The sequence below is a fragment of the Pseudomonas karstica genome (assembly GCF_009707515.1).
Taxonomy (GTDB): Bacteria; Pseudomonadota; Gammaproteobacteria; order Pseudomonadales; family Pseudomonadaceae; genus Aquipseudomonas; species Aquipseudomonas karstica.
The window spans coordinates 1-56,343 of record NZ_WLYI01000024.1 but is presented as its reverse complement, the minus strand read 5'-3'; the positions used below and the strand labels follow the sequence as shown (position 1 = coordinate 56,343).

Here is a 56,343-nt window from a genome sequence, read left to right as displayed (position 1 = left end):
TGTCTGGCCCATGGATATCTGCTCGTTGGTGAGCTCAAGCATGCCGTTCTCCTAGTTAGTGCGCCGGGCGCACTAGGTATTATTTTGAATAAATCAGCACAAGCGCGTTCTAAAAAATTGACTGGGTGTCATCTGGCAGAAAAAAACCAGTCGCGATAATCGAAAAAATACGCCTGCTGAAACGTTTAATCTAGAGATCATGGCAGAGTACATGTTAATTCATCGGGCTTGAAGAGCCGCTCGACGCTTGAGCAGAGACAATAGTCGTCTACTGGAATCGGGTACGATTGGACAAGATGTCGGGGCAAGCTCTGAAAAACAAGGAAATCCCGGTTTGAAACTCAGTGATATCGCGCGCCTGGCCGGTGTGTCTGTAACCACCGCCAGCTATGTCATCAACGGCAAGGCCATACAACAACGCATCAGCAGCGCAACCGTCGAACGGGTGCGGGCGGTGGTTGAAGAACATGGCTTTACGCCCAATCCTCAGGCCGCCGGGCTGCGCAGCCGGCACACCCGTACCCTGGGCTTTATCCTGCCGGACCTGGAAAACCCCAGTTACGCACGGATCGCCAAGCTATTGGAACAAGGTGCCCGGGCGCGCGGCTATCAATTGCTGATCGCCAGCTCCGACGACGATGCCGACAGCGAACGCCAGTTGCTGCAACTGTTCCGCGCACGGCGCTGCGACGCTTTGTTCGTTGCCAGTTGCCTGCCGGCCGACGACGACAGTTACCGTGAGTTGCAGGCCAAAGGCCTGCCGGTGATCGCCATCGACCGGGTGATGGAGCCTACGCAGTTCTGCTCGGTGGTCAGCGATGACCGCCAGGCATGCCGGCAGTTGACCAGCAGCCTGCTACGCCCCGAGCCCCGGCAAATTGTACTGATCGGTGCCCGGCCAGAGCTGAGCATCAGCCAGGAACGCGCCACCGGTTTCAAGGACGCGCTGAAAGACTTCAACGGTGAAGTGTTGATCGAACAGGGCGAGGCATTCAGCCGTGACTGTGGCCGACACCTGATGGAAGAATTACTGCAACGCCTTGGGCATTTGCCCGAGGCGTTGGTAACCACGTCCTACGTACTGCTGCAAGGCGTCTTCGACGCGCTGCACGACTTCCCGCTGCAGTCCCGGCCACTGCGCCTGGGGACATTCGGTGATACACAACTGCTGGACTTCCTGCCGTTGCCGGTCAACGCCATGTCCCAGCAGCATCAGTTGATGGCCGAAACCGCGTTGCGCCTGGCTTTGGCGGCCATTGAAGAACAGCAGTACCAACCGGGAGTCCATGGGATCAGCCGGACCTTCAAGCAGCGAATTCACGAGGCCTGAGCGTGGAGCTGATCGACAGCCACACGCACTTGGACTTTCCTGCCTTCGATGCTGATCGCAGTGACGTCCTCAGTCGCAGTCGCCAATTGGGTGTGCGGCGCATGGTGCTGCTGGGGGTTTATCAGCAGAACTGGCAACGCGTATGGAACCTGGTGCACGAAGATACGGATTTGTATGCGGCTTTCGGACTGCACCCGGCGTACCTCAATGACCATCGGCCAGCCGACCTGACGGAACTGGGAGATTGGCTGACTCGCTTGAAAGGCCATCGCCAGCTGTGCGCGGTGGGTGAAATCGGCCTGGATTACTTCCTCGAACACCTGGACCGCGAACGCCAGCAGGTGTTGTTCGAGGCCCAATTGCACCTGGCGGTGGACTTCCAGTTGCCGGCGCTACTGCACGTTCGGCGCAGCCATGCGGCGGTAATCGCGACCCTTAAACGTATTCGCCCTTCCCGGGGAGGCATCATCCATGCTTTCGCCGGGAGCCTGGAAGAAGCCCGCGAATACAGCAAGCTTGGTTTCAAACTGGGCCTGGGCGGCGCCGCAACCTGGCCTCAAGCCTTGCGCATGCACAAGGTCATTGCCCTATTGCCGCTGAACTCGGTGGTACTGGAAACCGACTCGCCGGACATGGCGCCCGTCATGTACGCCGGCCAGCGCAATAGCCCCGAACACTTGCCCGACATCTGCACAGCGCTGGCCGAGCGAATGGGTATCAGCCCGTCAGCGCTGGCCGAGGCGAGCACCCGTAACAGCCGTGAGCTGTTCAACTGGTAAATCCCGAGCGGATTGATTGCACGTGGATAAGGTGAAATAAATTTTCACCCATTATGGCGACGAAAAAAGCTCCCTTTTTATTTTTATTGGGAACAAGACATAAGGCAAATAGCCATTATTTGGCACCATACCTATATCGTTCAATCAAAGGAGTTTTGTAACTTAACGATCGTAGCCGCTGCCGAGGTACGAGGCTGCGACTACGCGATGTATATCAAGGAAGAACGGTCCACAGGGCAAAGCCGGCATACCACAACACTGCGCAGCGCAGCAGCAGTTCCCAGATCCGGTCCAGGCTGATGATGCCATCGACACCGACTACCGGTGGCGGGATTTCACCGGCTGCCAGACCTACTTTTTCCACCAGTTGCGCCGCGCTGATATCCCAACTGAGCAGTTCGTGGAGCATCACCCGGCTGACCGCGACAAAATTGCCCACCAAGGCGAAACTCGCCGCCAACAAGCGCACCGGTAACCAGTCGAAGGCATGCCGCAGTTGTGTCGCACGCTCCACCACCAGCGGATTCTTGCCGTGCTCACTGGCCAGCGCCAGCAGACGATAAGCCAGGGCGGCCACGGGCCCCAGCAGGAAATACCAGAAAATCACCGCGAAGAAGCTTTGATAGGCCTGCCATAACAAATGGCCCTGGACCCGCTCCAGCAGTTGTTCGCCGCTGTCGGCACCGACGTTCAGGTCACGTTCGGCCACATGCTCGGCCGCTTGTAGGTCCCCACGACGCCAAGCGTCACGAAACGGTCCAAGCCCGGCTAATAGATCGCCACGCCCCAGCGCATAAATCACCACCAACAAATGCACCGGCAATGCCAGCAAGCCATAGGCCACCGGCTCCAACACCAATAGCAACAGCCCCAACACTGCCACGGGCAACAGCACCAACAGCAGCAGAATCAGCCACGGCTGTTTGCCCAGACGCTCGCTGGATTCGAGCTTGGCCAGTTCGCGCAACCAGCCGCCGTCGCGCTGTACTCTATGGCGCAACGCCGAAAACTTCTCGACCCACACCGCCAACACCAACACCAGAAAACTCATTGTGCTTGTCCTCCATCCTGCAAGGCGCCGCGAAAGCGTGCCCAATCAAAAGCTGATCCAGGATCCGTCTTGCGTCCTGGGGCGATATCACTGTGGCCACAAATGCGCTGGCGGGTGATGCCCTTATAAGCCGCCAACAACTGGCGGGTCAGCTCGATCAAGGACTGGTACTGGGCATCGGTAAAGGGCAAGTCATCCGTGCCTTCCAGTTCGACTCCCAGGGAGAAATCGTTGCAGACCTCACGCCCCTCGAAACTCGATATGCCCGCATGCCAGGCCCGGTCGAGACAGGAAACAAATTGCGTGACAGCGCCATCACGCTCAATCAGAAAATGCGCAGACACCCGTAAGTCAGCAATACCTTCAAAGTAGGGATGTTCCGTGACATCCAGACGATTCTGGAAGAACTCCAGCACCTTGCCCGTGGCGAACTGCGCTGGCGGCAAGCTGATGTTATGCACCACCAGCAGGGATATCTCACCGCCGGGGCGTTCATTGAAGTTAGGCGATGGGCAATGACGGATGCCATGGCACCAACCACTGGCGGGGTCCAACTGCATACAGGGTTCCTTGAGCCAGGTTGAGGTGGCCCAGTATGCCGCGTTCGACCCATTGGATGCGATCACTTGGCGCGATTGCGCCAGCAAACTCTGTAGTGGCCTTGTAAAAAGCACCGATTGCTCGCCGGTAGCGCCTGGCACCTTGGGTTAGAGCACGGCCTGCCTCTATAATCGAGGCACTTAGTTTGTGGAGCCCGTTATGCCGAACCTACGTCTCGCCGACCTGACCGCCGAAATCGAAGCCAACGTGCGACGCGCATTGTTGGAAGACATCGGCAGCGGCGACATCACCGCGCAACTGATCCCGGCCGAGCGGCTGGCCAAAGCCACGATCATCACCCGTGATACTGCCGTCATCAGCGGTACAGCCTGGGTAGAGGCCGTGTTCCGCCAACTGGACCCGCGAGTCGCCGTACACTGGCAGGTTCGCGACGGTGAACGCGTCAGCCCCGACCAGGTGCTGTTTCATCTCGAAGGCCCAGCCCGCTCCCTGCTTAGCGGCGAACGCTGCGCGCTGAACTTTCTGCAACTGTTGTCAGGCGTTGCCACGCGCGCCCAATACCTGGCGGACTTCGTCGCCAGCACGCAGGTCAAGCTGCTGGATACCCGCAAGACGCTTCCAGGCCTGCGCCTGGCGCAAAAATACGCAGTGACTTGCGGGGGTTGCCACAACCATCGTATCGGTTTGTATGACGCGTTCCTGATCAAGGAAAACCATATTGCTGCCTGCGGTGGTATTGCCCAGGCCATTACTGCCGCCCACAAAATCGCGCCGGGCAAGCCGGTGGAAATTGAAGTGGAAAGCCTGGAAGAACTGCGTGAAGCGCTGGCGGCAGGCGCCGATATCATCATGCTCGACGAATTGAGCCTGGAGGACATGCGCGAAGCCGTGCGCCTGAACGGCGGCAAGGCCAAGCTCGAAGCCAGTGGCGGGATTAATGAAAATACGCTGCTGCCCATCGCAGAAACCGGGGTGGACTACATCTCCATCGGCGCGATGACCAAGGATGTGAAGGCGGTGGATCTATCAATGCGGCTGAGTATCTGAGGCGCTTAAAATGTAGGAGCGAGCTTGCTCACGATGGTCGCCACGCTGGCGTGAGAAGCTTGGTACCCCATGGGCATCCAGGCTTCTCGCGAGCAAGCCCGCTCCTACAGTTGCCGCTCAAATCGCCAGATTATTCATCCCGCAGTATTCGTTCCAATCGACACCCAACACCTCGGCCGCTTCTTTGTGCAAAGCCAGGCGTGCCGCCTCGAACGCTTCAGGGGTAGAGGTGTATTTGAGGGTCAACTCCCATGGCTGGAGGCCCTGGGCTTCGGCCTCATCCTCGAACGCCCATTGAATCTGGTCTTTCTGATCATCGGCACTCAGGTCCTTGATCTCATCTAGGAGCTCCGGCGACTCCGAGACATACTTTTTCAGGGCTGCTTCATGCCGCGCTTCCTGGGTCATTTCTTTTATGGTCATGTTGTTCTCGCTGATCAAGGAATGGGGATGCATCTGGGTCATCAAGGTTGCGCAGATACAAAAGAACAGGCATGAATACCGGTTCGTCTGGCCTTCAGAACCATTCTGGGATCATCTGAAAACTGTGTTGCCTTTATGCCCGAGACAGGAGTCGAACCTGCGACCTTCGCGTTACGAATGCGCTGCTCTACCAACTGAGCTACACGGGCAGTGGGCTAAAGCTAGCACTGCCTTGGGCGTCCGGCAACTCACTGCTTTTCGAGTGCAATTACGCCTTGGGCCCAGAAGCGTGGCTGCAGGTGCACTTTGCTGACACCAGCGTAATGCTGGATACGCTCCGTCAGGTGAGGCACGTCACGGATCGCGACGAACACCAGCAAGCCGATGGCCAATAGGCTGGCAACTGCCCAAGCCCGGGATAGAGGCTTGGAGGTGGCCAACGGGGTTCGCCATACATGCAACGCCATCAACCATCCCACCACCAGCGCGAGCCAGAGTTGGGAATTAGGCATCACGAATACACCATCCACCATGGCTTGGGTCATGGCCCCGATCAGGGCGGCGAACAGACAAAGGCGCAGCAGGTCAACGGGTGCCGAGCAAAGCGCACGATCGCGAAGCACTCTAATGGTTGCCCAACCTCCCCGCAAAGCCAGCACCGCCACACAAAGTGTCGATGGCGCACCCCATTCACTGGCCCATTGCAAGATTGCCTGGTGCGGATGGGCAGCGATGGCGTTACCCGTGTCAGCAAAATGCATCGGTCCCAAGCCAAGCACCGGACGCTCGTGAATCATGTTCAGGGCAAGTTCCCAGAGGGGACCACGACTTGAAAGACTCGTCGTGAGCCGCTCGCCTGCGAAGTTGCTGACATCGATTCCCAGATACCTCGTGAGTACCGTGAACAGCAACCAATAGAGCATCAAGCCACAACACACCGCAGCCAATTGCCAGGCCAGCCAGCGACGGCCAAATGATCCGAAAAACACCACTGCTACCCCGGCCGCGCCCATGCCCAGCCATGTCCCGCGCGTACCACCGCTGATTGCGATCAGCCACCAGATACACAACAACGCAAACACGGCTGCACGTACTGGCCGCGTGATATTTGCCACAAGCAATGGAAGTGCCAGCAGCGGCAAAGTAAAGGTCTGGAACTGCCCGTAGAAACGCTTGTTGGAAAACCCGGACAGCAACAGGTCGGTGTTCAATACCGGTTCGCCGCTGGTAAACGCCAACACACCGGCATACAGGTATTGAAAGCTCTTGATCAGGCACAGCAGGCACACGGCCAGGATCAAAACCCGGTCCAGGGATTCATCACCGTTGCGCCTGACCTGGGCGAAAGCCATCGCGATGCTGGCACAAGTAATGACCAGCGCGAGTTCGGTGAAAGCCCAGAGCGGCTGATGGGCGAGCAAGGAAGAAAGCAGGCCCAACCCAATGATCAGCAACAACCCAAGTGCAGTTGGCCTATCGACCAGGCGCGTTGCAGACGTGCAGGATAAGCCATACATCAACGCACATAGCCCCGTGGCGATCTGCCCCACCCGCTGCCAGTCATGACCGCTGAACGGCGTGCCGATATCCAGTGCCAGCAGACAGGCGGCCACCACCAGAAACACGTTTCCTCGCTGCTGCACGGATAACCACATAAGTGCTTTCAACGTCCTTGTGGACCATGGGGATCGGGCTTGACCTGACGCGGGTCAGTCAAGCAAGCCTGGGGCGAGCTCGCCCCAGGCAAATGCTTGATCACACCCCGCCAGCAGTACAGCCTTTCGCTGCGTACTGTTCTTCGGCGTTGGTGATGCAACTCCAGCCGGTCTTGGTATCGCGGGTCAAAGTGATGATCTTGCCCAGCACCGGTGCCGGCGCATCGAGAATTTCACAGGTAATGGTGCCAACACCCGTGGCGACATCACCGGTTGCATCGATCTTGCAATTGGCTGTCGAACGCTGGCCGCCGATCAACTCCACGGTCGGCGCAGTGCCCTGGTTGAGCGTGTCCTCAAACCCGGCCTTCAGCGCGGAAATCTCTGCCAGCCCCGCCGTGAACTTGGCCTTGGCCTGATGCTTGGTATAAATGGGCAGGCCGATAGTGGCCAAAATGCCGATGATCGCCACGACGATCAACAATTCGATCAAGGTAAAACCTTTCTGATGCATCACGCTCACTCTCCAGAATAAAACGGGGCTCAAACCCCACAGCAAGGCACATCCTGCACCCAGTCCTCAGTAACCGCGCCAGTGTACTCACCCCGGCAGGGCCAATCCCGTACAAGTCGCACAATCTGACATTTTTCACCCGTCACTGTTCTTTCCGACACTATCCCCTGACTAAGCTCTAAATATGCCCGTGCACGGTATGGCGAAATAAATGAAGGACTCTTGAATGTTGTACCCCCGTGATGAGGCCATGGAATGACCGATGTGTCAGTGATTTATGCTTGGGAAGGCACCAACCGCAAAGGTCGCAAAGTGTCCGGGGAAACCCGCGGGCGCACACCTGCGCTAATCAAGGTGCAGTTGCGTCAACAGGGGATCAACCCTGGCCGGGTGTGGAAAAGAACCCGCACCTTGTCGAGCTTGCGCCAGCCCGTAAAGCCGCTGGATATCGCTCTGTTCACCCGACAGTTGGCAACCCTCCTCAAAGCCGGAATCCCTTTGCTGCAAGCCTTCGACATTATCATCGACGGCTCTGAGCGCCGGCACCTGCAGGTACTGGTACAAGGCTTGAAACAGGAAATCGCAGCCGGCAGCAGCCTGGCAGCAGCCCTGCAGAAACAGCCGCAGCACTTCGATGAACTGTACTGTCATCTGATCGCAGCAGGCGAGCAGGCCGGCGCACTGGAAACACTGCTCGAACGCGTGGCCATCCACCTGGAAAAGAATGAACAACTCAAGGCCAGGATCAAAAAGGCCATGACCTATCCACTGATGGTACTGATAGTCGCCACCCTCGTCAGCGCGATCCTGCTGATTCACGTTGTGCCGCAGTTCCAGGGTCTGTTTGCCGGAGTGGATGCGCAACTACCGGGTTTTACACTGATGGTCATCGCCCTGTCGGAATTCATGCAGCAAGCGTGGTGGGCGTTGGCCATGGGCCTGGGAGCCGGCGCTCTCGGACTGCGCCAGGCTTATCGTTGCTCACCTGACTTTCGTCAACGACTTGATGCCGGTTTGTTGAAAGTCCCGCTGGCAGGCACACTGCTGAAAAAATCGGCTGTCGCCCGCTATGCCCGCACGCTCTCGACCACTTTCGCAGCCGGGGTCCCGCTGGTGCAGGCGTTGGACTCGGTGGCCGGTGCCGCCGGCAATGGGCTGTTCAAACAGGCAATCAATCGTATGCGTCAGGACGTATCAACAGGCATGCAACTGAATCAAACCATGGCCGTCAGTGGCCTCTTCCCGAGCATGGCCATTCAAATGACCGCCATCGGCGAAGAATCGGGCGCTCTGGACAGCATGCTGGAGAAGGTTGCCAGCCACTATGAAGCAGACGTCGACAATCTGGTGGACAACCTCACCAGCCTGATGGAACCGCTGACCATGGTGGTGCTTGGCGGTATTGTCGGTGCACTGGTGGTGGCCATGTACCTGCCGATCTTCCAGCTCGGTACAGCACTTTGAACATGTCATTGGGTGAAGCGCTGAACCATCAGCCGTGGCTGTTCGTAGGGGGCGCACTGGTGCTCGGCCTGATCGTCGGCAGTTTTATCAACGTTCTGGTGTGGCGCCTGCCGAAGATACTGGCCCGAGAATGGCGCGCCCAGGCTCTCGATATCCTCGAGCTCCCCGCAGAACCGAAAGGCCCGACCTATAATCTGCTGCTGCCTCACTCTTGTTGCCCGCACTGCGCCCAGCCGATTCGCCCTTGGGAAAACATTCCCCTGCTCAGTTATCTGCTACTCAAGGGCCGCTGCTCCCATTGCCGTGCATCGATCAGCCCGCGCTACCCGATTACCGAGCTGGCGTGCGCACTGATCTCAGCTTACGTGGCCTGGCATTTCGGCTTTGGCTGGCAGGCGGGCTGGATCATGTTATTGAGCTGGGGCCTGCTGGCGATGAGCCTGATCGATAGCGATCACCAGCTATTGCCAGATGTATTGGTGCTGCCCTTGCTTTGGCTGGGGCTGATCCTCAATCAGTTTGGTTTGTTCGTCGCACCATCGGATGCACTTTGGGGCGCAGCTGCCGGTTATCTGAGCCTGTGGTCGGTGTTTTGGCTGTTCAAACTGATCACCGGCAAGGATGGCATGGGCTACGGAGACTTCAAATTGCTGGCGATGCTCGGCGCCTGGGGCGGCTGGCAAATCCTGCCGATGACGCTGTTGCTGGCCTCGCTGGTGGGGGCGATATCAGGGCTCGCGCTGCTACGTTTACGTAACGCCCAAACATCGATACCGATACCTTTTGGACCTTATCTGGCAATTGCCGGCTGGATTGCATTGCTCTGGGGTGGTCAAATAACCGACTTCTATTTGCAGTCTGTCGGTTTCAGATGACCCATTGTGTAGCAACACCCTGGATTCTTGGCCTCACCGGTGGCATCGGCAGCGGCAAAAGTGCGGCGGCCGAGCACTTTATCGACCTGGGCGTCGACCTGGTGGACGCCGATCACGCTGCCCGCTGGGTGGTCGAGCCGGGGCGCCCGGCGCTGACGAGCATTGCCGAGCATTTCGGTGCCAGCGTGCTATTGCCCGACGGCCGACTGGACCGTGCTGCGTTGCGCCAACTGATCTTTGAAGTCCCCGAAGAGCGTCTCTGGCTTGAAGCCCTGCTGCACCCGCTGATTGCCGAGGAGATTCGCAGTCACCTGGCCCGCGCCCGGTCGCCCTACGCGATCCTGGTGTCGCCGCTGCTGATCGAATCCGGCCAATACGCCACGACCCAGCGCATCCTGGTGATCGACGTGCCGCAATCGCTGCAGATTGAGCGTACCCTGCAGCGCGATGGCATCAGCGCAGAGCAAGTGCAGGCAATCCTCAAGGCCCAGGCTAGCCGTGAGGACCGCCTGCGCCAGGCCGACGATGTACTGGTCAATGACCAGAACCTGACCCGGCTGCACGCCGAGGTCGAACGACTGCACCATTTTTACCTTACTTTGCGTGGAGGCCGATCATGAGCCAACCCTTGACCGTAGAATGCCCAACCTGCGGCGCCCCCGTGGAATGGAACACCAACAACGCCAACCGACCATTTTGCTCGGACCGCTGCAAACTGATCGACCTGGGAGCCTGGGCAGCGGAAGAACACAAGATCCCTGTCAGCCCGGACGCCGAAGATGATTTGTTCTCGGACGATTTGCCCCCACGCGCTCACTAAGGGCGCATAAAGCCGTAGTCCTGCTGGCCCTCAGGGCACGCACACCCGTGCTCTGTTGCACCACCACACAGAGCAGGGTGCGTAGGCTCAGGCCCGGATCAGGGACGCGAGTCATCATCCTTCCAGGGCGCCGAAAGGTAACGGGTACGGTTGAAAGTCTCCAGCCACTCAGGGCAAAACACCACCAACGCGCTGATCACCATGCCGTTGATAAAGGCCTCGGGAAAGATCATCAACCATAAGTAACCGACAAAGTCCTGCAGCCACTCCGGCATCGCGAAACGGCCGTCGAACCACAACAGGCCCAGGCCCGCCAGTAGGCACAATAACGCCGACAGAGCCGCTGCAAAAAAACCGGAGCAGAAGATATACACAAAAGGATTACGCGGTTGCGCCCGCTCCACCAGTAGTGCGCAACCTTCGGTAACCAGAACCGGCAACAGGACCAACAACATGCCGTTGATGCCCACTGCCGCCAAATCCTGACGACCGAGTAATACCAGGCCGAGTTGAGCGCCCAACCCACCGACAATTGCCAGGGGCCAATCGAGCAATAACGTCACGGCAGTCATACCAATAAAGTGGTAGGACACACCGGTCTCGAAATCCCGACGCACCAACCAGAGCATGAATAGCGCGAACACCGTGCCAAACAGCAAATGCTGGCGCCGCCGGTCGGCAAACAACTCGACCCAGGGCGAACGAAAAATGGCCCACATCACCACCGGCGTATAGCACAACCAGCCGATGCTGAGAGTTGCCGGTGCCAGCACTGCCGCACTGATCACGGCTGCACCCGCCCCAAGGCTTGGGCCCACAAAGGGAACAGCACTGCATAAACCTTCACCACGCGCTCCTTATGCCAGGGGGACTTGTCGAATGGCCAGTCTACACCGACCTCCCGCTGGCTCCAGTGACCGGCAACCGCACCAGGACTTCCTGCAGTCATCATTTGGGCGCTAAGCTGGAACCATGGATGACTCAGATTATTTGCGCCTGCTCACCATAGCGGCCGAACAAGCCAATGCGTTCCTGTCCAATGCCCGCAAATGGGAGCGTGAGCGTTGGGTTTGCCAACGCCTGCTGCAAGGCTTGAACGTGCCCTATCGCGCCGAAGAGTTTCACGCCGCCGGGCAGGAACCGCCGGATGTATTGTTTCGCGACGCCAGCTTCGAAGTTTTCTTCGTCCTGGATGAAGGCCGACGCCTGAATGACGAATGGCGCGACGAACTGCTACGCCGACGCAGCGCCTTTTCCCTGAGCCAATTGGTAAGGCGCGAAGCCAAGCCCAAGCGCATCCCCGCCCATGAGTTTTTGCTGCGCCTGGCACCAACCCTGCGCAAGAAAGCCCACAACTACAAGGAGCGCGGGATGGACTTGGGGGAACTGGACATCATTGCCTTCGCCAGCCTCAAACGCGAAGTGCTGGACCTCAATAGCCACTTCCCGCCGCCTACCGAATACCTGCGCCAGGGCTGGCGCTCGCTGTCACTGGTGGGCCCGACCTTTGCCAGGGTATTGTTCGCCCATCCGGACGCTCCGGATTTCCTGCGCAATAACCTGGGACGCAGCATTGTCTTTGACGTCGGTATCAGCCTGTAAGCCTTCACCAGCATGGCGAAACTCCAGGCTGGATGATACAAAGAACCCCTCTCATTGGCCTATCGATAGCCGGTGAACACAGACCGCGCGGTTCAACACTATGCTTAGGTACTACAGCAGAGCGCGCCACTGTAACGTTCACTCCTTTCGCAACGTCTACCTGACGAGGCCCTTATTATGACCAGCCGCTTGAACCCCGACGACCAACAACATGTCGAACAGTACCTGCAACTGCCTCAGAATCGAGTCGAGCGCCGGCCTTTTCGGCCATGGCTGCTCCTCGGTGTAATCCTGATTGCAGTGATCGGCCTGGGTTTGCTGAGCCGCCTTTTGAGTTACCTGACGCTATGAGCTGCCTGGCGCTCGCGAGGGTAACTGCACCGATTTCCTTTAGCCTTGTGAGATATCCCCATGACCCATCGTATTATTATCGTCGGCGGCGGCGCCGGCGGCCTGGAGTTGGCTACCCGCCTGGGTAAAACTCTGGGCAAGCGCGGTATCGCCAGCGTCACATTGGTAGACGCCAACCTGACCCATATCTGGAAACCGCTGCTCCACGAAGTGGCCGCCGGTTCGCTGAATTCTTCGGAAGACGAACTCAATTATGTCGCACAAGCCAAATGGAACCACTTCGAGTTCCAACTGGGACGCATGAGCGGGCTCGATCGTGCACAGAAAAGAATCCAACTGGCCGCGACCCTCGACGAACAAGGCCTGGAATTGGTGCCTGCCCGTGAGCTGGGCTATGACACTTTGGTCATCGCCGTCGGCAGCACCACTAACGACTTCGGCACCCAAGGCGCGGCAGAACACTGCCTGTTCCTCGATACCCGCAAACAGGCCGAACGCTTCCATCAGCAACTGCTCAACCACTACCTGCGCGCCCACGCGGGGCAGACTGACGCCATAGAACAGATCAGTGTCGCAATCGTCGGCGCTGGAGCAACCGGGGTTGAGCTGGCGGCCGAGCTGCATAACGCCGCCCACGAGCTGGCGGCCTATGGCCTGGACCGGATCAAACCGGAAAACATGCACATCACCCTGGTCGAAGCCGGCCCACGGGTATTGCCTGCTTTGCCAGAGCGTATTGGCGCGCCTGTGCATAAAACCTTGGAGAAGCTTGGGGTGACCGTGATGACCAACTCATCAGTGAGCGAAGTCACCGCCGATAGCCTGATCACCAGCAGTGGCCAGGTGATCCCCGCCAGCCTCAAGGTTTGGGCGGCAGGCATTCGTGCGCCAGGCTTCCTCAAGGATATTGCCGGCCTGGAAACCAACCGCATCAACCAACTGCAGGTACTGCCAACCCTGCAAACCACCCGTGACGAAAATATCTTCGCTTTTGGAGACTGCGCGGCGTGCCCGCAAGCGGGCACCGATCATAACGTACCGCCAAGGGCACAAGCGGCTCACCAGCAAGCGTCTTTGCTGGCCAAATCGCTAAAGCTGCGAATTGAAGGCAAGAGCCTGCCCAACTATAAGTACACCGACTACGGCTCGCTGATCTCGTTGTCGCGTTTTTCGGCCGTGGGGAACTTGATGGGCAATCTGACAGGCAGCGTGATGCTGGAAGGCTGGCTGGCGCGAATGTTCTATGTGTCGCTGTATCGCATGCACCAGGTGGCGCTGTACGGCGCCTTCAGAACGGCGATGCTGATGCTGGGCAGCAAGATTGGACGTGGAACGGAGCCGCGCCTTAAATTGCACTGATCTCTGACCTCTGATCGCTCCCACGCTGCGTGGGAACGATCAGTTTCAAAAGACAAAAAAAATCCCCGTATCTTTCGATACGAGGATTTTTAATATGGTCGGGGTAAGGGGATTCGAACTCCTGACATCCTGCTCCCAAAGCAGGCGCGCTACCGGACTGCGCTATACCCCGGTAAAAAAAAGGCGACCTTTTCAAGTCGCCTTCTTCGATCAGTGCTTTTGGCCTCTGATCTTAAGATTCGATTCCAGCCTTGGCTGGTCTCAAAAATGGTGGGTCGTGTGGGATTCGAACCTACGACCAATTGGTTAAAAGCCAACTGCTCTACCAACTGAGCTAACGACCCAAATATGGTCGGGGTAAGGGGATTCGAACTCCTGACATCCTGCTCCCAAAGCAGGCGCGCTACCGGACTGCGCTATACCCCGGTTTGAAATTGGCTCCGTGACCAGGACTCGAACCTGGGACCCAATGATTAACAGTCATTTGCTCTACCGACTGAGCTATCACGGAACTACATATTTCAAAGTACAACTTTATTGCTTGTTACCTTCTCTTCAACCCTTACGTATCACTACGTTCGCGTGTCTGAGGCGCGCTATTCTACAATTTTAAAAACCCCTGTCAACCCTTTAAATTGCTTTTAAGACAATGATTTGCGCTTCTTTCAGGTTTCTTCTTGGGGAGAAGAAACCGTTGGGCTGACGTTGCTGCGGGGCGCACTTTACAAGCCTTTGCCTTACAGTTCAACGCCCTATCGAAAAAAATACCCCGCAATGCAGGCAATGCTGTTCAGTTAAGGTTTTTTGTAGGAGCGAGCTTGAACCCGAAGAACTCATAGGCGATGCGTTCATCCAGGATGCACACGTTATCGCTGACATTTTTCGCGAGCAAGCTCGCTCCTACAGTAGTGACATTGCCCGCAATGCGGGGCCTCTTCTTGTAGCGGTACAGCCAGGGCTTAATGGAAGACGATTTCGTCGTTCTCCACACTGGCGGCAACACTGGTGCCGGGCATAAAACTGCCGGACAGAATCAGTTGCGCCAACGGGTTCTCTATCCAGCGCTGGATTGCACGCTTCAAAGGCCGTGCACCATATACCGGGTCGTAACCGACAGCAATCAGCTTGTCCAAGGCTTCACCGCTCAGCTCCAGCGACAGCTCGCGCTCTGCCAGACGGCTGCGCAGACGGCCCAACTGGATCTCGGTGATACCCGCAATCTGATCCCGTGCCAGAGGCTCGAAGATCACCACCTCATCTACCCGGTTGATAAACTCCGGCCGGAAGTGGCTGGTCAACGCATCCATCACCGCAGCACGCTGGGCTTCGCGATCCCCCACCAACTCCTGGATTTGCGACGAGCCCAGGTTGGATGTCATCACGATTACCGTATTACGAAAATCCACAGTACGCCCGTGACTGTCCGTCAGCCGACCATCTTCCAACACCTGCAGCAGCACGTTGAACACATCCGGATGGGCCTTCTCGACTTCGTCCAGAAGAATCACCGAGTAAGGTTTGCGCCGCACGGCCTCGGTCAGGTAGCCGCCCTCTTCGTAGCCCACATAGCCTGGTGGAGCCCCAATCAGGCGGGCCACGGAGTGTTTTTCCATGAACTCGGACATATCAATCCGCACCATGGCCTCTTCGGTATCAAAGAGAAACTCAGCCAAGGCCTTGCACAACTCGGTCTTGCCCACACCTGTCGGGCCGAGGAACATGAACGAGCCGCTCGGACGGTCAGGGTCGGACAACCCGGCCCGGGAACGCCGTACCGCGTTGGACACTGCAACCACCGCTTCTTCCTGGCCAATGACACGCCGGTGCAACAGGCTTTCCATCTTCAACAGCTTGTCGCGCTCGCCTTCGAGCATTTTCGACACGGGGATGCCGGTCCACTTCGAGACGACTTCGGCAATTTCTTCCTCGGTCACCTTGCTGCGTAGTAACTGATTTTCGCTCTTGCCGTGCTGATCGACCATCTGCAGGCTGCGCTCCAGGTCCGGGATCACCCCATACTGCAACTCGGCCATGCGGTTCAGGTCGCCCTTGCGGCGAGCGGCTTCCAGTTCCTGGCGGGATTGTTCTATCTTTTGCTGGATCTGCGCCGAACCCTGCACTTCGGCTTTTTCCGAGGTCCAGATTTCTTCCAGGTCCGAATACTCACGTTCCAGACGCACGATTTCTTCCTGGAGTTTTTCCAGGCGTTTCTTCGCCGCATCGTCCTCTTCTTTCTTCAGGGCCTGGGATTCGACTTTCAGCTGAATCAGGCGCCGGTCCAGACGGTCGAGCACTTCCGGCTTGGAATCGATTTCCATGCGAATACGGCTGGCCGCCTCATCAATCAAGTCGATGGCCTTGTCCGGCAACTGACGGTCAGTGATATAGCGATGGCTCAATTTGGCCGCCGCGATGATCGCGCCGTCGGTGATCGCTACCTTGTGATGGACCTCATAGCGTTCTTTCAGGCCACGCAGGATAGCGATGGTGTCTTCTTCGCTAGGCTCCTCCACCAGCACTTTCTGGAAACGGCGTTCAAGGGCGGCGTCCTTTTCAATGTACTGGCGGTATTCGTTGAGCGTGGTGGCACCGACACAATGCAACTCACCCCGGGCCAATGCCGGCTTGAGCATGTTGCCTGCATCCATGGAACCCTCGCCTTTACCTGCGCCGACCATGGTGTGCAGCTCGTCGATAAACAGAATGATCTGCCCTTCTTGCTTCGAGAGCTCATTGAGCAAGGACTTCAGGCGCTCCTCGAACTCTCCACGAAATTTGGCACCCGCAATCAACGACCCCATATCCAGGGACAGCAGACGCTTACCCTTGAGGCCATCGGGCACCTCACCATTAATGATGCGCTGGGCCAGACCTTCGGCAATGGCGGTTTTACCCACACCTGGTTCGCCGATCAGGACCGGGTTGTTCTTGGTGCGACGCTGCAGCACCTGGATGGTACGGCGAATTTCGTCGTCACGACCGATCACCGGGTCCAGCTTGCCTTCTTCAGCACGCTTGGTCAGGTCGACGGTGTACTTATCCAGGGCCTGGCGGGACTCCTCGTGGTTGGGGTCATTGACTGCCTCCCCACCACGCAGGTTGTTGATGGCGTTCTCCAGGGCTTTCTTGCTCACACCCTGGCCCAGCAACAACTTGCCAAGCTTGCTGTTGTCATCCATGGCGGCGAGCAACACCAGCTCACTGGAGATGAACTGGTCGCCCTTTTGCTGAGCCAGGCGGTCCGCCTGATTGAGCAGCCGCGCCAGGTCCTGGGACATGTTCACGTCACCCGTAGGATTTTGGATTTTCGGCAGTTGGTCGAGCTCACGGCTCAACTCCTTGCGCAAGCTGTTGACGTCAAAGCCCACCTGCATCAGCAATGGCTTGATGGATCCGCCTTGCTGTTCCAGGAGCGCCTGCATCAGGTGCGCAGGTTCAATAGCCGGATGGTCGAGACCAACCGCCAGGGATTGGGAGTCCGATAATGCCAACTGCAATTTGCTGGTTAAACGATCAATACGCATTAGTCACCTTCCTTTTGAGCAGGCCGGAGCTATGTGCGAGCGAGCTTGCTCGCGAGTAACGCATCCTGAATGAAGAAACCTGCCAGATACCCCTATAGATGCGGCCGATTCTGGAAGATTCAAGCTACTGACAGTTGACGCAGATCAGGGGAGCCTAGCGTTCCAGCCAGATAAGGGAGGCAAACCGACCGGTGAGAGGACTGCGACGGTAAGAATAGAAGCGGGGATCGGTCACGGTGCAAAAGCCGCCACCATAAACCGCTGTGATACCGCGCTCGGCAAGGCGCAGACGGGCCAACTGGTAAATGTCGGCCATGAACTTGCCCGGGTTCTGGCTGGGGACGAAGGCTTCGGCTGTTACCAACAGTTGTTGCATGAAGACCTCACGCACTTCCGGGCCGACTTCAAAAGCTTGCGGGCCTATGGCAGGACCCAGCCAGACCAGTACCTCGGCAGGCTCAACATCCAGGCTTTCGACGGTGGCCTCCAGCACCCCGGCGGCCAAACCACGCCAACCGGCATGGGCTGCCGCGACGCGAGTGCCCGCCCGGTTGCAAAACAGGACAGGCAAGCAATCGGCCGTCATCGCCGTGCAAGCGATGCCTGGAGTGCTCGTCCAACTGCCATCGGCTTCGGCAATCCGGCCAGGGTCGGCCTCGACCACCGTCACACCATGGATTTGGCGCAGCCAGGCTGGCTGAATATGGAGGGCATCGCTGAGGCGTCGACGATTCTCAAGGACAGCATCAAGGCTGTCCTCGACATGATCGCCCAGATTGAGGCTGTCGAACGACCCCAGACTGACGCCGCCCGCGCGAGTAGTGACACAGGCCTTGACCCCAGCCGGCGCAGGCCAGTCAGGAGTCAGCCAGTCATTCATCCGACAAAAGCCTCGCGATCTTGCTTGAGCAGCGACAACAACCAGACAAAATCGTCTGGAAGAGGTGATTCCCAACTCATCCGCTTACCGCTCGTCGGATGATCCAGCTCCAGGAAGCGCGCATGCAGTGCCTGACGCGGGAAAGTCTTCAGGGACTCAACCATGGTTGCACTGGCCGCTGGCGGAATACGGAAGCGGCCGCCATAGGCCGGATCTCCGACCAACGGGAAGTTGATGTGCGCCATGTGCACCCGAATCTGGTGGGTACGACCGGTTTCCAACTTGACCCGCACGTGAGTGTGGGAACGGAAACGCTCCAGCACACGATAGTGGCTGACGGCCTGCTTGCCGCCTTCCATGACCGCCATGCGCTGCCGCTGCTGGCCGTGGCGACCGATAGGGGCATTGATCTTGCCCCCCGCCACTACCACACCGATCACGATGCATTCGTAGATCCGGCTGACGCTGCGACTCTGCAGTTGTGTGACCAACTGCGTCTGCGCCTGGATGGTCTTGGCCACCACCATCAGACCGGTGGTGTCCTTGTCCAGGCGGTGGACGATGCCGCAGCGCGGGACATTGATGATGTCCGGCACATGGTGTAACAAGGCATTGAGCAAGGTGCCATCAGCGTGCCCGGCCGCCGGGTGAACCACCAGGCCTGCGGGTTTGTTGATCACCAGGATGTCGTCATCCTCATAGACGATGTCCAGCTCGATGTCCTGGGCAATCCATTCTCCCTGGGCTTCCTGCTCGGCAGTCAGCTCAAGAATCGCACCGCCATGGACTATGTCTCGCGGGCGGATAACCGCTCCATCCACAGTCAGGCGGCCGTCTTTGATCCAGGCGGAAAGGCGCGAGCGCGAGTGCTCAGCGAATAATTGTGCGGCGACTTGATCGAGGCGTTGGCCGCCCAATTCGGACGGCACCTCTGCGCGAAGTTCAATTTTATCGGACATGCTCAGACTAGGCGTGGCACAGCCTTTGGTTTCGGCTGCGCGCTTGTGGTTAAATACGGCGTCTTTTGCCCCGAGGCTTTCAACGGGGCGCTCATCATAACAGGACGGCCCCGCCCAAGACAGCGGCCGTCATAGGGACGCAAGCCGCCATGCAAGTGAAACACCTGCTGCTGATCGCCATCCTCGCCATGACTGCTGCTTGCTCGTCAACAAAGGAAGTCGTCGACGAAAACCTGAGCGAGGTCGAGCTGTACCAACAAGCCCAGACCGACCTGGACAACAATAGCTACACCAGTGCCACGACCAAGCTCAAGGCACTGGAGTCGCGGTATCCGTTCGGCCGCTACGCCGACCAGGCCCAACTCGAGCTGATCTACGCCAACTACAAGAACGCCGAGCCGGAAGCTGCCAAGTCCGCCGCCGAGCGTTTTATCCGCCTGCACCCACAGCACCCGAACGTGGACTATGCCTACTACCTCAAGGGCCTGACCTCGTTTGACCAGGACGTTGGCCTGCTGGCGCGCTTCCTGCCGCTGGACATGACCAAGCGTGACCCAGGCGCTGCGCGTGACTCCTACAACGAGTTCGCCCAGTTGACCAGCCGCTACCCCAATAGCCGCTACGCACCAGACGCCAAGCAGCGCATGATCTACCTGCGCAATCTGCTGGCTTCCTACGAAATCCACGTAGCCCACTATTACCTGACCCGTCAGGCCTATGTAGCGGCCGCCAACCGTGGTCGTTATGTGGTGGAGAACTTCCAGGAAACTCCATCGGTGGGCGACGGCCTGGCCGTGATGACCGAGGCCTACCAGCGCCTGCACCTGGATACCCTGGCTGAAACCAGCCTGGAGACCTTGAAACTCAACTACCCGGATCACCCAAGCCTGAAAGACGGCCAGTTTGTACCCACCGTTGCCGAGGCGGACAACCGCTCATGGCTGAGCAAGTACACCCTGGGCCTGATCGAATCCCGCCCCCCCCTGCCGCCGGGCGAAACCCGCGCCAATCAGGACGTGATCAAGCAGTACCAGGATGCCAAGGATGCCATTCCTTCGGACCTCAAGCCTCATGACGAGAACGGAGACGTGATCGAAGAACAGGCTCCTGAAGCGCTAGGCAATAATGAAGACCGCTCGTGGTTCAGCTACATGACCTTCGGTGTTTTTGACTGATTGCTTAATTGCAGTACAAAAAGGGAGCCCCTCACGGAGCTCCCTTTTTAATTCCGCTGTGCGCCTGCCACGTCCTTGGCTAAACTGCCGCATTCCTTGTCGAGAAGCTGCTTACCATGGTTAGTTTACTATTCTGGATTGTCCCGATTACCGTCGTCGTATGGCTCTGGCGCAAATCCAAGCGTTCGGCACAAGCACAACAACGGCCCAGCGAGCCGGGAGCCACCCCGATGGTCCGTTGTGCTCACTGTGGCGTGCATATACCCCAGGATCGCGCCTTGGGCTCGCGCCAGGAATGGTATTGCACACCAGCACATCTTGAGCTGGGGCCAACACCCACCGAGCGCCAGTAGTCGCATGCAGATGCGCGCCCCCGCTAAATCCGTCCCGCCGGCACATAAGGCGTCGGATCAATGATGGGCTCACGCTCCAGCAACAAATCGACAAACAACTGACAGGATGCGGGTGCCAGAACCAGGCCATTGCGGTAATGCCCGCAATTGAGCCACAAGCCATCAAACCCTGGCACTTTACCGATATACGGAATGCCTTCAGGCGATCCAGGCCGCAGCCCGGCCCAATGCCCCACCACCTGCGCATCCGCCAGAGCCGGAATCAGCTCCACAGCCGAGGCTTTCAAGCTTTCCAGGGCTCGTTCGGTAGGCGTCTTGTCAAAGCCTTCATGTTCCAAGGTGCTGCCAATCAGAATATGCCCATCCCGCCGGGGAATCGCGTAGCGGCCTTTGGCCAAGACCATGCTCGACAAAAAGTCCGAAGCACATTTGTACAAAATCATCTGGCCCTTGACCGGCTCCACGGGCAACGCCAACCCCAGGCTACCCAGCAACTCACCACTCCAGGCCCCGGCGGCGAGCACCACGTGATCGCCATGGATCGGACCAAGTGCCGTATTTACACCAACAACCCTTCCACTCTCCTGGATAAAGCCCTTTACAGCGCACTGTTCATGGACGGTCACGCCAGGCAACGCCAACAAGGCGGCCTTGAGGGATTTAACCAGCCGTGGATTGCGTACGTTGGCGACATCAGCCATGTAAATGGCCTGGGAGAACCCTGAACCCAACACGGGAACCGCATCATGGGCAGCAGAAACATCCACCTTGCTCAATGGCCGACCTTCGCGCGCAGCCCAGGCAAGCGCGTCAGCTTCATCATCCAGGTCCAACCAATATAGGCCGGTGGTATGAACTTCTGGATCGATCCCGGTCGCAGCGAACAAGCGCTCGCCCAACTGCGGGTAAAAATCCTGGGACCAATGCGCCAGAGCGGTAACCGCAGGACTGTAGCGCCATGGATAGAGCGGCGAGACAATGCCACCACCAGCCCAGGAAGACTCCTGCCCCACCGCCGAACGCTCCAGCAGTATCACCGCCCGCCCCTGGCTTGCCAGATTGAATGCCGTCAATAGGCCGATCACCCCTGCGCCGACAACCACTACTTGCTGTTGCTGATTAGCCATCTTTCGATCCAGCCGATAAAAAGAAAAGAACACACCCGGCGTCCAGTCGTTCACGATCCTCATCATTGCCCCCAGCACGCCTTTCGCGACATATCGGGTGCAGACCCCGGATTGCTTCGCTCACCGCTGCTGCTCAGGCTGAAGTCGCCACAAGGATCACCCATCATCACTGAGTCGATAATGGGAGTCGCTACCAGATTGAAATGCTGGAGGTTCAGCGTCACCGCGATTCTATAGCGATCATTGCCCGCACTGATGCCGCCCGCATCAATAAAAGTGCCGTTCTTCGTGTAATAACGTTCAAGGTGCTGGGCCTGCTCCGTCAGCATCCCGACTATTTCCGCGCGATATGTCCTTTTCACATGGCCGGTATACCTAGGGTAGGCAATGCCGACCAGAGTGGCGATGATCGCCAGCGCGATCAATAACTCAATCAAGGTAAATCCTTTACCGCCTCTAATCATCTCGTTGCTCACCTACTGAAGTTGTCGCCACAGGATTCGTCGGAATCGCACACCTTGCCCACCGTCCAGCAGCACCCGTGCATACACCGTCTCTAATACCGTGCGCGAGTGCCCACTGATACCAACCGCCGTCACCCGATAAAGCGTTGCTGGTGTTTCAGGTGGCAAATGCGCCAATCCGACGCCGCGCCCCAGGTTTTGAATGCCATAGACACCACTCTGCGTACCTATCCAGGTAATCCCTGACAAAGGATCCAGCCCTGGACTTATCACCCGAATGGACTCATTCGGGGGAGCGCAAGTCGCAATGGTCCCGCACCGCCGCAGACCAAACCCAGGAGACTGCACAGCTGATTCGCCCAACCTCAAGCCACTTTCGGCACTTTGAAATGACTGGTTGCGCAGCCGGACACTGCCTGCGATCTTTTCCTGAACGGTTGCTCCCTGCATCGAAGACAACCCGATAAGCGCCAACAACAGCAAAAACACCAGGCTGACGGGCAGAACCATGCCCGCCTGCCACGATTGAGGCCGAAAATGATGTCGCCGCATGGGGCTACTCCAGGCGATTACGTAGCGCCGCTACGACACTGTATGTCTGGTCCCTCACCCGCCCCCCAGGATCCTGGAGCGTCAGGAGGAGGCGCACGCTACGTATCAAGGCTTCGTCAGAGGGAGCGGAGTCATATCCGGTCACGACACTTGAGTCCACCTTCTGCGCCACCCCGAAACTGACGTCGAATGCTCGCACGTTATCTACCAGCACCGACTTGGCCAGAGCCGATGGTGTGCTGAGCCGCAGTTGCCCGTCTTCAAAGGTGTACGTCAGCTTTCGGACAGGGAAGCGGAGTTGCCCAGGCTCAGGCTCCGGAGCACTTGCGGCATAAGCCTGGGCAGTACTGATGCAATCGGAGAGCACCGTCCAGTCGGCTTTGCTACCACTGCTTCCAGCGTCCGCAGTCACCAGCGTCAGAGACTTTGCGCCACCTGAAATACTCCAGCCAACAGGCCGCGCGAAATCTGCCGGAGCATTACTGATTGATGCAATGGACTGGCAACCAAACATGCCAGCCAAGCGAATTTCCTGAATCAGCTTGCCCAAGACAAACCGCGCATCATCCTGCAACAACACAGATGCATTCTGACTGGCATATGTACTACGTGCGCTGAGGGCTACCTGGACCAGCCCCATAATCAGTACCAGGCCGAGGGCCAATGCCAACAACATCTCGACCATGCCAAAACCATGACCACGAGGATTCATGGCAATGCCCCCGGATCGACTGCAATACGGCTGGTGAGCGTGAAGGTTTCCCGGGCGCCACTGGCATTTACTGCGCGGGAGTCATCCCAGCTGATACTGATAGTGACTTCTCGCTGGTTGGCGGACACCGTGCCCTTGGCACTCTCGCCGGCGAAGCCAAGGATATTGGCCTCGAAATCATGCAGATCCAGGTCGCGAACACTGGCCATCGCGGTATTGGCCGGCGCAATCTCCAGCCGTCCCCATGAGTAGTCAGCCCCCGAATTGGCGCGAATCCGGTCCAGCATGTCATAGGCAATGAAACTGGCCTGACTGGTCATCCTTGAGCTGTCGGTGTACTTCAACGCTTTGAGTTGGATCAGCGCCGCACCCAGCAAGCCAACGGCGAGGATGAGTACCGAAACCAGGACCTCGATCAACGTCATACCGGCTTGCGGCGCAGAGAGCGGTGGGGTGCGAAACATGGTTGGGCAGGCATTCATTACCATCGTCATCCGTGTCGAAGGTTGTCACAAGACGAGGAGCAATCCCCTCTGCCCCCAAGACTAGCGCCAGTCAGAAAGCTGCGCAGCCCCTCGGAACAAAGCGAAATACTTTGGACAGGAAGGCCATCATTCGCCACGCGACAGCCGACGCTATAACTATGTTTGCCAACTGGCCGCCTCATCTCAATGGGCATAAGGCCAGTCACCCCAAGAACGTCCACGGAGGGACGACGACCTATGAAGCAGTATGGTTTTACGTTGATCGAACTACTGTTCGGCCTGATCTTGAGTGGCATCCTGGCCCAACTGGCCATGCCCGGATTCAAGGGCCTGCTTGAGTCGCAACGCCGGCAGAGTGCCGCCGAGTCGTTGGCTGGAGGCTTGCGTTACGCCCGCACCGAAGCCATCGCGCGCAATCGCGCGATCATCATCCATGCCCTGGACGATGACTGGAGCCTGGGCTGGAGGGTCATACTCGACCTGAGCGGCCGCGGTTATCTGGACAACAGCAACCCCGTGTTGCTGGAGCGCCAGTACAGTGGGCTGATACCGATTGTGGGCAATACGCCGGTCAGGACCCAGATACGCTTCAGCGGCCTGGGCGAACCGCTGCTGTCAGCTGGAGGTTTTCGCGCTGGCACCGTGCATGTGTGTGCGACGGACCAGCCACTGAGCCTGCATCAGGTGGTGCTGGCACCCACCGGGCGTATCAGCCTGCGCAGCAACAAGGCCGAACAGGCTCTATGCCGCAGCTACACCGGCATGCTGGGGCTTAGAGCAGCGACCGAACCCGCAGCTCCTTGGGCATGGAGAAAGTGATGTTTTCCTCACGGCCAGCCAACTCATCTGCACCCGTGGCGCCCCAGGCCTGCAGTTGTTGAATCACACCACGCACCAGGACTTCCGGGGCCGAGGCACCAGCCGTGATGCCGATGCGCTCGACACCATCGAACCAACTGCGTTGCAAGTCTTCGGCGCCATCGATCAGGTAGGCCGGAGTAGCCATCCGCTCGGCCAACTCTCGCAAACGGTTGGAGTTGGAGCTGTTGGGACTGCCTACCACCAGCACCACATCGCATTCGTCGGCCAATTGTTTCACGGCGTCCTGGCGGTTTTGCGTGGCGTAGCAGATATCGTCCTTGCGTGGTCCACCAATCGCAGGGAAACGTGTGCGCAGGGCATCAATGACGCGACTGGTGTCGTCCATGGACAAGGTCGTCTGGGTGACAAAGGCCAGCTTCTCCGGGTTTTGTACCTGCAGCTCGGCGACGTCTTTCTCGTCCTCCACCAGATAGATCGCGCCGCCGTTACTGGCGTCGTACTGACCCATGGTGCCTTCGACTTCCGGATGTCCCGCGTGGCCGATCAGGACGCACTCACGACCGTCACGGCTATAACGCGCGACTTCGATGTGAACCTTGGTCACCAGCGGACAAGTAGCGTCGAACACTTTCAGGCCTCGACCGGCCGCTTCGGTACGCACCGCTTGGGAGACCCCGTGGGCGCTGAAGATGACGATGACGTCATCCGGCACCTGCTCCAGTTCTTCGACGAAGATAGCGCCGCGAGCCCGCAAGTCTTCAACCACAAACTTGTTGTGGACCACTTCATGGCGCACGTAAATCGGAGGTCCGAAGACTTCCAGTGCGCGATTGACGATTTCGATCGCCCGGTCCACACCGGCGCAGAAGCCACGGGGGTTGGCGAGTTTGATTTGCATGCTATGCCTCGTGTCTTGCCCTGTATGAGCGAAGGGGACGCCCGGTTATTGCTCGCGAAGGTGATCAACGATAACGCTGGCATTCTGGATGACTGCGGTGTCTTTGAGTTTTTCGCGAGCAAGCTCGCTCCTACAGTAGGCCGATTTCGTTAGTTACAGCGCTTTAACCTCGATGATTTCGACATCAAAGGTCAAGGTTTTACCGGCCAACGGATGGTTGAAGTCGATAGTCACCTGGGCATCGTCAAAGGCTTTGACCACACCTGGCAGCTCGGTATTTGCCGCATCGTTGAAAATCACCAACAAGCCTTCCGATAGCTCCATGTCCTGGAACTGCGAACGGGGAATGATCTGCACGTTTTGCGGGTTGGGCTGGCCAAAGGCGTTTTCCGGCAGGACCTGCAGGCTACGCTTGTCACCCGCCTTGAAACCGAACAGTGCCGCCTCGAAACCTGGCAGCAGGTTGCCATCGCCGACCTTGAAGGTCGCCGGGGCCTTGTCGAAAGTGCTGTCGACCGTGTCGCCATTCTGCAGGCGCAGTGCAAAATGCAAGGTGACTTCCGTGTTCTGGCCGATACGTTGCTCAACCAATACCTGATCAGTCATGAACGGTCTCCGGTTTTGTTACTTTTGAACATGTCCAGCGCCAGCATGATTGCACCGACGGTGATCGCACTGTCGGCAAAGTTGAACGCAGGGAAGTGATAGCGGTTCTGCCAGTGCACCAGAATGAAGTCGATCACATGCCCCAGGGCAATACGATCGTACAAGTTACCCAGCGCGCCACCGAGCACCAGGGCCAGCGCAATTGCCAGCCAGGTGTCATTGCGGCCCAAACGCTTGAGCCACACCACCAACACCGCACTGACGACGATGGCGATCAAGGCGAACAGCCAGCGCTGCCAACCGCCGCCATCAGCGAGGAAACTGAAAGCGGCACCAGTGTTGTAGGCCAGGGTCCAGCTGAAGTAGTCAGGAATAACTACGATCTGCTGGAACATCTCCAGGGAGCCCTCGAAGTGAGCCTTGCTGACTTGGTCGATGACCAGGACCAGCAAGCTCAGTACGAGCCAGCCCAGACGTCCGAAACGACTGGTGTTAGGCATAGTGACGAACCTCGCCAGCGCCGCTGATGTTGTCGACACAACGGCCACAGATCTCTGGATGCTCCGGGTTCACACCAACATCTTCACGGCAGTGCCAGCAACGGGCGCACTTGGCGAAGGCCGACTTGACCACTTTGAGCTTGAGGCCCGGTACTTCGGTCGCCACGGCATCATCCGGCGCCTGGGCAAACGGAGCCAGGCTGGCGGTCGAGGTGATCAACACAAAGCGCAGTTCATTGCTCAGCTTGGCCAGGCCGGCGGTCAGGCCTTCCTCGGCAAACAACGTGACTTCGGCCTGCAGGTTGCCACCAACGGCCTTGGCCGCGCGCTGAACCTCCAGCTCTTTGTTCACGGCGACTTTGACCGCCATCACGCCTTCCCAGTACTCGCGACCCAGCTCGAAGTCGGCCGGCAGTTCGCTCAGGCCTTCATACCAGGTATTGAGCATGACGGACTCGTTACGCTCGCCCGGCAGGTACTCCCACAACTCGTCAGCGGTGAAGGCCAGGATCGGTGCGATCCAGCGCACCAGCGCTTCAGAGATGTGATACAGCGCGGTCTGCGCCGAACGGCGTGCCTTGCTGTTGGCGCCGGTGGTGTATTGGCGGTCCTTGATGATATCGAGGTAGAAGCCACCCAGTTCCTGCACGCAGAAGTTGTGGATCTTCGAGTAGACGTTCCAGAAGCGATATTCGCCGTAGTTTTCCTGCAACTCTCGCTGCAGCAACAAAGTACGGTCCACGGCCCAACGGTCTAGGGCGAGCATTTCCTCGGCCGGGAGGATATCGGTGGCCGGGTTGAAGCCGGTCAGGTTCGACAGCATGAAACGTGCAGTGTTACGGATACGACGGTAAGCGTCGGCGCTACGCTGCAAAATCTGCTCGGACACGGCCATCTCGCCCGAATAATCGGTAGAGGCGACCCACAGGCGCATGATGTCGGCGCCCAGGGTGTCGTTGACCTTTTGCGGTGCGATCACGTTGCCCAGGGACTTGGACATCTTGCGGCCGTTCTCGTCGACGGTGAAGCCGTGGGTCAGCAACTCGCGGTACGGTGCGTGGTCGTCGATGGCGCAGCCGGTCAGCAGGGACGAGTGGAACCAGCCCCGGTGCTGGTCCGAACCTTCCAGGTACAGGTCGGCGCGAGGGCCGGTTTCATGGCCCATCGGGTGCGAACCGCGCAACACGTGCCAATGAGTGGTCCCCGAGTCGAACCAGACATCGAGGGTGTCGCTGATCTTGTCGTACAGCGGTGCTTCGTCACCCAGCAACTCGGCAGCGTCGAGCTTGAACCAGGCTTCGATACCTTCCTGTTCAACCCGCTGGGCCACGACCTCCATCAGCTCGACGGTACGTGGGTGCAGCTCGCCGCTTTCCTTGTTCAGGAAGAACGGGATCGGCACACCCCAGTTACGCTGGCGGGAGATGCACCAGTCCGGGCGGTTGGCGATCATCGAGTGCAGGCGCGCCTGGCCCCAGGCCGGGACGAACTGCGTGCTCTCAATCGCCTTGAGGGCCCGCTTGCGCAAGGTTTCGCCGCCGACAGGCTCTTTGTCCATGCCGATGAACCACTGCGCAGTGGCGCGGTAGATCAGCGGAGTCTTGTGACGCCAGCAGTGCATGTAGCTGTGGCTGATGGTTTCGGTGTGCAGCAGCGCGCCGACTTCAGACAGTTTGTCGATAATCGCCGGGTTGGCCTTGAAGATGAACTGGCCGCCGAAGAACTCCAGCGACGGCGCGTACACGCCATTGCTTTGCACCGGGTTGAGGATGTCGTCGTTGACCATGCCGTAAGCCTTGCAGGTCACGAAGTCGTCCACACCGTAGGCTGGTGAGGAGTGAACCACACCGGTGCCGGCACCCAGTTCGACATAATCAGCCAAGTACACCGGCGACAGACGGTCATAGAACGGGTGGCGGAAGTTGATCAGCTCGAGGGCAGAGCCAGTAGTGGTCGCAATCACCGAACCTTGCAGGTTATAGCGGCTCAGGCACGACTCGACCATCTCTTCGGCCAGCACCAGCAGCTTGTCACCGACATCCACCAGGGCATACGTGAACTCCGGGTGCACGTTCAGCGCCTGGTTGGCGGGAATGGTCCATGGGGTGGTAGTCCAGATCACAATGGAGGCTGGCTTGGCCAGGCTCGCCAGGCCGAAGGCCTGGGCCAGCTTGACTTCGTCGGCGATAGGGAAAGCCACGTCGATGGTCGAGGATTTTTTGTCTTCGTACTCGACTTCCGCTTCCGCCAGGGCCGAACCGCAGTCGAAGCACCAATTCACGGGCTTGAGGCCCTTGAACACGAAGCCGCCCTTGACGATTTCGGCCAAGGCGCGGATTTCACCGGCCTCGTTCTTGAAATCCATGGTCTTGTACGGGTTGGCCCAGTCGCCCAATACACCCAAACGGATGAATTCGGACTTCTGCCCCTCGATTTGCTCCGTGGCATAGGCACGGCACAGCTCGCGGGTTTTGTCGGCGCCCAGGTTCTTGCCGTGGGTCACTTCGACTTTGTGTTCGATCGGCAGGCCGTGGCAGTCCCAACCCGGGACATAAGGCGCGTCGAAACCCGAAAGGGTTTTCGAGCGGATGATCATGTCCTTGAGAATCTTGTTCAGCGCATGACCGATATGAATCGTGCCGTTGGCATAAGGAGGGCCGTCGTGCAGAACGAATTTCGGACGATCCTTGCCAATCTCGCGCAACTTTCCGTACAGGCCAATACTGTCCCAGCGCTGCAGAATCTGCGGTTCGCGCTGTGGCAGGCCGGCCTTCATTGGGAAGGCGGTGTCCGGAAGGTTTAGCGTGGCTTTATAGTCGGTCATTTAAGGCTCTTCATTAGCGATGGGCGCTAGGTGCGGCTAGTGCACGGGCGGCGGCGACATCCGCATTGATCGCCGTTTTCAGCGCCTCCAGAGAGGCGAAACGCTGCTCTTCACGCAGCTTTTGGTGGAAAACCACCGTCAAACGCCGGTCATACAAATCCCCGGCAAAATCCAAAAGGTGAACTTCCAGGTGGGCCTTGCCATCACCTGCAACCGTGGGCCTGACGCCTATATTGGCGACTCCGGGCCACGATTGACCGTCGATATCGACACTCACCAGGTAAACCCCGGTGAGTGGCACGCGACGGCGTTTGAGTTGCACGTTGGCCGTTGGCGTGCCCAATTGGCGCGCCAGCTTCTGTCCGTGCAAAACCCGTCCGGCAATCCGGAACGGGCGACCGAGCAACCGCTCGGCCAAGGCGAAGTCGGCAGCGGCCAGTGCATTACGCACCTGGGTACTGCTCACGCGCAGGCCATCCAGTTCGACGGTTTGCGCGGCTTCGACGGTAAAACCCTGGGTTACGCCGGCTTTTTGCAGAAAATCGAAATCTCCTACCCGGTCGCAACCGAAGCGGAAGTCATCACCCACTTCCAAATGCTGCACGCCCAGGCCATCCACCAGAATTCGATCAACAAACTCGGCGGCGCTGAGACTGCGCAAACGTTGGTTGAAGGCCAGGCACAGAACGCGGTCCACGCCCTCTTCGGCCAGCAATTGCAACTTGTCCCGCAGGCGCGCCAAACGGGCCGGCGCCGTCTCCGGGGTGAAGAATTCGCGGGGCTGTGGCTCAAAAATCACCACGCAGCTGGGCACGCCCAACTCAACCGCACGCTCGCGCAGCCGGGCCAGGATAGCCTGGTGGCCACGGTGAACACCGTCAAAGTTGCCAATAGTGGCGACGCAGCCCCGATGCTCGGGGCGCAGGTTGTGGAGACCTCGAACCAGCTGCATAACGCGCTTCTTGCTCATAAAGTGGTCGATTATAACCACACCCGGCCCCGGGCGACAGGCAACAGCACAGGCCAATTGCTCGATTCGATAAAACAACCGCCTTATCGACGAAGTCTTCCTAGCTCAGAGACTTGCGATTGAAATCCCGCAGACGGAAGCCCATCAGCAGCAGCATCCCGAAGTACACCACCACACCGGCGACGACCAATGCCCCCAGGCGCATGAACCGCTCCAGCATATGACCTTGATCCCAGGCTGGCATCAGGTACATCAGGCCCAGCAGCACAGCTGACATCATCGCCACTGCCACCAACAGCTTGAGGGCAAACACTCCCCACCCCGGCTGCGGCTGGAACATCTGCTGTTTGCGCAGTTGATAGAACAGCAACCCCGCGTTGATGCAAGCCCCCACACTGATGGCCAGAGCCAGGCCCGCATGGGCCAGCGGACCGATAAACACCAGGTTGAGCAATTGCGTCACCACCAGGGTGAAGATGGCAATCTTCACCGGCGTGCGGATGTTTTGCTGGGCATAAAAGCCCGGAGCCAAGACCTTGATCACAATGATGCCCAGCAGACCGACGGAGTAAGCGATCAGGGCACGCTGAGTCATCGAAGCATCAAATGCACTGAATTGACCGTACTGGAACAACGAAACCGTTAACGGTTCGGCCAGGATTCCCAGGGCCAGAGAGCACGGCAACACCAGCACAAAACACAGGCGCAGCCCCCAATCGAGGATCCGCGAGTACTCGTGACGGTCTTTGCTGGCATAGGTACGGGACAGCGTCGGCAGCAAAATAGTCCCCAGCGCCACGCCCAGCACACCAGACGGCAACTCCATCAGACGGTCGGCGTAATACATCCAGGACACGGAGCCCGAGACCAGCAGCGAAGCAAAAGCCGTGTTGATGATCAGGGAAATCTGGCTTACCGACACGCCAAGAATCGCCGGCAGCATGTTTTTCATCACGCGCCAGACCCCGGTATCCTTGAGATTCAGGCGTGGCAGCACGAGCATGCCGATCTTTTTCAGGTGCGGCAGTTGGTACAACAACTGGGCCAGGCCACCTGCCAGCACTGCCCACCCTAGAGCCATGACCGGCGGATCAAAGTACGGCGTGAGGAACAGAGCAAAAATAATCATGCTGACGTTGAGCAAGGTCGGCACGAACGCCGGTACCGAGAAACGGTTCCAGGTATTGAGGATTGCACCCGCCAGGGAAGACAGGGAAATCAGCAATATATAAGGAAAGGTCACCCGCAGCAGGTCAGTGGTCAGGGCGAACTTTTCCGGCGTATTGGCAAAACCAGGGGCCGTAGCCCAGATCACCCAAGGCGCTGCGAGCATGCCGACAATCGTTACCAGCATCAGCACCAGAGTCAGCAAACCCGAGACATAGGCAATAAAGGTGCGGGTTGCCTCCTCACCCTGCTGACTCTTGTACTCCGCCAGAATTGGCACGAAAGCCTGGGAAAACGCGCCCTCGGCGAAGATCCGCCGCAGCAGGTTGGGTAACTTGAAAGCAATAAAGAAGGCATCCGTGGCCATGCTGGCGCCAAAAATACGTGCCAGCAGCGTGTCACGCACAAACCCCAGAACCCGGGAAATCATGGTGATGGAGCTGACAGCGGCCAACGATTTGAGCAGATTCATTGAAAGAGTTTTTGCCTATAGATAAAGAGCAGGCGAACAAAGCGCCCACATATGCGATACTCCGCGCCTGCAACAGCACAGAGCCAAAGCTCGCGAGTTTACAGGTCAAGCGCCGGAAATAAATCACCCGCCTCTTAAGATCGACCACTCAGCAGTTCGCATCAACCGCCCTTGACAAGACTTCAACTCATCGGCATGATTCGCGGCCTATTTTGTTTGCTATTTCCTAAAAAGTCTTTCGAGGAGCTCGACGGTGGCCAACACACCTTCCGCCAAAAAACGTGCAAAACAGGCTGAGAAGCGTCGCAGCCACAACGCCAGCCTGCGTTCCATGGTTCGTACCTACATCAAGAATGTAGTTAAAGCCATTGACGCAAAAGACGCTGAAAAAGCTCAAGCTGCCTACGTTCTGGCCGTACCAGTTATCGACCGTATGGCCGATAAAGGTATCATCCACAAGAACAAAGCTGCTCGCCATAAAGGTCGCCTGAATGGCCACATCAAGGCCCTGAACCTTGCTGCTGCAGCCTAAGCGATAAGCTTGTTAAAAAACCGACCCCAGGGTCGGTTTTTTATTGCCTGCAATTTCACGACCCACCTATAGAAGCCGGCTTGCCGACCCCTACAGTTCAGGACAGATATTTATTGAGCTGCCGGCCACGGCAGGATCGGAATCGCCGTCACCGCATTCTGCGGACTGCCCTGGATCAAACGGTCGCTATAGACCAGATACACCAAGGTATTACGCTTCTTGTCGAGAAAGCGCACTACCTGCATGGTCTTGAACACCAGGGACGTACGCTCCTTGAATACCTCGTCACCGTCCTTCAACTCACCCTTGAAGCGAATCGGCCCCACCTGACGACAGGCAATCGACGCCTCGGCACGATCTTCCGCCAGGCCGAGACCTCCCTTCACCCCGCCCGTCTTGGCGCGGGACAGATAACAGGTCACGCCATCGACCTTCGGATCATCAAACGCCTCGACCACGATCCGGTCATTCGGCCCGACAAACTTGAACACCGTAGACACCTGGCCGATCTCTTCGGCCGAGGCCAACAATGGCATCGCCATCAGCAGGCCAAGCAAACCCTTCATTACGCGCATGGTGACTTCCCTTCACTTAAACCAGAATCAGGTTATCCCGGTGAACCAGTTCCGGCTCAGCCATGTAACCCAACAGCCCGACAATCGCCTCGGACGACTGCCCAATGATTTTCTGCGCCTCAAGCGCGCTGTAGTTAGCCAGACCGCGGGCAATCTCACGGCCGTCCGGAGCCACGCACACCACCATCTCACCTCGACGAAAGCTACCCTGGACCAGCTTGACGCCCACCGGCAACAGGCTTTTGTTGCCCTGGGACAGCGCAGACACAGCACCAGCATCCAACACCAGGGTGCCACGGGTCTGCAGATGCCCCGCCAGCCACTGCTTACGCGCCGCCAGCATGCCACGCTCCGGCGATAGCAGCGTACCGATGCGCTCGCCCGCCTTGAGGCGGTCCAGCACTCGCTCCAGGCGCCCACCGACGATGATCGTATGAGCACCGGAACGCGCCGCCAGGCGCGCCGCGCGCAGCTTGGTCTGCATGCCGCCACGCCCCAACGCGCCACCGACACTGCCAGCGACCGCATCCAGCGCCGAATCATCGGCACGCGCCTCGTAAATCAACTGGGCATCGGGGTTGTTACGGGGGTCGGCATCAAACATGCCATCGCGATCAGTAAGGATTACCAGCAAATCAGCTTCGACAAGGTTGGCCACCAGCGCCGCGAGGGTGTCATTGTCGCCAAAACGAATTTCATCGGTGACCACAGTGTCGTTTTCGTTGATCACCGGGATCACTTTCAGCTCGACCAAGGCACGCAAGGTACTGCGAGCGTTGAGATAGCGCTTGCGGTCGGACAAGTCATCGTGAGTCAGCAGAATCTGCGCCGTGTGGCGACCGTGCTCGGCAAAGCTGGATTCCCAGGCCTGCACCAGGCCCATCTGGCCAATGGCAGCCGCCGCCTGCAACTCGTGCATCGCGCTGGGTCGCACGGTCCAGCCCAGACGACTCATTCCGGCGGCAACCGCCCCGGACGACACCAGCACCAACTCCACACCCGCCTCATGCAAGGCCACCATCTGCCCAACCCAGACACTCATGGCTGCGCGATCCAATCCCTTGCCATCCGCCGTCAGCAGCGCACTCCCGATCTTTACGACCCAGCGCCGCGCACCCGTCACCTTGCTCCGCATCATCTTCAACCTTAGATTGAGGGCCGCGCGACCCAGCGCCGCCCATAACGTTATTCGTGACTACCGGTTTCCAGATACCAAAACGCCGCTCGATTGAGCGGCGCTTAAGTTTACTGCAACCAATCAGTCGCGCACGTAAATGATTTCCGGACCATCTTCATCATCCACGTCTTCTTCATCCCAATCATCGTCACCGATGTCATGGACCGACTTGACGCCACTGCGGCGCAGGGCACGCTGATCATCCAGGGCCTGCAACTGCGCACGCGCTTCATCTTCAATGTGCTGATCGAGCTCTGCCAACTCTGCCTTGTAGACAGGGTCATTAGCCAGGCGATCGGCACGATCTTCCAGGTAACGCATGATGTCGCGAGTCAGGCGCTCGGTGCCTTCTTTGGCAATCGCCGAGATGACGTAGACCGGACCAGTCCACTCCAGGCGATCAACGATCTCCTTGACCCGCGCCTCATGCTCTTCTTCAAGGATCTGGTCGCACTTGTTCAGCACCAGCCAGCGATCACGCTCAGCCAGGGACGGGCTGAACTTGGTCAGCTCACTGACAATCACTTCAGCAGCATCGGGAGCACTGGTGTCATCCAGCGGCGCCATGTCGACGAGATGCAGCAACAGGCGAGTACGGGACAAGTGCTTGAGGAAGCGGATCCCCAGGCCAGCACCGTCGGAAGCCCCTTCGATCAGACCCGGAATATCAGCGACCACAAAGCTTTTCCAGCGATCGACACTGACCACGCCCAGGTTTGGCACCAAGGTAGTGAACGGGTAGTCAGCGACTTTCGGCTTGGCGGCCGATACCGAGCGAATAAAGGTGCTCTTGCCGGCATTCGGCAAGCCCAGTAAACCAACGTCTGCCAGCACCTTCATTTCCAGCTTCAAGTCACGCTGCTCACCCGGCTTACCCGGCGTAGTCTGGCGCGGCGCACGGTTGGTGCTGGACTTGAATCGAGTGTTACCCAGACCGTGCCAGCCACCCTGAACCACCATCAAACGCTGGCCGGCCTTGGTCAGGTCGCCGATGACTTCCTGGGTCGCGGAGTCGATGATTGTGGTGCCGACCGGCACGCGCAGGACCAACTCTTCACCCTTTTTGCCGGTGCAGTCAGTGCTGCCACCGTTGGAACCGCGCTCGGCATCGAAGTGCCGGGTGTAACGGTAGTCCACCAGTGTATTGAGGTTTTCGTCGGCCATCATGTAGATGGAACCGCCGTCACCACCATCACCACCGTTGGGGCCACCGTTCTCGATGAATTTTTCGCGACGAAAACTCATGCAGCCATTGCCGCCGTCGCCAGCTTTTACTCGGATCGAAACTTCATCAACGAACTTCATAACAAAACGCCTCTCGCCACATGGACGAGCTTAAGAAACCAAGACATAAGACTCTTGCAAAAATGAGCGCAGCGACCTCAAGCAACGACCGCAAATCCAGCTGCTTTCGCCCATCACAAACAGCTTTGCAAGAGACTCACCCCACAAACGAAAAAGCCCCGTCGCAAGACAGGGCTTTTCCAGCGATCTCGCAATTAAGCTGCGACAACGCTCACGTAACGGCGGTTGAACGCGCCCTTTACTTCAAACTTGATCACGCCTTCGATTTTCGCGAAGAGGGTGTGATCCTTACCCATGCCAACACCGTAACCGGCGTGGAATTGGGTGCCGCGCTGACGCACGATGATGTTGCCCGGAATGATTTTCTGGCCGCCATACATCTTCACGCCAAGGCGTTTGGCTTCTGAGTCGCGACCGTTACGGGTACTACCACCAGCTTTTTTGTGTGCCATGAGTCAATTCTCCTAGTGAGGAATTAGGCTGAAATTAAGCCTGAATACCGGTGATTTTGATCTCGGTGTACCACTGGCGGTGGCCCATACGCTTCATGTGGTGCTTACGACGACGGAACTTGATGATGCGGACTTTATCGTGACGACCTTGGGAGATCACTTCAGCCACAACGGTAGCGCCAGCAACAACAGGAGCGCCGATGTTCACGTCATCGCCATTGGCGACCAACAGAACGCGATCAAAAGTCACGGATTCGCCGGTAGCGATTTCCAGTTTTTCGATCTTCAGGTATTCACCTGGGGCGACCTTGTATTGCTTGCCACCAGTAACGATTACTGCGTACGACATGGTATTTCTCCGATAATCCTGCTCACCCAGCGCTTTATAAGAAGAGGTATTGGCTGGCATGGCTGCATGGGATGGACGTCCCAAATGCAATTGCGTAAGGCAGGTGCTGCCCAGGAAGTTCAGGGTGCGCGATTGTACGCAAGCCAAAGAAGTGTTGCAAGTAGCCGTCCATCGCGCCTTGACACTACGAGACGCGGGTCCTAGCATGCCGCGCAACCCTTCTGGAGCGACTGTCGCTGATGCAACCCCAAGCTTTCTACCGCGCGGTGGCGGACGATTTTAGCGCCGTCGACGGCATCATCAAGAAGCAATTGACTTCTAAAGTGCCGCTGGTCTCCAAAATTGGCGACTATATTACTTCGGCGGGCGGCAAGCGCCTGCGTCCTTTATTAGTGTTGCTGTGTGGCAAGGCCCTGGGTCGCGAAGGCGATGACCTGCGCCTGCTGGCCGCTACCATCGAATTCCTGCACACCGCCACCCTGCTGCACGACGACGTGGTCGACATGTCTGGCATGCGCCGTGGTCGCGAGACCGCCAACGCCATGTGGGGCAACGCGCCCAGCGTGCTGGTGGGCGACTTCCTGTACTCGCGCTCGTTCGAAATGATGGTAGAACTGGGCTCGATGCCAGTGATGAAGATTCTTTCCCAGGCCACACGCATCATCGCCGAAGGCGAAGTGTTGCAGTTGTCGAAAGTTCGCGACGCCAGCACCACCGAAGAAACCTACATGGAAGTGATTCGCGGCAAGACTGCCATGCTCTTCGAAGCCTCGACCCATAGTGCCGCGGCCCTGTGCGAAGCAACGCCTGAGCAAAGCGAAGCCCTGCGCACCTTCGGCGATCACCTGGGCGTGGCGTTCCAACTGGTGGATGACCTGCTGGACTATCGCGGCGACGCCGAAACCCTGGGCAAGAACGTCGGCGATGACCTGGCCGAAGGCAAACCGACCCTGCCGCTGATCTACACCATGCGCGAAGGCACGCCGGAACAGGCCGCCCTGGTGCGCAAGGCAATCCAGAAAGGCGGGATCGAAGACCTGGAAAGCATCCGCACAGCCGTGGAAGCATCGGGCTCGCTCGACTATACAGCGCAACTGGCCCGTGACTATGTCGCCCGAGCCATTCAGTGCCTGGAAGCCCTTCCCGCCAGCGAATACCGCGATGCGTTGGTGGAGCTGAGTGAGTTTGCGGTCGCACGTACTCACTGATTGCGCTCTTGCTCGCGAAAAACGTCAACGATAACGCGCCTATCCTGGTTTAGCGCGGCGTCCTTGAGTTCTTCGCGAGCACGCTCGTTCCCACAGGGTTAGTCTCCTCCCCGCTAAAACCCTATATAATGTGCGCTTTTTAGCCATCCTGAACCTCAAGGAGCCTTAGTGAGCACGTTGCCACCCTGCCCGAAATGCAACTCCGAATACACCTATGAAGACGGCGCACAGCTGATCTGCCCGGAATGCGCCCATGAGTGGTCCATTGGCAACGAAGCCGAGGCTGCCAGTGATGAAGCCGTGAAAAAAGACTCCGTCGGGAACGCTCTACAGGACGGCGACACCATCACCGTGATCAAGGACCTCAAGGTCAAGGGCACGTCGCTGGTAGTCAAGGTCGGCACCAAGGTCAAGAACATCCGCCTGTGTGATGGCGACCACGATATCGATTGCAAGATCGACGGTATCGGGCCGATGAAACTCAAGTCCGAGTTCGTCCGGAAAGTCTGATATTCCTGCCTCCATCTCGTGCCCTGCACGGGATGGCGCTTCACCTTCCCCGCAACGCCCCCCCCAATAGCAAAAGGCCAAGCCTTTTGCTCGAAAACAATACCGCCTTCAGAAAAACCAGAAAACCGCCAATAGGCACTTGCTATTCGATGAATAAGAATTATTCTCATTGAAACCCATCAAGGAGATGTGACCCATGACTTATTTGATCGATGCCTGGCTGGACCGTCCACATCCTTACCTGCGGATCCTCCATCGGGAAACCGGGGAAGTCTGTGCGGTGCTGGAAGAAGAAGCCTTGAATGAACTGCAGGATCAGGGCGACCTGGACGTCAATGGCTTGAGTTCCAGTGAGCCTGGCGTGTTGAAGGAGGTGGTGCGTAACTTGTTCCTGTTCTGCTATGCCCGAGCGTTGCGCCCGGTGACGGAACTCAATGGCAAGTTTCACCCATGAGCAACCCTGAAAAAACCTGTAGGAGCGAGCGTGCTCGCGAAGAACTCAAGAACAACGCGCGGTTCCAGAATGTGCGCGTTATCGTTGACGATCTTCGCAAGCAAGCTCGCTCCTACAGGTAACCAGCAGCAGGTCTTACAGAACGTCGAGCAGTTCGACGTCAAATACCAGAGCGCTGTGCGGCGGAATGCTACCAACGCCTTGTGCACCGTAAGCCAGTTCGCTCGGCACATACAGGCGCCATTTACTGCCGGCATTCATCAGTTGCAGGGCTTCGGTCCAGCCAGCGATCACGCCGCCAACCGGGAATTCTGCAGGTTGGCCACGCTCGTAAGAGCTGTCGAAGACAGTACCGTCGATCAGAGTGCCATGGTAGTGGGTACGCACCTGATCTTCACGCGCAGGCTTGGCACCTTCACCTTGGGTCAGTACTTCGAATTGCAGGCCGGAAGCCAGAGTGGTGACGCCTTCACGCTTGGCGTTTTCAGCCAGGAAAGCCAGGCCTTCACCCGCAGCCGCTTCAGCCTTTGCAGCCACTTCGGCTTGCATGATCTCGCGGATCACTTTGAAGCTGGCAGCCATTTGTTCTTGGTCAACACGGCTTGGCTTGCCGGCAAAAGCGTCGGTCAGGCCAACCAGGATGGCGTCCAGGCTTACACCCGGCGGCGGGTTGTCGCGCAGTTGGTCGCCCAACTGGCGGCCAATACCGTAGCTGACGCGGGTTTCGTCGGTGGACAGGTTAACTTCGGACATGAAAGGGCTCCGCTGTAGGACAACCTCAGAAAACCTGCAGGAGCGCAGGGTTCTGCATGTCGTCCAAACTAAAAGGGCGAGCAGCCTAGCACACAAGCCCCGCCCTTGATGAGCCCTGCGCCCTACGCCGGAGGGCGCCAGGCGGCAATCAATGCTTGGTCAGTTTATCCAGGTAACCCATGGCGAACGCCGAGATCACGAAGGTCATGTGGATAATCACGTACCACATCAGGTGCTGAGGATCGACGTTCTTGGCATCCATGAAGATGCGCAACAGATGGATAGAGGAAATCGCCACGATGGAAGCTGCCACCTTCATCTTCAACGACGAAGAATCCATGGTGCCCAGCCAGTTGAGCTTTTCCTTGCTGTCGTCGATGTCCAGTTGCGAGACAAAGTTCTCGTAGCCGGAAATCATCACCATCACCAGCAAGCCGCCGACCAGGGCCATGTCGATCAACGACAACAGCACGAGGATCAGCTCGGACTCAGCCATCGAGAAGACACTCGGCAGCAGGTGAATCACTTCCTGAAAGAACTTCAGCGCCAGCGCCAGCAAGCCGAGGGACAGGCCGAAGTAGATCGGCGCCAACAGCCAGCGTGAGGCGTACATTGCATTTTCGATAAAACGTTCCATTGAATCTCACACAGCTTGGCCAGAAATGGCGGCGAGTATATCAGCCGCGCCCAAGGGCCAGGAACTGCCGAGAAAACTGATCTGCACCGCATCTGTTAAAGAGTTTTTCTGCTAGTGTCGAGGTCATCAACTCGGCTCGATGATGTCGGATAGGAAGACTCGGATAATGGATGCGCGATCCCTTTTGGCCTGCCTTGGCCTGTGCGTGGCGTTGCTGATGGGCAGCGGCTGCTCTCCCAGCGATGAGCAGAAGCAGACCAGCCTCGAAGAGCGCACCGCCAAATTCGAACAGTCCCTGGATGCCATTCAGGACCCCCGGCTCAAGGAGGCCGTGGCCGACCTCGGCGGCTCGCTGCTATTGCTGGAGCGGGCTCGGGTCAAGCTCAGCACCAAGCCCATCGAGACCGAATACAGCGAAAACCGCCTGGCGCTGTTCAAGCACTATCCCACGCCCCAGGCGCTGGTAGACACCTATATCAATGGTCTATTTGTCCTGCGCAAGGCTTCCAACTCCGACTACCTGACAGACCTGCAGCCGGTCTTCCCCTTCAGCTTCAACCTGCCTGACCCGTTCCCCTTCCCCATTGGCCTGGAATGGCAATCGGTGACCTTGAGCAATAACAAGGTCATCCCCTTCCAGCCAGAATGGTCGGAAACCGATCCCGGCATACAGTTGAGTCCCACCAGTTCCAACCTGACCAACCCGGATGACCTGACGGTGAGCTACCCGTTCATCGAAGGCATCGAGACCGACAACAAGAGCCAGCCGCAACCCGTCACTCTCAAGGGCCAGATTGAAGTGATCGCACCGCGCAAGGTCTTCACCTTCGACCTGTCGAAAAAGGACGTGGGCCACAAGCGCACCGAAGAAAACATCACCGTCACCCTGCTGGCCCTGGAAAAGAACTACGCCGAGATCGAACTGACCAACAGCGCTCCGCTGGCAGCGGACGTCGGTGACGAGCCCCCCAACCCGCTGCTGGTGCAGGCCCGGGACACTACTGGGCAATTTCTATCGCGCTCAGGCTCGATCAACGAAAACGCCACGCAACTGGCGTTCTATGAGAAACAACTGGCCGCAATGCAGAAGCAGAAAACCTGGTCCGACACCTTTGAGAAACGACTGGAAGACGAACAGGATGCTTTCGAACACCAACAGAGCCATTACACCAAGCTGTACTTCAATGGCCTGATCGATAATGTGCAGGTCAGCGTACTCGACTTCTCCCAAGCCACGACCACCCGCAAGGACCTGGAACTGCCGATACGCCGCTTCGACAAGAGCAGCCTGGAAAAAACCGTGCAAAGCCTGCCCATGCCAGTGACGGTGCATGACGACCAGTTGGCCACCTGGCTCAAGGACGCCACGCTTTCCAGGGAGCAGCTGAAAAACAGCGTCAGCATCAGCCAGTCAGTAGAAGACGCCAGTGCAGCACGTATCGAGTTCGATCACCCCTTCACGTTCAACGACGACTTGCTGGGCAATACGCGCAACAGCAACAGAGCACCCGTCACCTTCTTCACCTCCGATGACGAGGGCAAGCGTGGCGAGCCGATCGAACTGCCGGACGAGGCTTTCGAAGTCGATCCGGTCCGCGGCACCATCACCTATGATCTCAATCTGTTCCCCGACAACCCAGCCTTTGCGGTGGGCTCTATCCCGCTGTTCCTGGCGACCATTGAACAAGGCACGCTCAACGCCGGGCAACTGCCCAAGGGGCTGGAGCTGCAGGGCAATGCGTTGGTGGTCGACCAACAGCTATTTCCTTCCGATAGCTGGCGCTTTTTTGCCAAGGACGCCAGCGGCGACTATTTGAAAGAAATCCTTGCCGTTAGTCACCGCGGCGAGGAATACGGCCCGGTGCTGTTTGATGTGCACTACTTCTATGGTCAGCCGACTCTGCTGGAAACCTACCAGCGCAACGACCTGAGCACAGTGGAGTATGGGTTTGAGGTGAAGCTGGACAAGCCCGAGGCCGCGCCCGCGACCCAGCCATAAGCAGGGCTTCTGACCGCTCCTGCGCTTATCGGATATCGCTGAGCACCCGCTGCCGACCACCATTGAGCTGGCGTAAGTGCGCCTGCATGTGCAAGCACCAGGTTTGCGGATCATCGGCCAACTGATAGCCATGCAGGCTCAGGCTTTCCACGATGGATTCAAGGATGGTTTCAGCGACGAACGGCCCATGAAACGGGCCCTGGGACTTGATGGTCGAGGGCTGCTCGCCGGTCATCCCGGCGGCAAACAACAAGGTCCACATACCGGTATCCCCCGCAAGCGGGCGAATGGAACATTCGATCCGGGTGACCAAGCCCAGGCAATGGCGGGTGAGGCAAAGGTTGCGCGTCATGTCGGCACCCCTCGGTAGATCCAGTATTCAGCCTCCAGAGGCGAGACTATTGCGATCCAGCGACTCCTGTTGATTTCCCTTGAACTGAGAATAGAAGAAAACCGCTATAAACCAAGGCGGCAGAGACCAACGGGTACTGCTGTAGCTGCTGCCAAGGTACGAGGCTGCGATGCGTGTCCGCAGGACCGCCCCTTGGGGCCAGCCCCTCGCAGCCTCATGCCTCGGCAGCGGCTACCACTCAGCTCGGTTTAGCCTCGGCCAACGCCTGTAGCGCCAACTCCTTCTCAGCCTCCTTGAGGTCATCCTCACTGATCATCTCGGCAATCGCCCGCAGACGCTCCACCACCCGTGCATTGACACTACCTTCCGGAAACTCCCCCTGCTCGTTCGGCTCACCGGCTGGCTCACCCACCAGCAAGCTGAGTGCTTCATCCGCCTGGCGCACGGCGTAGACATGGAACAATCCCGCTCGCACGGCCTGCAACACCTTCTCATCAAGCATCAACGTCGCAACGTTGGCCTGGGGAATGATCGCCCCTTGCTCACCGGTCAGGCCACGCGCCTCGCACAGGCGGAAGAAGCCTTCGATCTTCTCGTTGACCCCACCCACTGCCTGCACTTCACCAAACTGGTTGATGGAACCGGTGATGGCAAAACATTGCTTGAGTGGGGTCTTCGACAGGGCCGAAATCAAGGTGCACGCTTCGCCCAGTGACGCACTGTCACCGTCGACATAACCGTAAGACTGCTCCAGAGCGATGCTCGCCGAGATTGCCAACGGAAACTCCTGGGCATAGCGACTGCCCAGGTACCCGGTGAGGATCATCACGCCCTTGGAGTGAATCGGTTGCCCAAGATTGACTTCGCGCTCGATATCAACGATGCCACTGCCACCCGGGTATACCGTGGCAGAAATCCGCGCAGGTACACCAAAGGCGGAATCACCCACTTCCAGCACCGTCAGCCCGTTGCACTTACCCACCGCAGCGCCGGCGGTATCGATCAGGATGACTCCGGCGAGCATGTCATCGAGAATCCGCGCCGAAACCCGCCCGGTGCGCGTGGCCTTGGCCTTGAGCGCGCGCTCGATATGCCCGGCATCGGTCCGTTCATCCCCCGCCAGGTGACGGATGAAGTCCGCCTCGCTGACCAGTTGGAACAGATCACCGATCCGCGCCGACAAACGCCCCTGATTCTCAGCCAAGCGTGCGCTGTACGTGGCCAGCCGCGCTACCGCATCAGAGGTCAATGGCGCCATGCCCTCTTCCGAGGTGCGGGTTTTCAGCAACTGGGCGAACTGCTCCAGGCTTTCATCGACCATCGGGATATCTTCATCGAAATCCACCAGCACCCTGAACATCTCCTGGAAGTCCGGATCCAGGTCTTGCAGCGTGTAGTACAGCGAGCGGGCGCCGATAATAATGACCTTGACCTGCAACGGAATCACTTGCGGGCTCAGGGTTACGGTCGCCAGGCGGCCCAATTCACCCAACGGTGATTCCATCTTCAGCTTGCGCGACTGCAGGGCGCGTTTGAGCGCGTCCCAGACAAAAGGCTCGCTGAGCATTTTTTCCGCTTCAAGGATCAGGAAGCCGCCGTTGGCGCGGTGCAAGGCACCCGGGCGCAACTGCCGATAAGTGGTGTACAGCGCGCCCTGGTCAGTGCTGTATTCGATCCGGCCGAACAGGTTGTCGTAGGTCGGATGAGGCTCGAACACCACCGGCGCACCACCGTTGACCGGATGGCCGACCACCAGGCTCGGGCAATACTGCTCTTCCAACAGCTTGCGTGCCTGGGCATCGGTTTTTGCGTCGTCCACCAACTGCTCAACCACCGTTTTCAGCAGGTAGACCTGCATGGCTTGCAGGTAACCGCAAACGCCGGCGTTCTCCGCGTACTTCTCCGACAGCGGCGCCAGCAACGGTTGCAAGGCCAGGGTGATGGTTTCTTCGTTGAACTGACGCAGTTGGTTATTGGACTCACGCTTCCACTGGGGAAGGCTGGCCAGCTCCTCGTTGAGACGCTCTTCCAGCTCGGAGATATCGGCGTGAAAACGCTCGCGATCGGTTTCCGGCAGTTGCGAGAACTCAGCCTCGTCCAGCGCCTTGCCATCCAGCATGGGGGTAAACGCAATGTTGGAGCTGTCACGGTACAGCGCCACGTCCTTTTCCAGGGCCAGGCGCTCGATCACATCCAGGGCACGGTCATACCGCTGGTTGAAAGCACGGTCGATGGCGCTTTTACGCTGTTGATAAGTGGGGTGCTCAAAAACCGCTGGAAAAGTCGCCACCAGGTTATCGATCAGGCCGTTGATATCGGCAATGAACGCCGCTGCGCCCCCTGAAGGCAACTCCAGCGCACGCGGCTCCCGAGGCTCGTCGAAATTATTGACGTAGACCCAGTCCGCCGGAGTCTGCAGGCGTTTACCTTCGGCCTTGAGGTAGCGTTTGACGAACGAAAAGCGCCCGGTACCAGGCTCCCCCATGACAAATACGTTGTAACCGGGGCGTGGCATAGCCACACCGAACTGCAAGGCTTCGACCGCACGTTCCTGGCCAAGCACACCGCGAAAGGGCTCCAAATCATTGGTAGTCGAGAAGCTGAACTGTTCAGCGGAGAAGGGACGAGTCAGCGCTTCGGGCGCTAGACGCAAGCTGGCAGTAACAGGATCAGGCATCGGGCTTCCTTACATCAAGCAGGGCAGATGACGGCATTCTGGCGCCGGGTATGGTTGCCTGGCAAGGCACGACTTAGGGAAAACATATGTACAAGAAGCATCCTACAAAAAAACAAGACCAGGCTGATTGTTTTACAAAAAATCACGGAACCCTTAGATCGTGCCTAAACTCCAAATTGCGCGGGTTGGATTAATAACCGACCCCTAGGGTGCTGCGAGGCACCTGAACCCTTGTCCATTGGTTTGCACACAAAGAGAACAAAGCTATGAAACGGATCCTTCTCGGTACTCTCTTCACCGTCGTCTCCCTCAATGCAATGGCTGAAGCGCCAGGTGGCCCGAACTGCGGTTGGGGCAACATGCTATTCGAAGGCCAGCGCGGCACTCCTGCCCACTTCCTGGCTTCCACCACCAACGGCACCTCTGGCAACGCCACTTTCGGCATGACCTCGGGCACCAACGGTTGTAGCACCAACAGCGCCCTGTCCTACGGCGGCAAGTCGTGGATTGCCATGAATGGCATGATGAACGAGCTGTCCGAAGACATGGCTAAAGGTAACGGCGAAGCGCTGACTACCTATGCCGTAGTTCTAGGCGTTGCGCCTGAAGATCGCGAGCATTTCGCAGCGGTCACTCATGAGCATTTCCAACAAATTTTCAGCAAAGCTGACGTGACCGCAGAGGACGTGCATACCAACACCATCGCAGTCCTGAAAAGCGACGCCCGCCTGGCAAAATACACAACCCAGGCTTAAGCTCGAGCCACCCGCGCCTTTCGAGGCGCGGGTTTTATTTTTTGCAGCGGCCCGCCTCGCCCCTACTTCGGGCGTGTTTTTTATTCCGACTTAAGTTGCCCCTATGCTCAAACGCCTTGCCTGCCTGGCTCTTTTCGCCTGCGCCCCGCTGCATGCGGCGCCGCACCTTGATGATCAACGTTTGCAGCAATTGGCCAACGACCCGTTCTGGCTATCCCTGGGGCACTACGAAGCCGGCAAGCTCAAAGGCTGGCGCAGCTATGTCAGCGACAAGAAATTCTTCCTCGCAGAAGAAGGTCCCCACCATCCGGACGCGGAGCTCAAGGCTACCGTACAGGCACTTTACGCCCCCGCCAGTCTCGGCGAAAAACAGGCCCAATGCGTTTACCCGGCGCGTACCCGCTGGCTCAAGGATCAGTTGCAACTGACTGACCTGCCGGCCGTGGACTGTAAAGAATTCAAACAATGGTTCAAGGACGTCGCGCCCCACAGTGCCGTGATGATTTTCCCGGCGGCCTACCTCAACAGCCCGTCGTCGATGTTCGGCCATACCTTGCTGCGTATCGACCAGGCTGACGTACAGAGCAACAATACCGCCCTGCTCAGCTATGCCATCAATTTCGGCGCCTATATCGAAGGCTCGGACAACAGCATCCTTTACGCCTGGAAAGGCCTGATGGGCGGCTATCCCGGCCTGTTTGCCCTGGTGCCTTACCAGGAAAAGCTCTCGGAATACCGCAGCCTCGAGAACCGCGACCTGTGGGAATACCGGCTAAACCTGACCCAGGTCGAGACCGAGCGCATGGTCGAACACGTGTGGGAGCTCAAGCAGATCCAGTTCGACTATTTTTTCTTTGATGAAAACTGCTCCTACCGGCTGCTGGAACTGTTGCAGGTGGCTCGACCGGGCCTGCGGCTGACCGAGCAGTTCCCCCTGACCGCCATTCCTACCGATACGGTCAAGGCGGTGAAAGACGCGGGCCTGGTGGAGAAGATCGATTACCGGCCCTCCCGCGAGCGCGAGCTGCTGGAGCGCGCCAGGCCGCTGGATAACGATGAACAACAATGGGTGCTGAAAGTCAGCGACGACCAGAAGCAGTTACAGGAGCCGACCTTCAAGGCCATCGCCAAAGACCGCCAGGCCCTGATCATCGACGCCGCCTACCGCCTCGGCCGTTACCGCGCCAACGGTCTGGAGCGCGATACAGAGCGCTCCCAACGCAGCTTCGAACTGCTGCGGGCGATCAATCAGAACCCGGCGCCGGACCTGAAAATCGAACGTCCCGGCCTACCCGAAAACGGCCATGAGTCTCGCACCTGGCAAGCCGGCATCGGCACCCGTGGCGACAAGGCCTTCGGCGAATACGGCCTGCGTATGGCTTACCACGACCTCAACGACAACGCCGAAGGCTTCCCCCTGGGTGCGCAGATCGAAATCCTGCAGATGAAACTGCGCCAGTACGAAGGTAACCACTGGCAGTTGCAACAACTGGACTTGGCGACCATTCGCTCACTGACACCGCGCAATGAACTCTTGCAGCCATTGTCCTGGCAAGTCACCGGCGGGCTTGAACGCGTGCCGGGCAAACACGATGACGAAACCCTGGTCAGCCACGTCAACGGCGGTGCCGGCGGTACCTGGCAACTGCGCGACGACATGCTCGGCTTCGCCCTGGGCACCGTGCGGGTGGAGCACAACAGTGACTTCGACGAATTCATCTCCCCCGCGGTCGGCTTCAATACCGGCGTACTGTGGAAAAATCCGCTGGGTAACTTCAGCCTGGAAGCTAAGGGCGACTTCTTCACCAATGGCGAAGTGCGGCGTAGTATCAGCCTGAATCAGCAGTGGGAACTGTCACGCAACCTCGGCCTGCGCCTCAGTGCCCAGCGGGAGTTCAGCCACTTGGCCACGCCGGTGAATGAGGTGATGCTTGAAGTGAAGTGGTATCACTACTAATAAATCAAGAGCCTCCAAAGCGGCACTCCTTTGCTGCGCGTGGGAACGAACACCCATCGCTCGCAATAGGTCGCTTTCAGACATCCATCAAAACTAAACGCCTGCGACCATGGCCCAAACTCCATAGCAGGAGAATCTCATGAGTCGAGCTTTCGTCAACGAAGACAGCGCCGCTGCCCAGGCCAGCCAGCCGGTGGAGCGCCAGGTCAGTGCGCAACCCAATCACCTCACGGCCCAGGGGCTTGCGCAGTTGCACGCCAAGGTGGCCCTGTTACAACAGGAGCACGACGAAGAGTCCGCCAAGGGCGAGCAGGCCGATAAACAACGCCAAGCCGATCTTGAGCGGGATTTGCGTTACTTCAACCAGCGCCTGCAAAGTGCCTTGGTGGTGGCCCCGGCAACCTCCACCGATAAGGTGCAGATCGGCAGTTGGGTGACTTTTGCCAATGAACAAGATGAGGAGCAGCGCATTCAACTGGTGGGTGAAGACCAGGCGGATGCCCCCGCGGGCCTGATCAACTGGGGCTCGCCCTTGGGCCGGGCGTTGCTGGGTGCCCAAGTAGGCGACGAGGTGCTGTGGAAGCGCCCCATCGGCGACCAGTTGATCGAGGTCCTGCGCATAGAGCCCGAGGTTTAAACGATGCCCTGGGCGAGCATCGCATCCGCCACTTTCACAAAGCCTGCGATATTCGCGCCCTTGACGTAGTTGATCCGGCCATTTTCTTCGCCATAGTGCACGCAAGCATGGTGGATCGATTGCATGATGTGATGCAGCTTGCTGTCCACTTCACCGGCGGTCCACAGCAAGCGCATGGCGTTCTGCGACATTTCCAGGCCACTCACTGCCACGCCGCCAGCGTTGGAAGCCTTGCCCGGAGCGAACAGGATGCCTGCGTCGATAAAGATATCCACAGCCTCAAGAGTGGTGGGCATGTTGGCACCTTCGGCCACGCACACGCAGCCATTGCGCAACAGCGTGCGCGCGGCTTCGGCGTCCAGTTCGTTCTGGGTGGCGCATGGCAGGGCAATGTCGCAGACCAGTTCCCACGGCGCTTTACCGGCACGGAACTCCAGGCCGAAACGCCCGGCCAACTCGCTGATGCGGCCGCGCTGGGTGTTTTTGAGCACCATCAACGCTGACCATTGCTCCTCGGTGAGACCGCTTTCGCAGTACAGGGTGCCTTCAGAGTCGGACAGGGAAATCACCTTGCCGCCCAGGTCCATGACCTTGCGAGCCGCGTATTGAGCGACATTGCCGGAACCGGAGATGGCTACGCGCTTGCCCTCCACTCGCAACCCTTGGCGCTTGAGCATTTCTTCAGCGAAATACACACAGCCAAAACCGGTGGCCTCCGGGCGAATCAGGCTGCCGCCATAGGTCATGCCCTTGCCGGTGAGTACCGAGGTGAACTGGTTGCTCAGGCGCTTGTACTGACCAAACAGGAAGCCGATCTCCCGGGCCCCGACACCGATATCACCGGCCGGTACATCCACGTCCGCACCGATATGGCGATACAACTCACTCATGAAGGCCTGGCAGAAGCGCATGACTTCGGCGTCGCTCTTGCCCTTGGGGTCAAAGTCCGAACCGCCCTTGCCGCCCCCCATGGGCAGCGACGTCAGGGAGTTCTTGAAGGTTTGTTCAAAGGCGAGGAATTTCAGCACACCCAGGTTTACCGACGGGTGGAAGCGCAGGCCACCTTTATAGGGGCCGATGGCGCTGTTCATCTGGATGCGAAACCCGCGATTGACCTGCACCTTGCCTTGGTCATCGACCCAGGACACCCGAAATACAATGGCGCGCTCCGGCTCGCAAATCCGCTCCAGAATACCCGAGCTCAGGTAGTGGGTATTAGCCTCAAGAAACGGCCACAAACTACGTAGGACCTCTTCTACCGCCTGGTGGAACTCCGGTTGGTCCGGGTCGCGTTTTTTGAGACGGGCAAGGAAGGATTCAACGGATTCAATCATGAAAAATCTCGGGAAATTTATTGTCATTAAGGAGTATTTGAACCGGACTTTAGCAATTCATGTCGCACCACGACAGAACAAAATGTCGCATTTGTGAATTTAAAAGGTGCAATAAGTATAAATAAATTGAATTTTATGGGGATTTTGCACTTAAACAGGGAGGTAAGTTGAGAGCAATGCACCAGCATGAAACAACCTGGTGACCGCTTACTTCGCGTGGGAATGCCGGCCAAGACACTTCACGCTCCACCAGTCGGCGCATGGCTCAAGTACTGCGTAATGGTGACGCGGAGCGTCACAGGATGCATTCCCACGCAGAGCGTGGGAACGATCAAAGTGTGGGAACGAGCGTGCAAAAAAACGGAGCCCGAAGGCTCCGCGTTTTCAAACCAGCACCCTATATCAGGCCAGTTTTTTGTGCCGTACACGGTGCGGCTGGGCAGCTGCTTCGCCCAAACGCTTCTTGCGATCCGCTTCGTACTCGGTGTAGTTGCCTTCGAAGAACACTGCTTGGGAGTCGTCTTCGTACGCCAGGATGTGGGTCGCGACGCGGTCAAGGAACCACCGATCGTGAGAGATCACAATGGCGGCGCCCGGGAAGTCCAGCAAGGCTTCTTCCAGGGAACGCAGGGTTTCCACGTCGAGGTCGTTGGACGGTTCATCGAGCAACAGGACGTTGCCGCCCTCTTTCAAGGTCAGGGCCAGGTGCAAGCGACCGCGCTCACCACCGGACAGGTCCTTGACGAACTTCTGCTGGTCGCCGCCCTTGAAGTTGAAACGGCCGACGTAGGTACGCGACGGAATTTCATAGTTGCCGATACGGATCTGGTCAGAGCCGTCGGAAATCTGCTGGAACACGGTTTTGCTGCCGTCGAGGTCGTCACGGCTCTGGTCAACACAGGCCAACTGCACGGTTTCGCCGACTTCGATGGTGCCAGAGTCCGGTTGTTCCTTGCCCATCAGCATGCGAAACAGCGTGGACTTACCCGCACCGTTACCGCCGATCACGCCAACAATGGCGCCTTTAGGCATGGAGAACGACAGGTTGTCGATCAGCACGCGATCGCCGTAGCCCTTGGAGACGTTCTTGAATTCGATGACCTTGTCACCCAGGCGCGGACCAGCCGGGATGTAGATTTCATTGGTCTCGCTGCGCTTCTGGAATTCCTGGGACTGCATTTCCTCGAAGCGTTGCAGACGGGCCTTGGATTTCGACTGACGCGCCTTGGCGCCTTTTCGTACCCATTCCAGTTCGTCTTTCATGGCCTTTTCATGGGCCGACTGCTGCTTGGATTCAGCGGCCAGGCGGTCGGACTTGGCTTCCAGCCAACCGGAGTAGTTACCCTCGTAAGGGATACCGGCGCCACGGTCGAGTTCCAGGATCCAGCCCGCGACGTTGTCCAGGAAGTAACGGTCGTGCGTGATCGCAACCACAGTGCCCGGGAAGTCGTGGAGGAAATGTTCCAGCCAGGCGACAGAGTCGGCGTCCAGGTGGTTGGTCGGCTCGTCGAGCAGCAGCATGTCCGGGGCGGACAGCAGCAGGCGGCACAAGGCCACGCGACGTTTTTCACCACCGGACAGGTGCTCGACCTTGGCGTCCCACGCCGGCAGGCGCAGCGCATCGGCGGCCACTTCCAGTTGGCGCTCCAGGTTGTGGCCGTCGCTGGCCTGCAAGATGGCTTCGAGCTTGGCTTGTTCAGCGGCCAACTTGTCGAAGTCGGCATCCGGTTCGGCGTAGGCTGCGTAGACCTCGTCCAGGCGAGCCTGGGCGTTCTTGATCACGCTGACCGCTTCCTCGACCACTTCACGCACGGTCTTGGCCGGGTCCAGGATCGGTTCCTGCGGCAGGTAGCCGATGTTCAGGTCGGGCATCGGGCGGGCTTCGCCGTCGAACTCGGTGTCGACGCCGGCCATGATTTTCAACAGTGTGGACTTACCCGAACCGTTAAGACCGAGCACGCCGATCTTGGCGCCGGGGAAGAAAGACAGCGAAATATTTTTCAGGATTTCCCGCTTCGGCGGAACTACTTTTCCCAGCCGATGCATGGTGAATACGTATTGAGCCATGGTGAACCTAGCGTCAGTAACTGATGAATTAAGCGGGCGAAGCCCGTGCCAGGCCATGCGCGGCGCGGGCCGTTGACGATGATCAATGCCTGCGTGCGGAAAAAGCCTGATTGTCTGGGGCTGGAACGCCCTCGCGTAACCGGCAAAGCTACCTGAATGCGTGTGGGCAGTCCAGCCAAGCAGAGCTGGCACTTTGCCACAACACAAGGCATGCTAGCCGCCCTCCGGGCGCCCGGCTTATAGTGCTCGTCACGCGCCAGTCCAGCCAAACCGCAGGATTACAGCTTGCCCAACGCCACACAGCCTACTCCTCTGCGCGCAGCTCATATTGCGCCGGGAGCGCCCCTGTACGGAACCCTCAAGGGCGCATTGGCGACGCTGGTTCTGCTGTTGCTCGCGTTATTGTTCTGGCAACTGTTGGACCAACTGCAGCAGAACCAGAAAAACCAACAGCAATACACCATCGACTACAGCGCCGACCTGGCCGAACAGATCAGCCTGAATATGGCCCTGAGTGCGCAGATCGCCCTCAACCTGCTGCCAATCGTCGAGCCACCGCGTAACACTGAACAACAGCAAGCCCTGATGCGTACCCTGCAACACTCCTTGCCGGAACTGCGCAGTGTCGCCCTGCTCGCCCCCAGCGGCGCGATAATCAGTGACAGCGCCGACGACAGCCAGGACAGCGCCTGGCTGACGGAACTGATCAAGCGCAGCCATGCCCAGTCCTATTATTTGAGCAACAACAACAACAACAACAACAACAACAACAACAACAACAACAACAACGATGGCACCGTCATCTACCTGCTGCTCAATCAGCCCAGCGGCGGGGCCAAGGTGTACTGGGCCTTGCGCCTGGCGCCCAACTACCTGGCCAATCTGACCCGCCAGGACGGCCACGGCCAACGGCCAATGTGGCTCATTGAGAATCGCTTGAACCACCGGATCGTCAGCCGTGACAACGGGGTGGCGCCCCAATGGAGCACCGCGCTGACCCCGCAGGAACTGAACCAAAGTGTGCTGATCACGCCCCTGAGTAAAAGCGACTGGCAGTTGCGCGGCCTGTTTGATCGAGCCGCGGTACTGGAGCAACTGCTGCCTGCATTTATAGGCAAATGCCTGTTGGGCCTGGCATTGTCCCTGATTCCGCTGATCGCTCTACTGAACATACGCCGCCGCCAGCGCCAGGTTCATGAAGGACGCCGCCGTTATCAGGACATTTTCGAAGGTACCGGCGTGGCCTTGTGCGTGCTCGACCTCTCGGGCCTGCAGGTGTTCTTTGACAGGGCGCACTTGCAAACCGGCAAGCAACTGCAGGACTGGCTGAGAAACAACCCGGAGCAGCGCCAGCAGCTGCTCAAGGAGTTGCGCATCACCGAAATCAACCAAGTAGCGGTGCGCCTGCTCAACGTAGCGTCCTGCGAACAGGCCTGGGAGCGGCTGATCGATGGGGCCCCGCTGAACGCCGCTGCTATCGGCTATCAACTGCTCGAAGCAGTACTGACCCAGCAAAAACAACTGGAACTGGAAATCCAGCTCAACGATATCGACGGCAATGACCAGTACCTGTGGCTGGTCATGCGCCTGCCGGAAGAACAGCGCGACTATAAGGCCGTAATCCTCAGTATCAGCGACATCACCAGCCGCAAGCTGATCGAGTTGTCCTTGGTGGAACGTGAGGGATTCTGGTCGGACGTGGTGCGCACCGTGCCCGATCACCTGTACGTGCAGGACGTGATCAGTCAGCGAATGATTTTCAGCAACCATCATCTGGGACATACCCTGGGCTATAACAAGCCCGAATTGCAGCAGATGGGCGAGTACTTCTGGGAAATCCTGCTGCACCCCGAGGATGCCGGGCATTACCATGACCTGCGCCAGCAACAACGTGAAAATGGCTACTTCAGCCAACTGCAATGCCAACTGCGCTTTCGCCACCGCAACAATCAATGGCGACGTTTCGAGATCCGCGAACAAGCCCTGGCCCAGGGCAAATCCGAGCAGGTCACACGCATCATTGGCGTGGCCAAGGACATCACCGACCAGATCGAAGCCAGCGAATCCTTGCGCGAAAGCGAACAGCGCTACCGTATGCTGGCGGAAAGCATCAGCGACGTGATTTGCTCCACCGACAGTCAATTGGCCCTCAACTACGTCAGCCCTTCGGTCAACGCAGTGTTGGGCTATGACGTGGATTGGATCTTCAAGAACGGCTGGCAATCGATCATCGCCAACCCCCAGCAATTGACCGGCATCTACACCTTGATGGAGCACGTCAGCCGCGCCCTGGGCGATCCCGAGGCGCTGGCCAGGCTACGCAACAAGGTAGAGACCCAGTTGTTTCTGTTCGATTGCCTACGGGCCGACGGGCGCAAAGTACCCATCGAGCTGCGAGTGGTGCTGGTATGGGATGAGCACGGCACCTTCGAAGGTATCCTGGGGGTGGGCCGTGACATCAGCCAGCAACGCCGCGCCGAAAAAGACCTGCGCATGGCGGCCACGGTGTTTGAGCACTCCACCTCGGCGATCCTGATCACCGACCCGGCCGGCTATATCGTCCAGGCTAACGAAGCGTTCAGCCGAGTCAGCGGTTATGCAGTGGCCGATGTGCTCGATCAACTGCCGAACCTGCTCACCGTCGACGAGCAACAAGAAGCCCACCTGCGCTATGTGCTCAAGCAACTGCACCAGCACAGCACCTGGGAAGGTGAAGTCTGGCTCAAGCGCCGTAATGGCGAGCATTACCCGGCCTGGGTGGGCATTACGGCTGTATTCGATGACGAAGGCGACCTGGCCAGCTACGTGTGTTTTTTCAGTGATATCAGCGAGCGCAAAGCCAGCGAGCAACGCATCCACCGCCTGGCTTATTACGACGCCCTGACCCACCTGCCCAACCGCACGCTGTTCCAGGACCGATTGCACACGGCCTTGCAATCGGCGGAACGGCAGAAGTCGTGGGTGGTGCTGATGTTCCTCGACCTGGACCGCTTCAAGCCGATCAACGACTCCCTGGGCCACGCCGCCGGCGACCGCATGCTCAAGGAAATGGCCACCCGCCTGCTGGGCTGCGTAGCCGAAGACGACACCGTGGCGCGTATGGGCGGCGACGAGTTCACCTTGCTCCTGCAGCCACGGGGCAGCCGGGAAATAGCATTGAACCGGGCGATCCATGTGGCCGAGCAAATCCTGGCCAGCCTGGTGACACCGTTTGTGTTGGAAGGTCGCGAGTTTTTTGTCACCGCCAGTATCGGCATCGCCTTGAGCCCCCAGGACGGCAACGAACTGAGCCAACTGATGAAAAACGCCGACACGGCCATGTACCACGCCAAGGAACGCGGCAAGAACAACTTCCAGTTCTACCAAGCCGACATGAACGCCAGCGCCCTGGAGCGCCTGGAGCTGGAAAGCGACCTGCGCCACGCCTTGGACCAGAACCAATTCGTACTCTATTACCAACCTCAGTTCAGCGGCGACGGCAAACGCCTGACTGGCGCCGAAGCCTTGCTGCGCTGGAGCCACCCGCGTCGCGGGCTGGTACCGCCAGGTGACTTCATCCCGGTGTTGGAAGAACTTGGGTTGGTGGTGGATGTGGGCGACTGGGTGATTAGCGAAGCCTGCCGCCAGCTCAAGTCCTGGCACCAGAACAAGGTGCGGGTGCCCAAGGTCTCGGTGAATATTTCCGCCCGGCAGTTCTCCGACGGCCAACTGGGCACCCGTATTGCCACCATCCTCAAGGACACTGGCCTGCCACCGGCCTGCCTGGAGCTGGAGTTGACCGAAAGTATCCTGATGCGCGAAGTCAACGAAGCGATGCAGATCCTCGCCAGCCTGAAAAACCTCGGCCTGAGCATCGCAGTAGACGACTTCGGCACCGGTTATTCATCACTGAACTATCTCAAGCAATTCCCTATCGACGTACTGAAAATCGACCGCTCGTTTGTGGATGGCCTGCCCTACGGCGAGCAGGACGCGCAGATCGCCCGGGCGATCATCGCCATGGCTCATAGCCTGAACCTGGCGGTGATCGCCGAAGGCGTGGAAACCCATGAGCAACTGGACTTCCTGCGCGAGCACGGTTGCGACGAGGTTCAAGGCTACCTGTTCGGACGGCCGATGCCGGCGAGCCAGTTTGAGGTGCAGGCGCGGTTCATGTTTGATTGATCACTTGTAGCCGCTGGCGCAGCCTGCGATCGGCTGCGCAGCAGTCGTTTGGGCCTTGGAATCGCTGAAGGTCCTGCGGCCCTTATCGCAGCCTCGTGCCTCGACAGCGGCTACAAGGACCGTCGATC

The 56,343-nt window shown here is 58.4% G+C and carries 55 protein-coding genes and 5 tRNA genes (1 of these 60 only partly in view); 22 read left to right on the top strand and 38 right to left on the bottom strand.

What is annotated here, in order from left to right; genetic code table 11:
* Window positions 1-42: the beginning of a phosphoenolpyruvate--protein phosphotransferase gene (gene ptsP, locus GIR22_RS17645; RefSeq protein WP_154744580.1), read on the bottom strand. Its footprint begins 2,817 nt before the window's first position; only the first 42 of its 2,859 coding nucleotides appear in the window; its start codon is at window positions 40-42; the stop codon falls past the left edge of the window.
* Between the two features lie 292 nt (window positions 43-334).
* On the opposite strand from ptsP, the gene cra reads away from it, so the two are divergent.
* Together cra and GIR22_RS17635 are read left to right on the top strand one after the other, a co-directional pair.
* A complete protein-coding gene (gene cra / locus GIR22_RS17640) occupies window positions 335-1,330 on the top strand; it encodes a catabolite repressor/activator (protein WP_154744579.1) in 996 nt (331 codons plus the stop codon).
* Window positions 1,331-1,332: 2 nt separating this feature from the next.
* On the top strand, window positions 1,333-2,109 hold the full coding sequence (locus tag GIR22_RS17635) for a TatD family hydrolase (protein ID WP_178122331.1): 777 nt from the start codon (window positions 1,333-1,335) through the stop codon (window positions 2,107-2,109).
* A gap of 214 nt (window positions 2,110-2,323) precedes the next feature.
* Here the strand turns inward: GIR22_RS17635 and ampE are convergent, their stop codons facing one another.
* Window positions 2,324-3,160, bottom strand: a complete 837-nt coding sequence (gene ampE, locus GIR22_RS17630) for a regulatory signaling modulator protein AmpE (protein WP_154744577.1) — start codon at window positions 3,158-3,160, stop codon at window positions 2,324-2,326.
* Window positions 3,157-3,720: a 1,6-anhydro-N-acetylmuramyl-L-alanine amidase AmpD gene (gene ampD / locus GIR22_RS17625; protein ID WP_154744576.1), complete on the bottom strand. Its 564-nt coding sequence runs from the start codon at window positions 3,718-3,720 to the stop codon at window positions 3,157-3,159. The genes ampE and ampD overlap by 4 nt, the downstream gene beginning before the upstream one ends.
* A 199-nt stretch (window positions 3,721-3,919) precedes the next feature.
* On the opposite strand from ampD, the gene nadC reads away from it, so the two are divergent.
* Window positions 3,920-4,768 (top strand): carboxylating nicotinate-nucleotide diphosphorylase, encoded by an 849-nt coding sequence (gene nadC / locus GIR22_RS17620; RefSeq protein ID WP_154744575.1) that lies wholly within the window; start codon window positions 3,920-3,922, stop codon window positions 4,766-4,768.
* 117 nt (window positions 4,769-4,885) lie between these two features.
* Here nadC and GIR22_RS17615 read toward each other — a convergent pair whose 3' ends face one another.
* From GIR22_RS17615 to GIR22_RS17600, 4 genes are all read right to left on the bottom strand, one after another.
* On the bottom strand, window positions 4,886-5,191 hold the full coding sequence (locus GIR22_RS17615) for a DUF6388 family protein (protein ID WP_154744574.1): 306 nt from the start codon (window positions 5,189-5,191) through the stop codon (window positions 4,886-4,888).
* Window positions 5,192-5,327: 136 nt separating this feature from the next.
* Window positions 5,328-5,400: transfer RNA gene (locus GIR22_RS17610), tRNA-Thr, on the bottom strand.
* A 39-nt stretch (window positions 5,401-5,439) separates the two neighbouring features.
* Window positions 5,440-6,846 carry an O-antigen ligase family protein gene (locus tag GIR22_RS17605; protein WP_154744573.1) on the bottom strand — a complete coding sequence of 469 codons (1,407 nt, stop codon included), beginning with the start codon at window positions 6,844-6,846 and terminating at the stop codon, window positions 5,440-5,442.
* 100 nt (window positions 6,847-6,946) lie between these two features.
* Window positions 6,947-7,360, bottom strand: coding sequence for a pilin (locus tag GIR22_RS17600; protein ID WP_154744614.1), 414 nt, complete (start codon window positions 7,358-7,360; stop codon window positions 6,947-6,949).
* Between the two features lie 255 nt (window positions 7,361-7,615).
* Here GIR22_RS17600 and GIR22_RS17595 point away from each other — a divergent pair, with 255 nt between their 5' ends.
* Genes GIR22_RS17595 through yacG form a run of 4 tightly spaced genes read left to right on the top strand, consistent with a single transcriptional unit; the run spans window position 7,616 to window position 10,519 of the window.
* Window positions 7,616-8,824, top strand: a complete 1,209-nt coding sequence (locus tag GIR22_RS17595; RefSeq protein ID WP_154744572.1) for a type II secretion system F family protein — start codon at window positions 7,616-7,618, stop codon at window positions 8,822-8,824.
* A gap of 2 nt (window positions 8,825-8,826) precedes the next feature.
* The gene (locus GIR22_RS17590) at window positions 8,827-9,699 is read left to right on the top strand and encodes a prepilin peptidase (protein WP_154744571.1); all 873 of its coding nucleotides are present in this window, start codon (window positions 8,827-8,829) and stop codon (window positions 9,697-9,699) included.
* A complete protein-coding gene (gene coaE / locus GIR22_RS17585; RefSeq protein ID WP_154744570.1) occupies window positions 9,696-10,319 on the top strand; it encodes a dephospho-CoA kinase in 624 nt (207 codons plus the stop codon). Before GIR22_RS17590 ends, coaE begins: the two co-directional genes overlap by 4 nt.
* Window positions 10,316-10,519, top strand: a complete 204-nt coding sequence (gene yacG / locus GIR22_RS17580; RefSeq protein WP_154744569.1) for a DNA gyrase inhibitor YacG — start codon at window positions 10,316-10,318, stop codon at window positions 10,517-10,519. The genes coaE and yacG overlap by 4 nt, the downstream gene beginning before the upstream one ends.
* Window positions 10,520-10,617: 98 nt before the next feature.
* Here yacG and GIR22_RS17575 read toward each other — a convergent pair whose 3' ends face one another.
* Together GIR22_RS17575 and GIR22_RS17570 are read right to left on the bottom strand one after the other, a co-directional pair.
* Window positions 10,618-11,307: an energy-coupling factor ABC transporter permease gene (locus tag GIR22_RS17575; protein ID WP_178122330.1), complete on the bottom strand. Its 690-nt coding sequence runs from the start codon at window positions 11,305-11,307 to the stop codon at window positions 10,618-10,620.
* Window positions 11,304-11,471 (bottom strand): hypothetical protein, encoded by a 168-nt coding sequence (locus GIR22_RS17570; RefSeq protein WP_154744568.1) that lies wholly within the window; start codon window positions 11,469-11,471, stop codon window positions 11,304-11,306. Before GIR22_RS17570 ends, GIR22_RS17575 begins: the two co-directional genes overlap by 4 nt.
* A gap of 20 nt (window positions 11,472-11,491) precedes the next feature.
* Here GIR22_RS17570 and GIR22_RS17565 point away from each other — a divergent pair, with 20 nt between their 5' ends.
* From GIR22_RS17565 to GIR22_RS17555, 3 genes are all read left to right on the top strand, one after another.
* The gene (locus GIR22_RS17565; RefSeq protein WP_154744567.1) at window positions 11,492-12,121 is read left to right on the top strand and encodes a DUF1780 domain-containing protein; all 630 of its coding nucleotides are present in this window, start codon (window positions 11,492-11,494) and stop codon (window positions 12,119-12,121) included.
* A gap of 177 nt (window positions 12,122-12,298) precedes the next feature.
* A complete protein-coding gene (locus tag GIR22_RS17560; protein WP_154744566.1) occupies window positions 12,299-12,472 on the top strand; it encodes a DUF3094 family protein in 174 nt (57 codons plus the stop codon).
* Window positions 12,473-12,532: 60 nt separating this feature from the next.
* Window positions 12,533-13,831 (top strand): NAD(P)/FAD-dependent oxidoreductase, encoded by a 1,299-nt coding sequence (locus GIR22_RS17555; RefSeq protein WP_154744565.1) that lies wholly within the window; start codon window positions 12,533-12,535, stop codon window positions 13,829-13,831.
* A gap of 95 nt (window positions 13,832-13,926) precedes the next feature.
* Here GIR22_RS17555 and GIR22_RS17550 read toward each other — a convergent pair.
* The 7 genes from GIR22_RS17550 to rluD all read right to left on the bottom strand — a co-directional run bounded on the left by GIR22_RS17550 (window position 13,927) and on the right by rluD (window position 19,194).
* Window positions 13,927-14,003: transfer RNA gene (locus GIR22_RS17550), tRNA-Pro, on the bottom strand.
* 96 nt (window positions 14,004-14,099) lie between these two features.
* Window positions 14,100-14,175, bottom strand: a tRNA-Lys gene (locus GIR22_RS17545).
* Window positions 14,176-14,180: 5 nt separating this feature from the next.
* A tRNA-Pro gene (locus tag GIR22_RS17540) sits at window positions 14,181-14,257 on the bottom strand.
* A gap of 9 nt (window positions 14,258-14,266) precedes the next feature.
* A tRNA-Asn gene (locus GIR22_RS17535) sits at window positions 14,267-14,342 on the bottom strand.
* 448 nt (window positions 14,343-14,790) lie between these two features.
* Window positions 14,791-17,355, bottom strand: a complete 2,565-nt coding sequence (gene clpB, locus GIR22_RS17530) for an ATP-dependent chaperone ClpB (protein ID WP_154744564.1) — start codon at window positions 17,353-17,355, stop codon at window positions 14,791-14,793.
* Between the two features lie 154 nt (window positions 17,356-17,509).
* On the bottom strand, window positions 17,510-18,235 hold the full coding sequence (pgeF, locus tag GIR22_RS17525; RefSeq protein WP_154744563.1) for a peptidoglycan editing factor PgeF: 726 nt from the start codon (window positions 18,233-18,235) through the stop codon (window positions 17,510-17,512).
* Window positions 18,232-19,194 (bottom strand): 23S rRNA pseudouridine(1911/1915/1917) synthase RluD, encoded by a 963-nt coding sequence (gene rluD / locus GIR22_RS17520; RefSeq protein ID WP_154744562.1) that lies wholly within the window; start codon window positions 19,192-19,194, stop codon window positions 18,232-18,234. Before rluD ends, pgeF begins: the two co-directional genes overlap by 4 nt.
* Window positions 19,195-19,343: 149 nt before the next feature.
* Here rluD and GIR22_RS17515 point away from each other — a divergent pair, with 149 nt between their 5' ends.
* Window positions 19,344-20,369 (top strand): outer membrane protein assembly factor BamD, encoded by a 1,026-nt coding sequence (locus GIR22_RS17515; RefSeq protein WP_154744561.1) that lies wholly within the window; start codon window positions 19,344-19,346, stop codon window positions 20,367-20,369.
* A gap of 116 nt (window positions 20,370-20,485) precedes the next feature.
* Window positions 20,486-20,722, top strand: coding sequence for a PP0621 family protein (locus GIR22_RS17510; RefSeq protein WP_154744560.1), 237 nt, complete (start codon window positions 20,486-20,488; stop codon window positions 20,720-20,722).
* A 23-nt stretch (window positions 20,723-20,745) separates the two neighbouring features.
* On the opposite strand, the gene thiO is transcribed toward GIR22_RS17510, so the two are convergent.
* The 5 genes from thiO to pilV all read right to left on the bottom strand — a co-directional run bounded on the left by thiO (window position 20,746) and on the right by pilV (window position 24,059).
* The gene (thiO, locus tag GIR22_RS17505; protein WP_154744559.1) at window positions 20,746-21,849 is read right to left on the bottom strand and encodes a glycine oxidase ThiO; all 1,104 of its coding nucleotides are present in this window, start codon (window positions 21,847-21,849) and stop codon (window positions 20,746-20,748) included.
* 62 nt (window positions 21,850-21,911) lie between these two features.
* A complete protein-coding gene (locus GIR22_RS17500) occupies window positions 21,912-22,313 on the bottom strand; it encodes a type IV pilin protein (protein ID WP_154744612.1) in 402 nt (133 codons plus the stop codon).
* Between the two features lie 12 nt (window positions 22,314-22,325).
* Window positions 22,326-22,865 (bottom strand): pilus assembly PilX family protein, encoded by a 540-nt coding sequence (locus tag GIR22_RS17495; RefSeq protein WP_246208437.1) that lies wholly within the window; start codon window positions 22,863-22,865, stop codon window positions 22,326-22,328.
* Window positions 22,866-22,869: 4 nt separating this feature from the next.
* Window positions 22,870-23,577: a PilW family protein gene (locus GIR22_RS17490; protein ID WP_154744558.1), complete on the bottom strand. Its 708-nt coding sequence runs from the start codon at window positions 23,575-23,577 to the stop codon at window positions 22,870-22,872.
* Window positions 23,574-24,059 carry a type IV pilus modification protein PilV gene (pilV, locus tag GIR22_RS17485; protein WP_246208433.1) on the bottom strand — a complete coding sequence of 162 codons (486 nt, stop codon included), beginning with the start codon at window positions 24,057-24,059 and terminating at the stop codon, window positions 23,574-23,576. The genes GIR22_RS17490 and pilV overlap by 4 nt, the downstream gene beginning before the upstream one ends.
* A gap of 240 nt (window positions 24,060-24,299) precedes the next feature.
* Between pilV and GIR22_RS17480 the strand changes: the two genes are divergently transcribed.
* Window positions 24,300-24,881 (top strand): GspH/FimT family pseudopilin, encoded by a 582-nt coding sequence (locus GIR22_RS17480; protein ID WP_154744557.1) that lies wholly within the window; start codon window positions 24,300-24,302, stop codon window positions 24,879-24,881.
* Here the strand turns inward: GIR22_RS17480 and ispH are convergent.
* From ispH to murJ, 6 genes are all read right to left on the bottom strand, one after another.
* The gene (ispH, locus tag GIR22_RS17475) at window positions 24,835-25,782 is read right to left on the bottom strand and encodes a 4-hydroxy-3-methylbut-2-enyl diphosphate reductase (protein ID WP_154744556.1); all 948 of its coding nucleotides are present in this window, start codon (window positions 25,780-25,782) and stop codon (window positions 24,835-24,837) included. The genes GIR22_RS17480 and ispH overlap by 47 nt on opposite strands.
* 153 nt (window positions 25,783-25,935) lie before the next feature.
* Window positions 25,936-26,388 carry an FKBP-type peptidyl-prolyl cis-trans isomerase gene (gene fkpB, locus GIR22_RS17470; protein WP_154744555.1) on the bottom strand — a complete coding sequence of 151 codons (453 nt, stop codon included), beginning with the start codon at window positions 26,386-26,388 and terminating at the stop codon, window positions 25,936-25,938.
* On the bottom strand, window positions 26,385-26,888 hold the full coding sequence (lspA, locus tag GIR22_RS17465; protein WP_154744554.1) for a signal peptidase II: 504 nt from the start codon (window positions 26,886-26,888) through the stop codon (window positions 26,385-26,387). The genes fkpB and lspA overlap by 4 nt, the downstream gene beginning before the upstream one ends.
* Window positions 26,881-29,712 carry an isoleucine--tRNA ligase gene (gene ileS, locus GIR22_RS17460; RefSeq protein WP_154744553.1) on the bottom strand — a complete coding sequence of 944 codons (2,832 nt, stop codon included), beginning with the start codon at window positions 29,710-29,712 and terminating at the stop codon, window positions 26,881-26,883. Before ileS ends, lspA begins: the two co-directional genes overlap by 8 nt.
* A gap of 13 nt (window positions 29,713-29,725) precedes the next feature.
* Window positions 29,726-30,664 (bottom strand): bifunctional riboflavin kinase/FAD synthetase, encoded by a 939-nt coding sequence (gene ribF / locus GIR22_RS17455; protein WP_178122329.1) that lies wholly within the window; start codon window positions 30,662-30,664, stop codon window positions 29,726-29,728.
* Window positions 30,665-30,782: 118 nt separating this feature from the next.
* On the bottom strand, window positions 30,783-32,321 hold the full coding sequence (gene murJ, locus GIR22_RS17450; protein WP_154744551.1) for a murein biosynthesis integral membrane protein MurJ: 1,539 nt from the start codon (window positions 32,319-32,321) through the stop codon (window positions 30,783-30,785).
* Between the two features lie 253 nt (window positions 32,322-32,574).
* Between murJ and rpsT the strand changes: the two genes are divergently transcribed.
* A complete protein-coding gene (gene rpsT / locus GIR22_RS17445) occupies window positions 32,575-32,853 on the top strand; it encodes a 30S ribosomal protein S20 (protein ID WP_003215870.1) in 279 nt (92 codons plus the stop codon).
* 110 nt (window positions 32,854-32,963) lie between these two features.
* Here rpsT and GIR22_RS17440 read toward each other — a convergent pair whose 3' ends face one another.
* From GIR22_RS17440 to rplU, 5 genes are all read right to left on the bottom strand, one after another.
* Window positions 32,964-33,428, bottom strand: coding sequence for a CreA family protein (locus GIR22_RS17440; RefSeq protein ID WP_154744550.1), 465 nt, complete (start codon window positions 33,426-33,428; stop codon window positions 32,964-32,966).
* A gap of 16 nt (window positions 33,429-33,444) precedes the next feature.
* Window positions 33,445-34,563: a glutamate 5-kinase gene (gene proB / locus GIR22_RS17435; RefSeq protein ID WP_154744609.1), complete on the bottom strand. Its 1,119-nt coding sequence runs from the start codon at window positions 34,561-34,563 to the stop codon at window positions 33,445-33,447.
* A gap of 123 nt (window positions 34,564-34,686) precedes the next feature.
* Window positions 34,687-35,910: an Obg family GTPase CgtA gene (gene cgtA, locus GIR22_RS17430; RefSeq protein WP_154744549.1), complete on the bottom strand. Its 1,224-nt coding sequence runs from the start codon at window positions 35,908-35,910 to the stop codon at window positions 34,687-34,689.
* Between the two features lie 194 nt (window positions 35,911-36,104).
* Window positions 36,105-36,362, bottom strand: a complete 258-nt coding sequence (rpmA, locus tag GIR22_RS17425) for a 50S ribosomal protein L27 (protein WP_003176049.1) — start codon at window positions 36,360-36,362, stop codon at window positions 36,105-36,107.
* 34 nt (window positions 36,363-36,396) lie between these two features.
* Entirely contained in the window at window positions 36,397-36,711 is a 315-nt protein-coding gene (rplU, locus tag GIR22_RS17420; RefSeq protein ID WP_003176051.1) for a 50S ribosomal protein L21, read from the bottom strand.
* Window positions 36,712-36,950: 239 nt separating this feature from the next.
* On the opposite strand from rplU, the gene GIR22_RS17415 reads away from it, so the two are divergent.
* The 3 genes from GIR22_RS17415 to GIR22_RS17405 all read left to right on the top strand — a co-directional run bounded on the left by GIR22_RS17415 (window position 36,951) and on the right by GIR22_RS17405 (window position 38,883).
* Complete coding sequence (locus GIR22_RS17415) at window positions 36,951-37,919, top strand: polyprenyl synthetase family protein (RefSeq protein ID WP_154744548.1); 969 nt, start codon at window positions 36,951-36,953, stop codon at window positions 37,917-37,919.
* Between the two features lie 168 nt (window positions 37,920-38,087).
* Window positions 38,088-38,429, top strand: coding sequence for a zinc ribbon domain-containing protein YjdM (locus GIR22_RS17410; RefSeq protein ID WP_178122328.1), 342 nt, complete (start codon window positions 38,088-38,090; stop codon window positions 38,427-38,429).
* A 196-nt stretch (window positions 38,430-38,625) separates the two neighbouring features.
* A complete protein-coding gene (locus GIR22_RS17405) occupies window positions 38,626-38,883 on the top strand; it encodes a PA4570 family protein (protein ID WP_038443494.1) in 258 nt (85 codons plus the stop codon).
* Window positions 38,884-39,018: 135 nt separating this feature from the next.
* On the opposite strand, the gene bamJ is transcribed toward GIR22_RS17405, so the two are convergent.
* Both bamJ and GIR22_RS17395 read right to left on the bottom strand, forming a co-directional pair.
* Window positions 39,019-39,636, bottom strand: coding sequence for a BamJ family beta-barrel-assembly machinery protein (gene bamJ, locus GIR22_RS17400; protein ID WP_154744547.1), 618 nt, complete (start codon window positions 39,634-39,636; stop codon window positions 39,019-39,021).
* Between the two features lie 148 nt (window positions 39,637-39,784).
* Window positions 39,785-40,273, bottom strand: a complete 489-nt coding sequence (locus GIR22_RS17395; protein WP_154744546.1) for a TIGR00645 family protein — start codon at window positions 40,271-40,273, stop codon at window positions 39,785-39,787.
* Between the two features lie 166 nt (window positions 40,274-40,439).
* Here GIR22_RS17395 and GIR22_RS17390 point away from each other — a divergent pair, with 166 nt between their 5' ends.
* Window positions 40,440-42,272: a hypothetical protein gene (locus GIR22_RS17390; protein WP_154744545.1), complete on the top strand. Its 1,833-nt coding sequence runs from the start codon at window positions 40,440-40,442 to the stop codon at window positions 42,270-42,272.
* A 25-nt stretch (window positions 42,273-42,297) separates the two neighbouring features.
* Here the strand turns inward: GIR22_RS17390 and GIR22_RS17385 are convergent, their stop codons facing one another.
* On the bottom strand, window positions 42,298-42,624 hold the full coding sequence (locus GIR22_RS17385) for a PA4575 family protein (RefSeq protein ID WP_154744544.1): 327 nt from the start codon (window positions 42,622-42,624) through the stop codon (window positions 42,298-42,300).
* Between the two features lie 238 nt (window positions 42,625-42,862).
* Window positions 42,863-45,301, bottom strand: coding sequence for a Lon protease family protein (locus GIR22_RS17380; RefSeq protein WP_154744543.1), 2,439 nt, complete (start codon window positions 45,299-45,301; stop codon window positions 42,863-42,865).
* A gap of 266 nt (window positions 45,302-45,567) precedes the next feature.
* Between GIR22_RS17380 and GIR22_RS17375 the strand changes: the two genes are divergently transcribed.
* The 3 genes from GIR22_RS17375 (at window position 45,568) to GIR22_RS17365 (ending at window position 48,650) form a co-directional block, all read left to right on the top strand.
* Window positions 45,568-46,056: a DUF3015 domain-containing protein gene (locus tag GIR22_RS17375; protein ID WP_154744542.1), complete on the top strand. Its 489-nt coding sequence runs from the start codon at window positions 45,568-45,570 to the stop codon at window positions 46,054-46,056.
* A 103-nt stretch (window positions 46,057-46,159) separates the two neighbouring features.
* On the top strand, window positions 46,160-48,013 hold the full coding sequence (locus GIR22_RS17370; RefSeq protein WP_154744541.1) for an Lnb N-terminal periplasmic domain-containing protein: 1,854 nt from the start codon (window positions 46,160-46,162) through the stop codon (window positions 48,011-48,013).
* Between the two features lie 139 nt (window positions 48,014-48,152).
* Window positions 48,153-48,650 (top strand): GreA/GreB family elongation factor, encoded by a 498-nt coding sequence (locus GIR22_RS17365; protein WP_154744540.1) that lies wholly within the window; start codon window positions 48,153-48,155, stop codon window positions 48,648-48,650.
* On the opposite strand, the gene gdhA is transcribed toward GIR22_RS17365, so the two are convergent.
* Together gdhA and ettA are read right to left on the bottom strand one after the other, a co-directional pair.
* Window positions 48,647-49,984 (bottom strand): NADP-specific glutamate dehydrogenase, encoded by a 1,338-nt coding sequence (gene gdhA, locus GIR22_RS17360; RefSeq protein WP_154744539.1) that lies wholly within the window; start codon window positions 49,982-49,984, stop codon window positions 48,647-48,649. The genes GIR22_RS17365 and gdhA overlap by 4 nt on opposite strands.
* Before the next feature lie 402 nt (window positions 49,985-50,386).
* Window positions 50,387-52,051 carry an energy-dependent translational throttle protein EttA gene (ettA, locus tag GIR22_RS17355; RefSeq protein WP_154744538.1) on the bottom strand — a complete coding sequence of 555 codons (1,665 nt, stop codon included), beginning with the start codon at window positions 52,049-52,051 and terminating at the stop codon, window positions 50,387-50,389.
* Window positions 52,052-52,336: 285 nt separating this feature from the next.
* On the opposite strand from ettA, the gene GIR22_RS17350 reads away from it, so the two are divergent.
* A complete protein-coding gene (locus tag GIR22_RS17350) occupies window positions 52,337-56,215 on the top strand; it encodes a sensor domain-containing protein (protein ID WP_154744537.1) in 3,879 nt (1,292 codons plus the stop codon).
* Window positions 56,216-56,343: the final 128 nt, after the last annotated feature.

Coding starts and splice junctions, on each gene's coding strand:
- ampE (WP_154744577.1), bottom strand. CDS start 3,160: ATGAGTTTTCTGGTGTTGGTGTTGGCGGTGTGGGTCGAGAAGTTTTCG.
- ampD (WP_154744576.1), bottom strand. CDS start 3,720: ATGCAGTTGGACCCCGCCAGTGGTTGGTGCCATGGCATCCGTCATTGC.
- nadC (WP_154744575.1), top strand. CDS start 3,920: ATGCCGAACCTACGTCTCGCCGACCTGACCGCCGAAATCGAAGCCAAC.
- GIR22_RS17615 (WP_154744574.1), bottom strand. CDS start 5,191: ATGACCATAAAAGAAATGACCCAGGAAGCGCGGCATGAAGCAGCCCTG.
- GIR22_RS17605 (WP_154744573.1), bottom strand. CDS start 6,846: ATGTGGTTATCCGTGCAGCAGCGAGGAAACGTGTTTCTGGTGGTGGCC.
- GIR22_RS17600 (WP_154744614.1), bottom strand. CDS start 7,360: ATGCATCAGAAAGGTTTTACCTTGATCGAATTGTTGATCGTCGTGGCG.
- GIR22_RS17595 (WP_154744572.1), top strand. CDS start 7,616: ATGACCGATGTGTCAGTGATTTATGCTTGGGAAGGCACCAACCGCAAA.
- GIR22_RS17590 (WP_154744571.1), top strand. CDS start 8,827: ATGTCATTGGGTGAAGCGCTGAACCATCAGCCGTGGCTGTTCGTAGGG.
- coaE (WP_154744570.1), top strand. CDS start 9,696: ATGACCCATTGTGTAGCAACACCCTGGATTCTTGGCCTCACCGGTGGC.
- yacG (WP_154744569.1), top strand. CDS start 10,316: ATGAGCCAACCCTTGACCGTAGAATGCCCAACCTGCGGCGCCCCCGTG.
- GIR22_RS17570 (WP_154744568.1), bottom strand. CDS start 11,471: ATGATGACTGCAGGAAGTCCTGGTGCGGTTGCCGGTCACTGGAGCCAG.
- GIR22_RS17565 (WP_154744567.1), top strand. CDS start 11,492: ATGGATGACTCAGATTATTTGCGCCTGCTCACCATAGCGGCCGAACAA.
- GIR22_RS17560 (WP_154744566.1), top strand. CDS start 12,299: ATGACCAGCCGCTTGAACCCCGACGACCAACAACATGTCGAACAGTAC.
- GIR22_RS17555 (WP_154744565.1), top strand. CDS start 12,533: ATGACCCATCGTATTATTATCGTCGGCGGCGGCGCCGGCGGCCTGGAG.
- clpB (WP_154744564.1), bottom strand. CDS start 17,355: ATGCGTATTGATCGTTTAACCAGCAAATTGCAGTTGGCATTATCGGAC.
- pgeF (WP_154744563.1), bottom strand. CDS start 18,235: ATGAATGACTGGCTGACTCCTGACTGGCCTGCGCCGGCTGGGGTCAAG.
- rluD (WP_154744562.1), bottom strand. CDS start 19,194: ATGTCCGATAAAATTGAACTTCGCGCAGAGGTGCCGTCCGAATTGGGC.
- GIR22_RS17515 (WP_154744561.1), top strand. CDS start 19,344: ATGCAAGTGAAACACCTGCTGCTGATCGCCATCCTCGCCATGACTGCT.
- GIR22_RS17510 (WP_154744560.1), top strand. CDS start 20,486: ATGGTTAGTTTACTATTCTGGATTGTCCCGATTACCGTCGTCGTATGG.
- thiO (WP_154744559.1), bottom strand. CDS start 21,849: ATGGCTAATCAGCAACAGCAAGTAGTGGTTGTCGGCGCAGGGGTGATC.
- GIR22_RS17500 (WP_154744612.1), bottom strand. CDS start 22,313: ATGATTAGAGGCGGTAAAGGATTTACCTTGATTGAGTTATTGATCGCG.
- GIR22_RS17495 (WP_246208437.1), bottom strand. CDS start 22,865: ATGCGGCGACATCATTTTCGGCCTCAATCGTGGCAGGCGGGCATGGTT.
- GIR22_RS17490 (WP_154744558.1), bottom strand. CDS start 23,577: ATGAATCCTCGTGGTCATGGTTTTGGCATGGTCGAGATGTTGTTGGCA.
- pilV (WP_246208433.1), bottom strand. CDS start 24,059: ATGAATGCCTGCCCAACCATGTTTCGCACCCCACCGCTCTCTGCGCCG.
- GIR22_RS17480 (WP_154744557.1), top strand. CDS start 24,300: ATGAAGCAGTATGGTTTTACGTTGATCGAACTACTGTTCGGCCTGATC.
- ispH (WP_154744556.1), bottom strand. CDS start 25,782: ATGCAAATCAAACTCGCCAACCCCCGTGGCTTCTGCGCCGGTGTGGAC.
- fkpB (WP_154744555.1), bottom strand. CDS start 26,388: ATGACTGATCAGGTATTGGTTGAGCAACGTATCGGCCAGAACACGGAA.
- lspA (WP_154744554.1), bottom strand. CDS start 26,888: ATGCCTAACACCAGTCGTTTCGGACGTCTGGGCTGGCTCGTACTGAGC.
- ileS (WP_154744553.1), bottom strand. CDS start 29,712: ATGACCGACTATAAAGCCACGCTAAACCTTCCGGACACCGCCTTCCCA.
- ribF (WP_178122329.1), bottom strand. CDS start 30,664: ATGCAGCTGGTTCGAGGTCTCCACAACCTGCGCCCCGAGCATCGGGGC.
- murJ (WP_154744551.1), bottom strand. CDS start 32,321: ATGAATCTGCTCAAATCGTTGGCCGCTGTCAGCTCCATCACCATGATT.
- GIR22_RS17440 (WP_154744550.1), bottom strand. CDS start 33,428: ATGCGCGTAATGAAGGGTTTGCTTGGCCTGCTGATGGCGATGCCATTG.
- proB (WP_154744609.1), bottom strand. CDS start 34,563: ATGCGGAGCAAGGTGACGGGTGCGCGGCGCTGGGTCGTAAAGATCGGG.
- cgtA (WP_154744549.1), bottom strand. CDS start 35,910: ATGAAGTTCGTTGATGAAGTTTCGATCCGAGTAAAAGCTGGCGACGGC.
- rpmA (WP_003176049.1), bottom strand. CDS start 36,362: ATGGCACACAAAAAAGCTGGTGGTAGTACCCGTAACGGTCGCGACTCA.
- rplU (WP_003176051.1), bottom strand. CDS start 36,711: ATGTCGTACGCAGTAATCGTTACTGGTGGCAAGCAATACAAGGTCGCC.
- GIR22_RS17415 (WP_154744548.1), top strand. CDS start 36,951: ATGCAACCCCAAGCTTTCTACCGCGCGGTGGCGGACGATTTTAGCGCC.
- GIR22_RS17405 (WP_038443494.1), top strand. CDS start 38,626: ATGACTTATTTGATCGATGCCTGGCTGGACCGTCCACATCCTTACCTG.
- bamJ (WP_154744547.1), bottom strand. CDS start 39,636: ATGTCCGAAGTTAACCTGTCCACCGACGAAACCCGCGTCAGCTACGGT.
- GIR22_RS17395 (WP_154744546.1), bottom strand. CDS start 40,273: ATGGAACGTTTTATCGAAAATGCAATGTACGCCTCACGCTGGCTGTTG.
- GIR22_RS17390 (WP_154744545.1), top strand. CDS start 40,440: ATGGATGCGCGATCCCTTTTGGCCTGCCTTGGCCTGTGCGTGGCGTTG.
- GIR22_RS17385 (WP_154744544.1), bottom strand. CDS start 42,624: ATGACGCGCAACCTTTGCCTCACCCGCCATTGCCTGGGCTTGGTCACC.
- GIR22_RS17380 (WP_154744543.1), bottom strand. CDS start 45,301: ATGCCTGATCCTGTTACTGCCAGCTTGCGTCTAGCGCCCGAAGCGCTG.
- GIR22_RS17375 (WP_154744542.1), top strand. CDS start 45,568: ATGAAACGGATCCTTCTCGGTACTCTCTTCACCGTCGTCTCCCTCAAT.
- GIR22_RS17370 (WP_154744541.1), top strand. CDS start 46,160: ATGCTCAAACGCCTTGCCTGCCTGGCTCTTTTCGCCTGCGCCCCGCTG.
- GIR22_RS17365 (WP_154744540.1), top strand. CDS start 48,153: ATGAGTCGAGCTTTCGTCAACGAAGACAGCGCCGCTGCCCAGGCCAGC.
- gdhA (WP_154744539.1), bottom strand. CDS start 49,984: ATGATTGAATCCGTTGAATCCTTCCTTGCCCGTCTCAAAAAACGCGAC.
- ettA (WP_154744538.1), bottom strand. CDS start 52,051: ATGGCTCAATACGTATTCACCATGCATCGGCTGGGAAAAGTAGTTCCG.